This is a genomic window from Brevibacillus sp. FW301-21C12A (genome assembly GCF_058788915.1).
The window spans coordinates 1-45,979 of the sequence record NZ_JBYTBG010000031.1; the positions used below are offsets into that span (position 1 = coordinate 1).

The following is a 45,979-nucleotide window of genomic DNA, read 5'->3' on the forward strand; positions in this document are numbered from 1 at the left end:
GACTTTGCTGTTTTGGAACCAAATCTGCATATTATTCATGATTTCTTGTATATTTCTCATTCGTTCAGCAAGCCCTAATAGCCAGTGAGAGAGAGCGGGAGGGGTAAAATGACAATAAAAAAATGGATGCCACTAATAGCGACAGGGATACTGATTTTGTGTATTTACCTAACTTTTTTGCTGGGTGTTCTTTAAATGGTGTTTCAACCAACTGGTCAGGGGAAATAAAAGTGACAGCAATTAACCGTAATGTAACAACTGATAATTTGAAGCTTGAATATAGGGTTAAGGAGTTACCTATAAGTTTAAAAAGTATAGAAGTAAATCTATCTGAGGAACTAGGTCTTAATAAAACAATCAAGTATCACAATCCATACCAATACAGTGATACTGTTTATTTAATGACACTTGATGGAGGAGAAATGGATGCTTGGGTTCTTCCTGTTTGGAAACTCCGAAGTAAGCTTTCCAATGCATATGTTACAATCATTTGGGATGACACAAAAGGAATAGAGCATACGGAAACTATTAAACTGAAGTAATCGAAAAGGAAGCTAGGTTTATGAGCTCTGGGGGAAAAGGTTAACTGTATTAAAATTATTCAAATTCTAGGCCCACGTTTATTTTTAAGGCTGTTTTCGTAAACTTTGTGGCTTCTGAAGGAGAAAAATAAACATTGTGATATAATAAAGATATAAAAATAGTAATTGTATAAAGGTTTGAATATGATAAATTAGGAATAACAAATAACTTTCAGGAGGTGAACCCATTTGAATAAATACAGTATTTTTTCACTTGCTACTTTGGTAATCTTCATTGGTTTGTTTTATACAATGTTGAGTGGTGTGTCGTTAGGAACATTCGGTAAACCATTTATTATTTCGATGTTTCTGTTCCCATTATTAGGAGTTTTTTCGGGACTAAAAGCCAAAAAAGGCATAATGAAATGGCTACTAATAATACTTAACATTATTGCAATTTGTACAATCGGATATATTTCATTACTTGCCAATGGTATTGCCGAAAATTGATGCAAGACGGGTAGCATACGCTATCCTTTTTTATGCCTTATAAAACAGACCTTAAAGAATTGACTGTGGTGTTGGTCGATTTTTGACACGCTGAAATAAGCATTTGCTCAACACGTTTTTCAAATGCCAAATACTTGCCTAATTCAAGCCAACGGAACAGTGTCAATTTCTTCAGCTCTTACACGACCTGTTCCTGCTTTTCGAGCAATCACACTACCGTTACGGTCTTGTGCAACTACAACAGCAATTTTAAGGTTGGAAATTCCTCTTTTTTCGTCTTTTTCACCTCGTTTCTTGGATTTTCTATGAGTGATTTCTCTACCTTTCATAGACTCACGAAAGAAGGTTTCGTCACTCTCAACGATACCTTGCAGTTGATTAAAGCCAAGACTTCCTAATGCGTTCAAGATTTTATGCCTCCAATAAAAGGCAGTAGAAATGTGTATTTGGAGTTTTTCAGCGATTTTTGGTAGGGTATATCCCTCTACCATTAATTCAATGTATTTCACCCATTTTTCAGGGTATCGAGAGCCTGAAAATGGCGTATTTGTCAGATCATTGAAAGATTTTCCACAATCATTACATAGATAGCGTTGTCTTGAGCGATAGATACCGTTCCGTTTAACCGATGTACTACCACAATGGACACAACCCAAGAGCGCGGGAGACGGCGCTCTGACGCTCGCGGCTCCGGGCAACGAGCCAGCCGACGCGTACTTGTTTGACCCGCTGGACGCCGCGCCTTATTTGCTCGATTTGTCCGAAAACGAAAACAGCGTGCCGGAAAATTACCGGGAGGTCGAAAAGCGCCCGGACGTGCTAGTCTACACCTCGGAGCCGTTGCAGGAAGACGTCGCGATCGCGGGGGAAATCTCGGCTGTCCTGTACGCGGCAAGCTCTGCGCGGGATACGGACTGGCTGGTGCGCCTGAGCGACGTCGATGAAGAGGGCAACTCCATCCGGCTGTCGGACGGAATCATCTGCGCCCGCTACCGTCATTCTTTTGCCGAGCCGAAGCTGCTTGAGCCAGGCCAGATTGAGCGCTACGAAATCCGCATGGGCAAAATCGCCAACGTCTTCGAAAAAGGCCACCGCATTCGGGTCTGTGTCACGTCCGGGGCGGAGAACTTTTCGTTCCCGAATCCGAACACCGGGACAGATTTGGCGACGGAAACCGAGACGGTGGTGGCCCGGCAGCACATTTACCACGATGAACAGCACCCGAGCCACATTCGCCTTCCTTTGCTGCCAAAAAACAGGTAGCAGGCGGCACAGGCACAGGGCGAATTTTCGCCAGCACATGCCAATCATGAAACAGCGGCTGCCAGCAAGTTCGGCAGCCGTTTTTTCTCGTGCCAGCATACGTGCAACTAAGGCTGTACCAATGGCTTGTCGCAGCCAAGTTTTCTGATCTGATTATGCAAAAATGGGTTGCCGATGCGCGATTGCATAGATGCTACGGCAAAAACGTTTCGAAACAGGGTGAAAATAAACTGAAATTCCTAAATAATCAGACTTGGTACAAAATATGCAGAGGACAACTTCTCGAAAAAGGAGAGGAGCCTAGCAAAAGAACTGGGGGACTGATCTATGGAGCATCCGACTGCACCAACGCTGAAACGCTCGCTTACCTTGAAACACATCGTCTTTTTCGGGCTGGCTTTCATGGCCCCGCAAACGTTTTTTTCGACCTACGGTGTTGCCGTACACAGCACAAACGGGATGATGCCCACGGCGTATGCGATTGCGCTGATTGTCATGCTGTTTACGGCGTACAGCTATGCGCAACTGGTAAAAGCGTTTCCGAATGCGGGAGCGGCCTACACGTTTACGCAAAAAACGATCAGCCCGCACGTCGGCTTTATCGTCGGCTGGACGATCATCATCGACTACATGTTCAGCCCGATGATTAGCTCGCTGCTCATCGGCATCTCGCTGTCCGCCTTCTTTCCTTCCGTCCCGATGTTCGTCTGGATCGTTTCGTTTGTTGCCGTCATTACGGCGGTCAACATTCTCGGGATCAAGCTGGCAGCACAGTTCAATACGTACATGCTGTTTTTGCAACTGTTCGTCTTCCTGCTGTTTTTCGTTTTGGCGATTTACGGACTGCAAAACGGCAAGGGGGCAGGGACACTGTTCTCGACGCTGCCCTTTTACGATGCAAAAATCAACGTTCCGACGCTTTTGTCCGTCGTTCCGCTGCTCTGTTTCAGCTTCCTCGGTTTTGACGCGGTGACGACGCTTTCGGAGGAGACGAAGGACGCGACGAAAACATTGCCGAGAGCGATTTACATGATTACGCTGATTGGCGGGCTGCTGTTTATTTCCGGCTCTTATTTCGCGCAACTCATTTTCCCGCAGTATCAGTCCTTCCAAAATCCCGACTCCGCTTACTTGGAGATTGCCGCGTACATCGGCGGAAACGTGTTTACGAGCATTGTGATTGCGGTCGGGCTGACAGCGGGTTTTGCCTCCGCCGTAGCGTCAGGCACGAGCGCCTCGCGCATTTTGTACGCGATGGGCAGGGAAAATGTTTTGCCGAAAAAAGTGTTCGGCTATTTGTCGCCGAAGTTCCGCACGCCGATTCCGAATATCGTCCTCATCGGCGTAGTCGCGATGAGCGCGCTGTTTCTCGATCTCATGACGGCCGTATCGTTTATCAATTTCGGGGCCTTATTCGCCTTTTTCTTCGTCAATCTGGCCGTGATTGCCCATTACTACATTCGCGAGAAACAGCGATCGTTCAAAGGCACGATTCAATACTTGCTCCTGCCGCTGATCGGTGCGGCGCTCATCGGCCTGTTTTTTGTCAAGCTGGACAAACACTCCTTGCTGCTCGGGGGAAGCTGGCTGCTGATCGGCTTTCTTTATCTACTGGGGCTGACGAAAATGTTCAGGCAGCCGCCCCCCATGCTCACTGTCGACGAGGTGCACTAAAGGCGTACGGAATGAGGCAAACGTTTTTTCACAGCAAACACGATCTGGAGAGGATGGATATTTATGACCACGCAAACAGCCGACCTGATTGTATCGAGCAACGCCGTTTTTACCGGGCTTTCCGACCGGCCGGAGCCTGCCGCCATTGCCATCGCGGGCAACCGGATTATCGCGGTTGGCTCCAAGGAAGAAATCAGCAAGTACGCAGGGGAAGAGACAAAACGATACGATTTTCAGGACCAGCTCGTCATGCCAGGGTTTCACGACTTCCATCTGCACGTGATGCACGGAGCGGTGATGATGGAAAGCGCGATGCTGTTTTCCGCCCGCTCCGAAGCGGAAGCGCTGGAGATCATCCGCGAATTTGCGCAAGCGAAGCCGAATGAACCGTGGGTCATCGGCGCGGTCTGGGATGCCGGCTACTGGGACACGCAGCGACTGCCGAATCGCTACTCCCTCGACCGGGTTGTCCCCGATCGGCCTGCGATCATGTTCCACGCCGAAGGCCACTACGTCTGGGTGAACTCCAAGGCGCTGGAGATTGCAGGAATCGACCGGAACACGGAAGACCCTGCCTTCGGGATTATCGGCAAAGACGAAACCGGAGAGCCGGATGGCCTGCTGTACGAAAAAGCGATGGGGGCCGTCGTCAAGCACGCCTATCATTTTACAAAAGCAAAGAAGCAGGAGCTGTTCAAAAACTTCCTGGCGCACGCAGCGAGTCTCGGCGTCACTGCCGTGCACGACCTGTTCGCCACAGAATCGATGGATATGCTGACGGATTACGAGCTGTTCAAGGAGTTCGAGGACACAGGGGAGCTGACGGCGCGGCTTCACCTCTGGCCTGCCCTGGACGGCGACCTGGAGCGGGCGAAAAGGCTGCGGGAGACGTACCAGTCAGACAAGCTGCGAGTGTCGGGCTTGAAGCAGTTCATCGACGGCGTCATTACGGCGCGTACCGCCTATTTGCTGGAGCCGTACGCCGACCAGCCGGATACGCGCGGAGAGACGTCGTTTCCGCCGGAGACGATCAAAAAATGGGTGGTGGAGGCCGACAGGGAAGGCTTTTCCATTCGCTTCCACGCCATCGGAGACGGGGCGATCCGGCTTGCCTTTGACGCCTACGAGGAAGCGCAAAAAACAAACGGCAAGCGCGACTCTCGCCACTCCATCGAGCACGTGGAAGTCATCCACCCGGACGACATTCCCCGGTTCAAGGAGCTGGATGTGACCGCTTCGATGCAACCCGACCATTTTGCCATGTCCGAGCGGGGCGTGTACACCGAGCGCATCGGTTTGGCGCGGGAACCGCATGTGTTCTCCATCAACACGCTGCAGCAGGCCGGAGCGAGACTGGCGTTTGGCACAGACTTCCCGATCGACATATTGCAGCCGCTCTTGCAAGTGTATCGCGCCGTCACCCGCATCGACAGCAGCGGGGAAAACGTCTGGCATTCGCATGAACGGATCTCGCTCGCCGATGCGCTCAAGGCGTACACAGCCGGATCGGCATATGGGACGTTCCGCGAGCACGAGCTGGGGACTTTGGAGGCGGGCAAGCTCGCTGACATCGCCGTCCTGGAGCGCAATCTGTTTGCCATCCCGGTGGAGGAAATTCCGGATACGAAAGTGCGGCTGACGATTTTCGATGGAAAGGTAGTTTTTGAGCAGGCGGAAACACTCGTCGAAAAGTAGGCGGCCATCCCCAACGCAAAATCCCAATTTCTCGTTATCCACGCGAGAGATTGGGATTTTTTTCGGGCTGACGCATTCACATTCAGGAGTGGTGGCGTTCTTCTGCTGCGGCCTGCGCTTTTGTTCGGTGCACCGTTCCGTGCGGATGATGGGGCGGCGCGTAGATCGTGTACAGTTTCAACGGCTCGTTTCCGGTGTTGATGATGTTGTGCCACGTTCCTGCCGGGACCATCACGGCATAGTCGTCATTCAGTCTGGCCTGATAGTCCAGCCTGTCTCTTCGCGGCCCCATTTGCACAAGCCCGTGGCCCTCTTCGATGCGGAGGAACTGATCGGTGTCCGGATGGATTTCCAAGCCAATGTCTCCGCCCACGGGAATACTCATCAGCGTCACCTGCAAATGCTTCCCTGTCCACAGGGCGGTGCGATAGTTTGTATTTTGCTTCGCAGCTTCATCAATGTTGATCGCCAGTGGATGAGGGCCGTAGTCTTTCAGCTCAACGCGATTCCAGCCGCCCTCCCAGCTTGCATGCCAATGGGAGTAGGCCGGAAGCCAGTAGTGCTCCCAATACGGCTGATTCCAGTTGACCGGCATGGCGGTGGGATGCCATGGATGGTGATAATACGATGGGTACATCGTGTTGCTCCTTTCGCGGGTTTTGCTCTCCCGATTACCATATGCGGATGCCCATGTGTGTGAAAGCCCAAAAATCGAAAACAGAGCAGAGCGCACAGGCGATCGCCGCCTTTTCGTCACCGCCTGGCGTTTGCGAAAGTCGTTGCCTCATCGCTTGAGAAAGTCGCTGTCCCCTCGCTTGAGAAAGTTGCCACCCCATCGCTTGCCATTCCCACGCTATTCCTATGGAAGCTTGCTCGCTATCTGTCGCAAAAAAGCCGCTGTATTTTTGCCGAAGGGAACGCTATCAAGCTGCCCTCCCGCATTTATTGCGCCGCCGCCGAAGCGCCGTCCAGCAGCACAAAATTGTTGATGTAAGTATCTGGCCTGGAAAAGAGCAGGGTGATCGTGCGGGTGGCAAAGTCGTAGTAATACAGGCCGTTCAATGCTCCGGCGACAGGGGCCAGATGCTTGGGCGGGTTTTTCACAGTTCCAGCGAAGTAAAACCCTTGTTTGTCAACAGACAAGTACATTTCCTCGATTCTCCCCAACTCGGGAAGGTCCAGCTTCTCTTTTTTGCCTGAACCCAGGTAGTGCAAGTAGTTCTCCCGCTGTTTATGGACCATGGGCGCACTTCTGACCAGTGCTAGCTTCGCATCCTTTGAGACGGAAAAAGAAGGAATCACTTCTCGGGCCTTGTACAATTCCCGCAGGGCATTTCCGTCCAGATCGTACTCGACAACGCGGTGCGTGGCGGCCACGACGTCATCTGCCTGTGTTTCGTTTGCCTTTTCCATGTTTTTACTGCTTTCGGCAAAAGAATACAGAGTCGCGTACAGTTTGCGGGTAAACGGGTTATAGGACAACGATCTGGCAGACGTATCGTGATCTTCGGGCTTCATCCAGTACGTAAGCGTGTTGGCGCGCAAGTCATAGGAGGCGAGCTGGACAACGTCTTTCCGTTTTTCCGCGGTCGCCAAAATCACCTTGTCGCCCGTCGGAATGATGGAATTGATCGCAAACAGATCGGTGGTCAACGTTTCTTTCCGCTGCGTCGCCAGGTCGAGCTTCACCAGTTGGTCTGACCCGGTGGCATCGCGTTCCGCATAAAACAGCGCCCCGTTTTGCAGGTCGACGGCGCCGAGCGGGTATTGGGCGGTATCGGGCGTTTCGATTACGTGCTGTACGGTCTTGGTATCGAACTGGTAGGTAAAATACAAATTTTTGCCCTGCTCGGTTGTCGCCGTGATCGACAGGTAGGGAGAGACGGGTGGCGGTGGCGGCAGGGGCACAGAGACAGTCTCCGACGCGGGACCTGTCGTTTGCGAACACGCGGTTAGCGCCAACAAGCCTGTCGCCAATACAAGGATGCTGCGGAACAAGCCGTTCATTGGGTGTGCTCCTTTTTCATAACATGATGAAGATAAGCGTCCCGAACTAGCAGACGCATATGGCAGAGATGCTTCTGCTTATTTTTCATGATAGGTTCTGCCTTTGAAACGGCCAGTCCCTTTCTTTTTGTCGACTTTCGTTTCGAACTCCTGCTCCATGAAGTCAGGCATAATATCTAGGACGGCGTGGGGAAGCCCACCAATATCTCCCTTGTAAGTTTCCTTGACGATGTCGTTTTCAAGGTTTCTAACTCTGATTTCCGTATTGTAGGGTGGTCGGTCGTATTTCATCTTTGTCGCGCAGTTATTGTTTTTTAATTTTTTGTTATCAGACCCTGTTTTTCCTTCGCCATCGTACCAAGTAACCCAGCCTTCACCCATCACATAGTTATCGGTTATCGTAATTTTGTTCTCGTTGTTTTTGCCATAGACGTACTCACCGTTTTTAGGAGGAGTCCAGCCAGCAGCGGCAGCATGACTTGTCGAGAGCGCTTTGGCATTGCTTGTACCGATGCTTGCGGAGTCGTAATCAACCAGCTTTCCATCCGCGGCTACGATCTTGGTCGGATATCCCATCCCATCGTAGTAGACGGTCATGCCGGGGTGCGGCGCAGGCAATTCCGGCTCCGTATCATAGTAGACGGGCAGCGACACTCTCTCCTGTTCGATATGGGCAAGAACGGCTTTCTCTTCTTTATCCGGCTTCTGTTTCTGCACTGCTTTGGCTCTTGGCCTCTCTGCTTCTTCCTTATATTCATAAGGGTGGACGATCATCTTGTTGTTTTCATCAAAAGTAATGATGGTGCCCGGTTCCATCGTTTCCGGGATTTTTTCCGCCGGGGCTTCGCTGTCTGTTTTGGCAGCCGAAACGGTAGAGAGTTCGTCTACGAATGGCACAGCGAGAACAGAGACGGCGAATACGACGGGCAATACAATTTTGAGCGAATGACATTTGTACTGGTTCATATCTTTAACCCTCCTTTTTGTAATTAATTACATTTAATAACAAAATTTGTTGAAAACGTGTCGCAATTTGTCGTTCATAAAAATGTCATACGCTTGGAATGTTGCTTGTTCCCGATGGTTCTCTGTCCTATTCAGCTAATAGAGAAGTTGTCCCTTGCTAAAAACAGGGGAAGACCGCGCTGTTACCAAGAATGCCAACCAGCCCTCAAAAACCCTGCCCCACCCCAAAAAGCCGATGCCCAACATCCCGGCATCAGCCCAAAGATCAATCATCCACCTAAAGACTTGCTTACAGATTCACCCCGAGTTCAATCAAGATCATCATGCCGAAACAAAGAAGAGAGCGCTTTCTGCAAAAAGCTCGTGACGACGTCCTCGTCTTCTGCATGCACCGCAAACGGCTGCACCCAGCTATGATTGTGCGCAAGGTCGTCCGAGGAGATCAGGGCGGCGCGCATGTTTTGCAGCGACATGACAATGCTTTTGCCGTCGAAGTGCTGCGAGTAGAAAAAGGCAAAGTCGTAGCGATGGTGCTCCGTGGCGAAGGTGACAAAGCGCGAGAGCAAATTTTCCGATTGATCGTACAAATATTCGAATTTCATGAGCAGCTCAACTCCTGATAATAGTTTTGGCTAAAGCGCACTGGCTGGCTGACGGTCAGCGCAGAGCGAAATCAAATCGCTTCCTCAAAGTCGATGACAGGCGGCTTTTTCGTGAAAAACTTGGTGCCGATCAGCAAGTAGCCGATGCCCGCCAGCGTCCAGAGCAGCCCGAGCGTCAGGGCATGGCTGTCCAGGTTGTACCAGAGAAACGCGACGAAGCTGGTCCCGCACAACGGGGCAAGCAAGTAGCGATACGTATCCGCCAGGGAACGCCGTTGGTTGCGAATATAGTAATGGGCGATGACGGAAGCGTTGACGGCAGTAAAGGCGGTCAATGCCCCAAAATTAATGAAGGCGAGCGCCGTCTCCAGATCGAGGAACAGCGCAGCAAGCGACACCGCCCCGACGAAAAACACGTTGCGAGCCGGGATTCCTCTCGTTGGATGCAAGTGGCCGAACAACTTTCTCGGCAAGACGTTTTCCCTGCCCATTACGTACAGCAGGCGGGAAGCGCTCGTGTGGGAAGCGATCCCGGAGGCGAGAGCGGCGGTAATGCTGCCTGCCACGAAAAACGCATAAAACAAGTCTTGTCCGAGAATCATCGACATCTCCGGCGAGGGGGACTCCGGGTTTTGGAACTGGTCGACAACCGGAAAAGCGAGCTGCGTGAAATAGGAGGTAGTAATGAAAATGACGCCGCCAATCAATGCGACGAGAAAAATGCCGCGCGGAATCGTCTTCATTGGATCGACCGCTTCTTCCGTATAAGTGGTGACCGCGTCAAAGCCGAGAAACGAAAAGCAGAGAATGGCCGCTCCGGTCAGCAAGGTGGGAAAAGAAATCGCTTCGCCGTAAAATGGCTGGATCGTGAAGGCGCTCTCCCCGTTTGCTGCCGCACTGATGTGCGAGATGCTCAAGCCGATAAAGACGACGACCACGATCACCTGAAACACGACCAGCAGCGTGTTGAAGTTGGCCGTAGACTGAATACCGCGAAAATTGATAAAAGTAGTCACCGCAGCAAGCAAAATGCCCAAAATCCAGCCGGGAACCATCGGGAAGGCGGCGGATAAATAAATTTTGCCCAAAAGCACATTGATGACGGGCAGAAACACGTAGTCCAAAAGCGACACCCAGCCGACCAGAAAGCCGATGTGCGGATTGATCGCCTGGCGCGCATACGAGTAAGCCGAGCCGGCGACAGGGAACACCCGCACCATTTTTCCGTAGCTGGATGCGGTAAACAGCATCGCTGCCAGCGCGAGAATGTACGCGGTCGGGACGTGGCCCCCGGTTTCCTGGCTGACGATCCCGTACGTGTCAAACACAGTCAGAGGCGTCAAATAGCCAAGCCCCAATACGATGACTTGCCACAGCTTCAAGCTTCTTTTTAACGTGGGTGCCGAAGTTGAATAATTCAGGCTTTTTTCCATGACCAATCCCCTTTGCGAGTGAAATGAAAGCGTTTAACATTCAGAAGTCGCTTCGTCCAAAAGCAAGCTTCGATCAACGGCCTGTTACGAGCAAAAGCCAGTTCCTATTCGATCCAGTCCTCCCGCCGCCCGGCTGCGGAGTCTGGTCGCATCGTTTTTCCTCATGTCATTTGCCCCCCTTGCCAAATCGGTGGTGATGCGACTGTTTGCATCAGCAACTGTAAGCAAGGGATGTGCCAAAAGCGAAAGCAGCCCGCAGTCCGGCTTTTTCGCTCACGAGCAAGCCTAATCGAAGACAATGATCCATGCAAAAATTCATCGTTTACCCAAAAATGCATAAAGCGAGAAAGCGCATGCCAATAAGAAGGCACGAGGATCGCCGTTTGGCACACGACTTGCTAAAACAGCAGAGGTGTAGCAGCAAAACGCAGGACGCCCGGGTCATCATTCAAGGGGTTGGAAACGTCGGCAGCTACCTGGCGAAGTTTTTACATGAACAAGGAGTAAAAATCGTCGGGAGCGGGGACGCCAATGGCGCGATCTACGACGAAGCTGGCCTCGACATTCCGTACTTGCTGGAGCGCCGCGATTCGTTTGGCGCGGTCACCCAGTTGTTTGCCGACCGGATCACCAACCAGGAGCTGTTGGAGCGGCCGTGCGACATCCTCATTCCGGCGGCGCTGGGCGGACAGATTACGGCGGAAAATGCGGGGCGCCTGTCGTGCCGGATCGTCATCGAAGCAGCGAACGGGCCAACGACGGCAGAGGCCGAGCGCATGTTGCAGGAGCGGGGGATTATCGTCGTGCCGGACATTTTGGCCAATTCCGGCGGCGTGATCGTTTCTTATTTTGAATGGGTGCAAAACAACCAGGGCTACTACTGGGATGAGGCGACGGTCGACAAGATGCTGCGCGAGAAGATGGAGGGAAGCTTCCGCAAGGCGTACGAGACAGCAGAGCAATACAGCATCGACATGCGCAAGGCCGTGTACATGGTCGCCGTCAAAAGGCTGGCGGAAGCGGCACGCGTGCGGGGCTGGGCGAACTAAGCGGGGAAACACGGGCATAAAAACAGCGGCAGGAGCGTTGCTCATTCGGGCGGCGCTCCTTTTTCGCGATCAGACCAGGCAAAAGCGGTTATGCAAAAATGGATAGATCATGAAAAAACGAATAGAAAACAGCCTGCCTTTCAACGTTTTCACGAAAGATAAAATGGCATAATTTTTGCAATAATATTTCAATGAACGCGCAAGGAAGGAAACAAGGAGTGGTTACAAGCGATGCGAAACAAGCTTTTCCTCATTGCTGTCCTGCTGTCCATGATCCTGTTGCCGGCTTTCGCCCATCCGGCGAGCTTGTTTGCAAAAGGATACAGGCAGCGTTGGGCAGGAGCTGAGGGATAGAGAGGCACTACGGTAACAAAGCCAACTGCCCGTCATCTTTGCCAAAAAGTCCAACGCTGTAGAGAAGAAACAGACGATTCGTACCCGACAACCTACAAACGGAGGACTGAAACTCATGCAATATCCACTTTCCCCAGATGTAAAACCGGAGTTTTGCACGACAGGCACTTTCATGCGTCTGCCGTCCGCGCGAGAAAATGCCAAGGTAGCGATCATCGGACAGCCGTTTGACACGGCGGCGTCCTTCCGCGTCGGAGCGCGCTTTGCGCCGCAAGCGATTCGCCAGGCTTCGATGACGCTGTTCCCGTACCATCCGACGCACAAAGTGTACCCGTTTGAAGACACCAAGGCGATCGACATCGGGGACGTCCCGGTCATCCCGCACAATATCCACCGCAGCTACGAGCTGATGGAGGAAGCCATGCTCGACCTGATGCAAAAAGGAATCGTGCCGATCGGCTTGGGCGGGGATCACTCGATTACGCTGGCCTCGCTGCGGGCCGCCAAAAAAGTGTACGGCCAGGTCGCGATGATTCAGTTCGACTCGCACACGGACACGTGGGATACGTATTACGACGAAAAATATTGGCACGGCTCGCCGTTTATCCGGGCGCATGAGGAAGGGCTGCTTTTGCCGGACAAAGTGTTTCAGGTCGGCATTCGCGGGACGCTCAACCACCCCGGCGATCTCGAAGCGAGCTACGAGCTTGGCTACAACGTCGTCACGACGCAAGAGCTGCGCAACCGCGGCTGGGATGACGTGCTTGGCGAGATCAAGGCAAAAATCGGGGACACGCCGTGCTTTTTGACCTTTGACATCGACTTTGTCGATCCGGCTTTTGCTCCGGGAACAGGCACGCTCGAAGTAGGCGGCTTCACCAGCCACGAGGCGCTGCAAATGATTCGCTCCTTGACGGGCCTGAACTACGTCGGCTTCGATCTGGTCGAGGTGCTGCCTCCGTACGACCCGGCACAGATCACGTCGCTGTTGGCAGCTACGCTGATTCACGACTTTGCCGCCCTGGTCGCCCTGCAACAAAAGCAGGCTGTGAGCAAGTAATCCAGCTATTCATTTTTGCATAATCTATGAATTTTTGAATAGATCATTCGTGCAGGTGATCCGGGTTTGCGCATGTGCACGGGCGCATCCCGGATTGGCACGAGAGTTGCTTTAGGTAGTTTACGTAAATGGATACAGCGGAAGGAGAGGATTCGTTGCATGATGAACCTGAAGATGTACATCAACGGGGAATGGGTAGACGCGCAAAGCAAAAAGACCCGCGAGATTGTGAATCCCGCTACGGGGGAAGTGATTGCCCTCTCGGCAGAAGGGGACGTGGAAGACGCCCGCCATGCCATTCAGGTCGCTCGCGAAGCATTCGACAGCGGCATCTGGTCGGAGCTTCCGGCAGCAGAGCGCGCCCGCTACCTGTTTAAGATCGCCGACAAGCTCGAGGAGCGCGCGGAAGAAATCGGCAGGCTGGAGACGCTGGACAACGGCAAGCCGCTGCGCGAGACCGCTTTTGACGTTGCCGACGCGGCTGCGTGCTTCCGCTATTACGCGGGCCTCGTTACCAAGCCGGACGGGCAGACCTATCACGTGGCAGACCCTGTGCAGGCGATGGTCGTGCGCGAGCCTGTCGGCGTATGCGGCCTGATCGTGCCGTGGAACTACCCGCTGCTCATGGGCGTGTGGAAGATCGCGCCTGCCTTGGCCGCCGGGAACACGATCGTCTTCAAGCCGTCTGAGGTCACCCCGGTCACTGCGCAAAAGCTGTTTGAAATCATAGAAGAAGTAGGCATCCCGAAAGGCGTAGCCAACATGGTGCTGGGCGCGGGAGCTACGGTAGGCAACGAGCTGGCGGAGAGCCACCTGGTGGACAAAATCTCGTTTACAGGCGGCACGGCTACCGGACGCAGCATCATGCGGGCCGCTACAGGCAACATCAAAAAAATTTCCCTCGAGCTTGGCGGCAAGTCGCCGAACATCGTGTTTGCCGATGCCGACTTCGAGACGGCTGTCGATTACGCGCTATTCGGAATTTTCGCGAATCAAGGCCAGGTCTGCTCCGCCGGATCGCGCCTGCTGCTTGAGGACAGCATCCACGACCGCTTCGTCGAGCGGCTGGTGGAACGGGCGAAAAAAATACGCGTAGGCCGCGGCGACGATCCCGCTACCGAGATGGGGCCAGTCGTCAGCCAGGCGCACATGGAAAAAATCTTGCACTACATCGAGCTTGGAAAAGCAGAAGGCGCCCGTCTGGTGTGCGGAGGCAACCGCTTGACGGCAAACGGCCTGGAAAAAGGCTACTTCATCGAGCCGACGATTTTCACCGATACGACCCCGTCCATGAAGATCGTCCAGGAGGAAATTTTCGGTCCTGTGCTGGCGATCCAGCGCTTCCGGGACGAAGCAGACGCCATCCGCATCGCCAACGATACCGTCTACGGACTGGCGGGCGGCGTGTTCACTCAGGACGGCGCCAAGGCGATGCGCGTCATCAAGAAGCTGCGCGCCGGGATTACGTGGATCAACTGTTACCATCCGACGTACAACGAAGCGCCGTGGGGCGGCTACAAGCAGAGCGGCATCGGCCGCGGTCTGGGCACGTATGGCTTCGAGGAGTACACAGAAGTCAAGCAGATCAACATCAACCTGCACGTACAGCCAACCGGCTGGTTTGAAAACTAATACGACAATCAGGAGGACAGCACGATGAACAAGACAGTGGAGAGCAATCAGCATGCACAAGTAAAAGAACAGTACAAAGACGTCTACGCCTATACGAGCCAGGTGCTCGACCTGATCGCCAAAAGCGAAATCACGAAAGACGAAGCGGAGTGGGTCACCCGCCAGACGGTGGAAAACTTCCGCGACCACGTCAATCCGGGCTTTCTTGGCTACCGCAAATCCGTGACCAAGGACGGCCAGTTCGCCGCTGTGGAATGGAAAGACGCAGGCCCGAACTCGTTCATGGACGTCAACGGAAAAGTGTACATCGACTGCCTGGGCGGCTTCGGCATCTACAACGTCGGCCACCGCCATCCAAAAGTCGTGGAGGCCGTCATCAACCAGCTCAACCGCCAGCCGCTGCACAGCCAGGACTTGCTCGACCCGCTGCGCGCCATGCTCGCCAAAATTTTGGCTGACGTGACGCCAGGCAACCTGAAATACGCCTACTTCGCCAACAGCGGGACAGAAACGGTGGAAGCGGCGATCAAGCTGGCGAAAATGCACACGGGCCGCACGACTTTTATCGCGACGACGAAAGCGTTCCACGGCAAAAGCTTGGGCGCTCTGTCCGCTACCGCCAAAGGGGTATTCCGCAAGCCGTTTCTGCCGATGATCCCGGGCTTCCGCCACGTGCACTTCGGCGACATCGAGATGCTGCGCAAGACGTTTGAAGCGTGCGCGCTCGTCGGCGAAGAGATCGCCGGGGTCATCCTCGAGCCGATCCAGGGCGAAGGCGGCGTCAACCTGCCGCCGGACGACTATTTGCAGCAGGTGCGCGAGTTGTGCGATCAGTACGGCGCTCTCCTGATTCTCGACGAAGTGCAGACGGGCATGGGCCGCACCGGAAAAATGTTTTGCTGCGAGCATTACAACGTCGTTCCGGACATTTTGTGCCTGGCCAAAGCGTTCGGCGGCGGCATCATGCCAGCGGGAGCCGTGGTCGCGACAGAGGAAGTGTTCAAAAGCTTTTTCCCGAATCCGTTCGTGCAGACGACGACGTTTGGCGGCAACCCGCTGGCGTGCGCGGCGGCGATTGCGACCTTCAACGTGCTGATCGAGGAAAACTTGCTCGACCGCTGCGTGGAAATGGGCGAGTACATGCTCAAAGGGCTGCGCGAAGCAGCGGCAGCGCACAGCGACAAGGTGCAGGAAGTGCGCGGCAAAGGGCTGTTGATCGGGATCGAGTTCCACAGCGACGAGATCGGCTACGAAGTGTCCAAAGGCTTGTTCGACAACGGCGTGCTGGTCGCCGGAACTTTGATTAACGCGAAGACAATCCGCATCGAGCCGCCGCTCACCATCACCTACGAGGAAGCGGACAAAGTGATCGAGACGTTCAAAAACGTACTGCCGCAAGTCCAAATCTAAATCGTTTACCGGAAAAGAAGACTGCCCACCCCAGTCTTCTTTTCCCCTTTCTTCTCCATGGGAGCCCTGAGTATAATAGAAGTCACACGCCAAGCAATATTGGGAGGACCTATGGTTTCAAATCGTTTTGTCAGAAAAGCGTTGACTGTATCGTTTGAATCTTCAGTAAATGAAGTCCGGAACATCATGTCACGGTTCAACGAACGCTATGTGTTTGTAACCGATCCGAACAATGAACAAAAGCTCGTTGCCTATATACGCAACACCGATCTGCTGCAACGGATGACGGACGCGGACTGGATGGACAGGCCCGTGCGCGAGTTGCCCTATCAAACGAACCTTTCTTTTTTGCAACAGGGAGAAGACGTCCCGGATTTTTTCAAAGTATGCGGAGAAGAAGTCGTCGTGGTTTCCGGTCCGGCCGGACAGCCCGAAGGCTACTTGCGCCGCGAAGATGTGCTGTACTACGTCCTGACCAGCCAGTCCGGGCACCCCGACTGGATTCGCTCGCTGCTCAACTCGATCCCGATGGGCATTTTGATTGTGGACGAGAAGGGGCGGATCGAGAACTTCAGCTCGGAAGTGTTGCGGATGGTTCGCGTGACCCCGGAGGAGCTGCGCCAGCAACGGGTCGGCGAGCTGCTCGACCCGGACGTTTTTCACAAAGTGATCGAGTACGGGGAAAAGGTGCTCAACTATATCATCGTCAACGAACGGATCGGGGTGCTGGCCGATTTTTGCCCGATTCGCAGCCAGGACGGCACGGTAACCGGGGCGACGATCGTCCTGCAAGATTTGCCGTACATCGAAAAAATGGCGATGGAGATGGAATACGTCAAAAACCTCAACACCGACCTGCAAGGGATTCTTTCCTCGATCTACGACGAGATTCTCGTCCTCGATGAAAAAGGCGTGCTGTTGCGCTACAGCGGCAACCTGATCGAAGACTTTTGGGAGATCAACAAGGAGCAGCTCGTCGGCATCAATCTGATGGAGCTGGAGCAGGAGGGGCTGTTTTTCTCCGCGATCGTCCGGATGGTGATGGAGCGAAAACGAAAAGTGTCCGTCACCCAGGAGAGCCGCTCGGGCAAAAATGTGCTCGCGGTCGGCAACCCGATTTTTGACGGCAAAGGCAAGCTGGAGCGGATCGTCATTGCGCTGCGGGATATTACGGAGACGGTCATGCTGAAGGAAGAGCTGCTCCAGGTCAAAAAAATATCGGAGAAATACAAAAAGGAACTGGAGCATTTGCGCGACCAGAAGCAGTACGCGAAAAACCGCCAGTTGATCTACGCCAGCGAGCCGATGGAAAGAGTGATGAAGTACATTCACAAGATCGCCAACACTTCGTCGACCGTGCTGCTCACCGGGGAATCCGGCGTCGGCAAAGAAGTGTTCGCTCGCACGATTTACGAGTTGGGGCCGCGCTACAACCACCCGTTCGTCAAGGTCAACTGCGGGGCGATCCCGGAGACGCTGTTGGAGAGCGAGCTGTTCGGCTATGAAAAGGGCGCGTTTACAGGCGCGAATACGAACGGCAAGCCGGGGTATTTCCGCATGGCCCACAAAGGCGTGCTGTTTCTCGACGAGATCGGAGAAATGCCGCTCAATCTGCAGGTCAAGCTGCTGCGCGTCCTCCAGGAGAGGGAGATCATCCCGGTAGGCGGCTCGGAGATCGTCGAGGTCGATGTGCAAATCATCGCCGCGACGAACAAAAATCTCGAAAAAATGGTCGAGGAAGGCACGTTTCGCGAGGACCTTTACTATCGGCTGAACGTCATTCCTGTCGTGATTCCGCCGCTGCGCGACCGCCCTGAGGACATCCCGCTCATCAGCCTGCACTTTTTGCAAACGTTTAACGAAAAATACGAACGTTCCACCCAACTGTCCCAAGACGCCCTCGACCTGCTGGAATCGTATTCCTGGCCAGGCAACGTGCGCGAATTGCAAAACATCATCGAGCGAATCGTGGTCACCGCAGACGAGGATCTCATCGAAGCGCACCACATTACGCCGCTGTTGAAGACGAAGAAAAAGCAGTATATGCGGCAGCGTTTGACCAAGATCATGCCGCTGAAGGAAGCGACGAGAGCGATGGAGGAGCAGCTTATCAAGATGGCGATGGACGAGTTCAAGACGACGTCCATGGCAGCCAAGGTGCTCGGCGTCAGCCAGTCCACGATCAGTCGCAAATATCAGGAAATCCAAGAGAAGATAAGTCGAGGTGAGCAGATTGGGTTTAAAGTATGACGTAGTATCGCCATTTGCCGGAACCATTGCGCGAATCTTTTTTCGATTGAGTGATTCTGTGCAGGAGGGAGAAGTGCTGTTCACGCTCGCAGACGGCAGCCGGAGCATCGACATCCTCTCTCCGGTTACAGGGAGTGTGGAGGCGATTGAAGTCGAGCAAGGCGAGCTGGTAATTGCGGGGATGATTTTGGCGTCGATCATGCTCTGCAGCGAAGAGTCGAGCAAGCGGGACGAATGCGAAAGCAAGGCGTAACCCGGATCGTTTCGCCTGGGCAAAAAGCGGGCGAATGCCCGAAGCAAGCAAAATGGTTCATGCTGCGTCAAATACGTACAGCAAAAAGGGATCTGCCAGCGAGCGCAGATCCCTTTTTGTTGTAAGCTTTCTCGCGTACGCCGATGATGCTTACTCGGCGATAACGGCCTCCAGCGCCATGACGATCATGTCGTTGAACGTCGTCTGCCGCTCTTCGGCCGTCGTTTCCTCGCCCGTGAAAATATGGTCGCTGACGGTCAGGATCGACAAACCGTTGACGCCGTACTTCGCGGCAAGCGTATAGAGCGCCGTCGTCTCCATCTCTACGGCGAGCACCCCGTAGTCGCCGAGCTTTTTCACCGGCTCCATGCTTTCGCGGTAAAACACATCGGCCGTCAGCACGTTGCCGACCCGCACCGGCAAGCCTTTGGCAACGCCTGCGTTGTACGCTTTTTGCAACAGCTCGAAATTGGCGCAAGGCGCGTAGTCGAAGCCCGGGAATGTCAGGCGGTTCATGTTCGAGTCCGTGCATGCCGTCATGGCGATAATGACGTCGCGCACATGCACGTCTTTCTGGATGCCGCCGCACGTTCCGACGCGAACCAAATTTTTCACGCCGTAGTCGCGGATCAGCTCGTTGACGTAAATCGAAATCGACGGAACGCCCATGCCTGTCCCTTGCACAGACACCCGTTTGCCTTGATAAGTGCCCGTGAAGCCGAGCATGCCGCGCACCTGGTTGTAGCAGGTCACGTCTGTGAGAAACGTCTCAGCAATGTACTTGGCCCGCAGCGGATCGCCTGGCAGCAGGATGCTTTCTGCGATTTCACCTGGTTTGGCTTGAATATGTGTGCTCATGATAAGGCCGTCGCCCACCGAGCGGAACGCACAGGCTCGCTCTCGGCGCGACGGCATTCACCTCCTTAAATGGTAATGGACTGACCAAGCTTGGACGTAGCAGGTCTTGTAATAGAAAAAACAGCGCAGACAAAGGCAATCAGCACGAAGATGCCGCCTACCCAGGCCGTGTCCACGACAGAGTGATGCTCAATGACAAAGCCGCCGACGGCCGAGCCGAGCGCAATGCCGACGTGCAACGCGGACGTGTTCAAGCCTTGCTGAATCTCGTACGACTCGGGGGCCGTTTCGATCAGGTAGTTTTGCTGCGCGGGCGTGATCGCCCAACTGAGCATGCTCCAGACAATCATCACGACGAGGAACAAATAGAGCGAAAATGTCACTGCCGGAATGAGGAACATCACGACAGCGAACGAGGCGATAATGACCAAAATGCTTTTCGTCGAACCGAGCTTGTCTGCCGCCCAGCCGCCAACGCCGCCGCCGAGCACAGCGGAGATGCCGAAAATAAAGTAGACGATGCTGACCCAGCCGGAAGACAGGTGCAAAGCCGTTTTCAAAAACGGAGTGAAATAGGCGTACAACGTCAAATGTCCGGTCAGCATGAACACGGACGTCAGTTGCGCGCTGATGATCTTCGGCTTTTTCAGCGTCAAAAGCTGCTCTCTGAGCGGAATCGTCGGCCTTGCCGGGATTTTCGGCAAAAAGGCGGAAATCCCGATCATGGAGACGAGCGTCAAAACGGAAATAAGCAAAAACGGCGCGCGCCAGCCAAACGAATTGCCGATGACAAGGCCAAGCGGCACACCCAGCACGAGCGAACCGCTCACGCCCATGAAAATGACGCCGATTGCTCTCGCCCGGTACGCCTCCTGGACGATCGAGGAAGCGATGGTGATGGACAGCACGATAATCAGCGAACCGCTCGCTGCGGAAAAAATCCGCCCAAGCATCAAGATCGAATAATGAGGACTGAGCCAGGAAATGACGTTGCCGACGAAAAAAACGGCCAGCGCCCACAAATACAGCGCTTTTCGCTCGGCCTTTGCCGTTACGGTCAGCAAAATCGGAGCGGAAAGCGCAAAAACAACGGAGAACATCGTAATCAGCCAGCCTGCGGTGCTGATGGAGACTTGCAAATCCCCCGCGATGATGTCCAAGATGCCGCCGATAATCAGCTCTACCGTTCCTACGACAAAGGCAGCGATAGCCAGGAGGTACACTTTCATGTTCACGGTGGCGAGCAAACCTCCTTTTGAAATAGTTTATTATAGGTTACTACGATTATAGTAACCTATATCGCGGTGGATAACAACCACTATCGTAGTAACCTTTTATCTTGAGGTAACAATATTTGACAATAGAGTTGGCAGACTCTTATAGTAAAAAAAGAAAAAAGAGAGGATCGAGGGGAAATCTTTGGGGAAACTGTTCTTGTTCTCAATCCTGTGGTGGCTGACAGGCAATCCGTTTATCGCCATGCTGATTATTTTGCTCGTCCTGTATTTCCTGGATCGCCGCTTTGTCCGGCTGCTGCCTGACATTACCAAGCCGTATCGCCGTTGGAGAAGGCTGTCGGCGTTACGCACGCAGTTGCGGCTGAACCCGCACGACACGCCAGCCAAGCTGGAGGCGGCCCGTCTGCACATGGAAAAGCGGCAATATGCAGAAGCACTGGCTTACTTGGAAGGGATCGCCGCCACGATGCAGGATTCGTCCGAATATTTGTGTGACAAAGGCATTTGCTTGTTGAAGACAGGGCGGATGGAAGAGGGGCTGGAGCTGATCGGGCAGGCGTTGAAGCTCAATCCGCGCGTCAGATACGGGGAGCCGCGCCTGATTGTCGGGGAAGAGTACGCGAAGCGCCAGCAGCGGGAAAAAGCGCTGGAATACCTGGAGGAGCTGGCGAAAATGAACATGTCGTCGTGCGAGGTGTACTTCAAGCTTGGCGTCGTGTACGACGAGCTGCAGCAAAAAGACAAGGCGAAGGCATCTTTTCGCGAAGCGACAGAAGTGTACCGGGGACTGCCCGCCTACAAGCGCCGGACAGAAAGGCGCTGGGCGCTGCTCGCGTGGCTGCGGAAAACGTTTTGAAAATCCGGCACAACCAGATAGAGGCTTTTCGTGGCTGCCATGTACGGCAGCCATTTTTTGCTTTGTTTTTTGTCCGCGCTCCTATACAATTATCCATTAAATAAGGAAAGCGTTTGCCTGCTGCTTTTTGCAATCCATGCCCGCAACCGTTCATAATAGAACCAATACATTCAGGATGTGATACTGCTTGCAAATCATTGTCTATGACCTGGAAACAACCCTTACCCATCAACGGGACAAGATCCCGGAAATCATCGAGATCGGTGCGGCAAAAGTCGTGACCGGAAAAAACGGCGTGGAGGTCGACACCTTCCAGCGCTACACGTTTCCGGCCATCGAGCGCAGAATTACGGAGCGCACCCGCAAATTTATCGGCCTGGACAAAGAAAACATGCCGACGTTTATTCCGTTTCGCAAAGCCTTCGACGCTTTTCTCGACTGGATCGGCACGGACGAGGACTACTATTTGTGCTCGTGGGGCCAGGACGACAAACGGCTGATGATCGAGCATTGCGCCCGCTTCGGACTTGATTTCAACTGGCTGCGCAACTACAACGACATCCAGCCCGCGATCAGCATGCTGCTCGCCGACCGCAAGCAGATGAGTCTGAAAGACGCGATTGATGCAGCCGGCATCGTTCAGGAAGGAAGGCTGCACTCGGCTTTGGTCGATGCCATACATACGGCGCACCTTTTAATCAAATACAACAAGACCGTCCACCTTTCGCAAAACACGCCCGAGCAAAACTACAATTTGTCCAGCTCGCTGTACGTGACGTGCCGCTCCTGCAAAAAGCTCAAATACTACACCGCTTTTGGCAGAAAAAGCAGAAGATGCCAGGCGTGCCTGCAACATAAAAAGCAACTGGAGCAGACGGCGGAAGCGACAGCCACGAAGCAGAGCTAGCGCGCAGGCGATGAGCAGCAGAGGGAGAGAAGAGAAATGATTCGCAACCTGAAGGAGCGCGACCTGGGCACGGTCGTGGCGATGCTGCAAAAAGAGGTGCAATGGCGCCCGGTGGAACTCGCGGCAATCCTGAAATCGGCCACGGTGTTTCTCTGTGAGGAGCAAGGGGAGATCGTCGCTTGCGGCTTGTACGATTTAACCTCTTTTGGCGAAGAGGGGACGGCGGAAATGTACGTGTACACACGTCCCGAGCAGCGCAAAAAAGGGATCGGCTCCCGGCTGTTCGACCTCGTCTGGACACAGTTGCTTGCGCACGAACAGAAGCCGACGGCGGTCGTCGCCACGTATCGCATCGACGAGGGCGATGCCGGGGGGTTTTTTGCCAAAAAAGGCTTCGCGCCGTTGTGGGGACAGCATACGATGAAGTACACAGGCGGGATGGTGCCGGAGCCGACGCTTGCGGTCAAGCCTTTTGCCGAGCAGGAGCTGCCCTGCTACATCCAGTCCCAAAGCGACGCCTACTATGAGGTGCGCAAAAGCATTGATCTGAAGCCGTACCGTCTGACCGACTACTGCGAACAAACGATGGACTCCTGGCAAAAGTGGCTGCTCACGGAAATGAAGGACGACATCTACATGTTCTACGAGGAACAGGGCGAGTTTGTCGGCTCGTTGATCGTGACCCCGCAAGGCGAAGCCTACGATGTTTTCGTCGACCCCAAGCACCAGAAAAAAGGCTACGGCAAACAGCTTGCCCGGTTTTTCATAAACCGGACGCTGGAAAAAGGCTTGCAGCCGTACCTCGTGACAGGAACGCACAACAAGCCTGCGATTGCTTTGTACGAAGGGACAGGCTTTCGGATTACCCAGACGATGCTGACGGCGAAGCGAGCGCTCCTGTAGAGAAGCGGGCCTCGCCTGGCCTGGGCGACAAGCGAAAACGGCTGCGCCAGCCAGCCTGTTCAGCATAAAAAAATGCCGCAGGTCCGTGGGAGGACCGAAGCGGCATTTTTTCGTTCTATACACCCAGCAAAAGCAGGATAATCGAGGTCAGCGAGAAGCACATGCTGATTAAGCATAGAAACGCCACGACCTGCTTGGGATTAAGCCCCGTGCGCAGCAAGCGGTAATGCACCTGGCTGGCGTCTGCCTGGTAGATCGGCTTGCCTTGCATGAACCGTTTTGCTACGACGAACAGGTTGTCGAAGATCGGCACACCCAGCGCCAAAATCGGGATGAACAGCGACAGGACCGTTGCCTGTTTGAAGGCTCCGTCCAGCGCGATCACGGCGAGGATAAAGCCGAGAAAAGTCGCCCCTGCGTCTCCCATGAAAATTTTCGCGGGCGGCTTGTTGTAGCGCAAGTAAGCGAGAGCGACCCCGATCAGGCTGATCGCCATGATGGCGGAGGTCGTCTGTCCTTTGACAAGGGCGACGACGAACAGCGTACCGGCAGAAATGGCGGTCAGCCCTCCGGCGAGGCCGTCCATGCCGTCCGAAAAGTTGATGACCGTCGTCACACCGAAAATCCACAAGATCGTGAGGATGAACTGCAGCCATTCCGGCAGCAGGATGTACTCCCCGCTCAGCGGATTGTAAAAGCCGGAGAAGTTGATTCCGGACAAGTACACGATCACGGCGGCGGAAAGCTGGACGATCATTTTTGGCAGAGCGGAGAAGTCTTTGCCCTGCGTCTTGTACCAGTCGTCAATCGTGCCGATGGTAAGAAGGAGCAGCGAGCCGATCAAAACGGCAATCGTCTGTTCCGGCGATTCTTTGGAAAACAGCAGAAACGATGTAGCGAAGCCGACGAAGATCGCATAGCTGGCGGTTAGCGGGATCGGCTCCCGATGAATCTTGCGCTCGACGTCTTTCCGGGGCTTGTCCACAAAATCAAGGCGAAACGCCAATTTGGCCAGCGGTGGAATCAGCACCATGACGATAGCAAACGACAGCAAAAACGAAATCGCGTATGTAATCATGACCATCTCCTACGAAAAGACAGCTTTTTTTTGACAAGTCTATTATAGGAAGGATTCCAAATTTTGTCGACTCTTGCCGGGAAAGCTGGGGAGGTACCAAAAAAAGTTGGTACTTATTTCATGCAGCGCGAAAAAATATAATCCCTTCTAGGAGGGATCGGGATGGAATACATGGCCTTATGGTTCATCTTGGGTATCATTTTTATGCTGTTATGGACGACAAAAGGGATAAAGGGCTGGGTCAAGGCCGCTGTAATCGTCTATTATATCGTTCTGTCGTACGTGTTCATCTCACGCAAGGAAGCAATTTACGCGGAGTATCATACGCTGCCGGTGCCGGAGCAATTTTGGGACAACAATTCGGCGTGGGTCGAGTCCATGCTCGGATTTTTCTTTGTTCCGTTTCTGCTCGTGCTGCTGTTCAACTACTACGGTTGGTTCAAGGCTGCCCGTGGAACGGCGCAAAAATTTTGGATCGCGCTCTCGATTGTTCCGGCAGGGGTTGTGTATGCGTGTCTTTTTTTCATCTTTAGCATGTACGGGTATCGTCCATAACGGATCGGTGATATATGTATGTTAATTTTTCTTACATAAAATGTTCCGTTTTAACTGACAGCGCTCCGTTTCTCGGTTATAGTGGTGCTAAAGGATACAGAATAATCACGCACATAGCGAAACGTAACGGAGGGGACAAAGCATGACGCCAGGTTTATCGTATCGAGAAGTGATCCAGCCAACGGAGCAGGAGCTTCGCGAGCTGGCCGGGCTGCTGGTGGATGTCGTAGCGGATGGGGCTTCCGTCGGGTTTTTGCCGCCACTGGCCTGGGAAGAAGCATACGCCTACTGGGCCTCGGTAACGGGCGAGCAGGTGGTAGTCTGGGTGGCAGCCAATGAAAACGGCATCGTCGGGACAGTCCAGCTCCACCTGGCTGAGCGGCCAAACGGACGGCATCGGGCGGAAATCGCCAAGCTGATGGTGCATCCTTCCGCGCAGCGGCAAGGCATTGGCCGCACGCTGATGCTGCTTGCACAGGCGCGGGCGCTGGCCGAGAACCGCAGCCTGCTCGTTTTGGATACGCGCGCCGAAGATCCGTCCAATCGGCTGTATCAGGCGATGGGGTACCAAGAGGGCGGGAGAATCCCGCACTACGCCATGTCTGCTGACGGCAGCCTGCACGACACGGTGATCTACTACAAACTCATCGTCTCGCAGTAAAGCGTAAGCAGCAGCGAAAAGCAGCGAAAAGCAGCGCCAAGCGGACGAAGCGACGTCCGTGTTTTTTCTTTCGCTTGACAAACCGACCGACGGTTTGTATAGTGGTCGTAAGGAACCGACTTCCATGTCCATTTTCTACAGGAGGATACTATGTCATCGATTCATCAAAACCCCAGCTTCCAATTGCTGCTGACGGCGACAGAGGAATTGATTTTGGAAAAAGGATGCCAGCAGACGACGTTGCAGGACATCATGAAGCGTTCAGGCTTGTCCAAGGGCGCGATCTACCATTACGTAAAAAGCAAGGATGAACTGCTCGGCTTGCTGTTGCAAAGACGTTTTGCCGCCATCAGCCAGCGGTTTTACCAAACCGTAAAAGAAGGGGGAAGCGAATTGACGGGGGCACTCGGGAGTATCTCGCAGGGCTTGCGCCACATTCACAACCCGCGCGATGTGACGAATCTGATCCTGATTTACTTGCTGAGCAAAAGAGAAGACCCGGTGATTGGCGGGATGCTTGTCAAGCTGCACGAGGAGAGCATCCAGACGTCGAAGGAATGGATCGAGGTTGGGCAGCGGGCTGGCGTGATCCCGGCCACGCTCGATGCGGAGAAGGTCGCGATTTTTTTCACGATGATTACGTACGGCATCCGGATGAAGACGCAAATCGCGCCGAATGCGAGCGGACTGACTGTCGATGAAGTGCATCAGATCATGTATCAGACGCTGACCAATGGTTAGCAGAGGGGGAAACAGCGCCATGCTTCTTTTCTCGATTTTCAAAGTGATTCACATCATCGCCGGATTTACCGCCTTGCTCGTATTCTGGCTGCCAATCGTCACCAAAAAGGGCGGAAAGGCGCACGTGCGCTCAGGCTGGGTCTACGTGATCGCGATGGGAGCAGTCGCGATCTCGGCCCTCGTCATGGGCATCTGGCGGATCGGATTCGATCCGGACAAAACGGTCGAGTCCGTCGCCTTCGCCTGGTTCCTCATTTTCATCTCGATTTTGAGCTCGGCGACAGCCTGGTACGGGATTCGCGTGCTGCGGTACAAAAACCGCAAAGCGGCGCATCGCCAACCGGTCGACCTGCTGTTTCCCGCTTTGCTGGTCGCCTCGGGCGCAGCCATGAGCCTGTACGGGGCGACGATCGACTTTACCCTGCTGACCTGGTTTCCGTTCATCGGGATTTTCCTCGGCACGACGCAGCTTGTGTACTGGCTGCGGCCGCCGGGGCGAAAGCTCCACTGGTGGTTTGAGCATCTGGGAGGAATGCTCGGCTGCTGTATCGCGACGATTACGGCCTTTACCGTATTCGGTGCGCCGCGCCTGCTCGGCCTAAGCTCTGTTCACCCGCTCGTCTGGTTTATGCCGACGATCGTCCTCGTCCCCTGTATCATCGGATTTTCCCGCTATTACCACAAAAAATTCAACTCATCCAAAAGCGCATGACTGCATCGGCAAAGCCTCCTCGATGAATGAGGGGGCTTTGCTATTTTTCTAAAAGCCAGTGCCAAAAGTTTTCTGGAAAAAACGAAACTTTCCAGCTATTGGCTCGTCTCATTGAAAGAGTAAATTTCGTCCCGAGAGAAAGGAAGGTTGGAAATGGCGAAACTGTCTTTGGCAGCACTTGTTCCGTTGCGTTCAGATATTGCCCACAAGGTCAGCGAGCTCGATCAGGAGCGCGAAAAAAACGCCTTCTGCGTCTATGTGAAAGGCGAGCAAGCGGAGGAGCCGACTCGTTCGTTTGCGCTCATCACGGAAGAGCTGGAGGAAGCGCGCGAAGACTTCCGCGTCATTGACGAGCTGATCCACAGCGCCAATCTCGCCCACAAAATCACCTGGAACAATCAGGAGATCAGCCTTTTTACTGCGATGCAGATTGCGAAGCATATGCGCAAGGAAGCTGCCTCGCTGAAGCGATACGGTTCGATGAAAAAAGAGGAACTGAATACGGGCGGCTACTTCAATGGCGGGGACAAGACGATCACGCGCGCCATGTACGACATTGAAAAAGCGCGGGAAAGCGGCTTGAAGCTGGAGAGAAAAGTCAAGCGCTTGTCCCAGTTGATTGAAGACGAATGCCACAACATTTTTCTGGAGTTTCCGCAGGCCGAAAAATATATCGAGCTGGAAGACTAGGCACAGCTTCATGTGCTTAGCTTAGAAAACGTAACGGATTGCGTTTTGTAAGCTGAGTACATCTCAGCCACAGGAAATCGCGGACAACGCCTATCCTTGTGCGAGACAAGGACCCCTATGAGCGCTGGTCGCTCGTAGAAATGTATGACAGAGCATACGTGCTAATCCTAATTTGTATGGGTAGAACGAATCGCCAGACGCCTATTCGGTTCATCGGTTACTCGTTCGATTCGGCTGGACAACCGCGAACACCAACCTCCCTATTTCGTCCCGTTTCCTGTGCCTTATTCTGAAAATCCAACTCCTTCTCTTTCGGCAGAGAAGGTTTTTTTATGCCGCCACGCTACAATTCCCCTGGGACACGACGGACATACGGCGCTCTTGCTCGCCGTCGCGAAATGGATGGCTGAAAACCGGGAAGCGGTCAAGCCAAACATCGTGTTTTTGTGCGGAAAAAAGAGCGCCTATCCGCATCATCACCCCAAATTTGATATCGACGAGGAAGAGATCGGCACGGCTATTGATCGGTTTCTGAATCTGGTCAAGCATTTCGCGTGACTAGCGGCAAGCGATTCCTGTTTGGGGATCGCTTGTTTTTTTCTTCCGCGGCGAAAAGGGCTGCCGCTTCCCGGGCGCTACTTATGCTACTATGGAAGAAAAAAGGAAGTGAACGGCCGATGAAGCTGCAAAAGGTGACGTTGACGACGAGCAAGCCGGAAGAACTGCTGGCTTTTTACACGCAAGTTTTGCACATGCCGCTGATCGAAAGCACGCCCCGCTCGTTTGCCGTATCGGTAGGGGAAGCCACACTGGCTTTTCAGCGGGCGGAGCAAAAGCCGTTTTACCATTTTGCCTGCGGCATCGCGGAGCGGGCGTTCGATTCGTATGCGGAAGCGATCAGACAGCGCGGCATCGTTTTACGCAGCAAAGACGGGCAGGAGGTCATGCAGTCGTACACGTGGAAAGGAAAGCAGCTCTACTTCGCAGACCCGGAAGGAAACATTTTGGAGCTGCTGGCTTTTCCGGCAGAGGCGAAGACGGATTGGCTCTCGATTCAGGAAGTCGGCATGCCCGTTCCCGATGTCGCCGCATTCGCGGCTTCGCTCGCCCCGATCCCGAGCGAATTTGAGGCTGAATCGGAAGTCTTTCGCTTTTACGGCGATCAGGACGGCGTGCTCGTGCTGGTAAAAGCAAACCGCCCGTGGTATCCGACCGACAGAGGGGCCACCATCCATCCTATCGCGATCGAGCTTGCGCCTGAGCCTGAGCCTGAGCGGGGACAGCAGGGGCTTGTGCATACGAGTCCGCCGTTGCCGTACCGGATCGTCTGCTGAACGGAACGGTTGCCGACTGCGTTCCAAAGACAGAGAAGTGGCGCTGCGGGAAATCAGCATCGTGTTTGCTACGCTGATCGGCGTCGTCTGGCTCAAGGAGCAGACACGCACGCATAAAAAAACACCTTCAAGATTGTCCCCGATCTTGCGAAATGATCGGATCGTCTTGAAGGTGTTTTCATCTGTTTCACATGCTTGGGATCAGTTTCGGCAGAGATTACAGCGTGCGCTTGTGCAAACAGCAAATCGATTTCTTGGCAATGAACTTGCGATCAATGAAAAATGCCGTAAAGAAAGCAAGAGCGAGAGTAAGCAGCAGGTGCGCATAGGTCATGAGAGGAAGCGCACTGCCTTCCAGCTTGATATTGTCGAAGCGGTATTCCAAACGCTTTACGCCATGCCGGGCTGTCAGCAGGTCTTCCTGCTTGGCCAGGTCTTCCAATGGAGCTTCAAACACATAACGGTTGGGAGAATCGGCGTGAATGAGCAGAGTCACATCGGCCTTGCCTTTTTCATTCCAAAACTTGATGTCATCGTGAGCCAGCGAAGGCGCGTCGCCGCCAGGGATAATCATTTTATCCAATTGTGGCGCATTCTCGATGGTGTGTCGTGCCACGATGTTGAGGTGATGCTTGGTCGTAAGCGGTGTCATCGTCCTCGAAATGGTCCGAACGCGTGTCGTTCCTGTGTCCGCGTACGAGTCAAAGATCGAAGACAGGGCCAGTTCTTCCATGCCGTCATAGAGCAGCACGCCCATTTGCTTTTTCTGCCAGCGGAATGTGCTATTCAGAATGTAGGTGGAAAATTTGTAGTCGAGAACAAACGGTTCCACTTTTGGATTCGCGACAAATTCGTAATTCGGATAGCTGATTTGTTTGGCAATGCTTGCTGCTGTCGGCTCGCCCACTTGCTGCGAGATGAGGTGAAGCACCGCATCGATACCAGCCGTTTGACCGGATGAAGTCAGCGTATTTCCTTCGTGGACATATCTCACATCCTCTACCCAAGTCGTATCCGGGTAGAATACTCGCAATGACGGAATCGCTTGCCAGTGAGACGCAGCCGATTTTCCTTTCAGCAGACCGGCATCAGCCAGGTTGCCTGACCCCCCGCAAATGCTCAGGAAAGTGGTATCGCTGTTAGCGTGTTTCTGAATCCACTCGCGGGTAGGGGCATATGTCGCTTCATCGATAATGGGCATAAACGGGACTACGATTACGTCAGGGTCTTTCCCCAACAGAGCATCCAACTCTGCATACGTGTAGTGCGGGACGACATCGAGTCCGCCTGACAGAGCTTTGAGGTCTTTGTCGGGTGCGACAGCATAGACATTATACGCTTCTGTCATCGAGAGCAGCGTGTACGGAATGAGAAAATCGAAATCCTCTGTTGTAATCGAAGAATCTCCCAAGACGACTGCAACGGTAGGTTTCGCCGGATCATGAGGGGGAATGGTGACTCCCTCCAGGGAAGGGACGGCCTCTTCGCGGAGCGCGTTGTAAAATTCCTTCTGCGTATGGGAATATCCAAGAAAGCCAAGACCGCCTACAAATACAACCAGACTAAGCAGATACACCGCCAAACGCAACAAAACTTTTTTCACTTTTGATTCCTCCTGTTTACTATACCACCGTAGGGTAATTAGCTTCTAAGAGGAATATAAAGCAGCTATGTGAACTGAATATGAACGGAAACAAAAAAAGAAAAAACCGCACGCTGGCGGTTTTTCACTGCGGCAAGGCCACTTCAAACGTCGCTCCTTTTCCTGCTTCCCCTAAAACCCGAATGCTTCCCCGATGCCCGTCAATGATTTGCTTCACGATGGACAACCCAAGGCCGTTTCCTTTTACGGCAGAATTGCGAGCTTTGTCTACTTTGTAAAAAGGCTTGAAAATGTGAGCCCTTTCTTCTTCAGGAATCCCGATTCCGTTATCGGAAATGGAAACGATGCACTGATTGCCTTTCTTGACAGCCGTGATTTGAATCGTGCCGTTTATAGGTGTGAATTTGATGCTATTGCTCAGCAGATTGATCCACACCTGGCTGAACTGGTCCTCGTCTGCTTCTATCATGAGCGGCTCCAGATGAAGGTCGAAGTCGATCTGTTTGGTTTCCCAGTGTGGAGCAAGCGCAATCACGACCTTGCGAATCTGCTCGTCGAGACGATACGTCTTGGTGCGCAGCGGCATGTTCTCTTGCTGCAGTTGGGATAATTGCAGCAAATTTTGGCTCAACCGAGACAGTCTCTCGCTCTCTTCCTCGATAATGGTCAAATAGCGAAGGCGGTTTTCCTCGCTTACTTCCTTGTGCTTCAACGCCTTTGTGAAACCGGAAATCGAAGTTAAAGGGGAACCGATCTCATGCGAGACGTTGGAGACGAAATCCCGCCGCATTTGATCCAGCATTCCGAGCTTTTTGGCCATCTGGTTGAAGCTGGCGCTCAAGATTCCGATCTCGTCTTTGCGCTTGATAGGTACTTCTACTGCGAACTCTCCTTCCGCCATTCGCCGGGTGGCTTCGGTCAATTGAACAATCGGCTTGACCAGGTAACGGGCGGCGATGAGAATCAAAAAGCTTCCGATGAACAGGATTAAACCGTACAGCAAATGAATCGAATTCATCAATTCTTCGTCAGCGCTGTTTCGTTTCAGCGTCACGAACAAGGCATAAGGCTGTCCGTCCACCTGAAAAGGCAGGCCAATTACAGGCAGTGCAGCTTCATGGGAAGCAGAAGTGTCGATTCGCAGCAGATCAGTTAGCTTTTCACCAGCGAGGACACGCGCGACATCACGAGGCTCCACCTGCAACGAGGTTCCTTTCTCGGCGAGGAGCGGAACGCCCTCTGCATTGTAAAGCTGCGTATGGGTTAGGGAAAGGCCCGACAAGTGCTGCATGAGCGGAACCAGCTCTGCGGTGGGAGTGGATTGGTAGGTAGCGATCATTTGGCTTCCGTTTTCGATGAGCATGTCTCGGACGATGCCTTTGGCGCGTTCTTCATACAGCCAGGTCGTAATGAAAAAAGCCGTCACCAGGCTGAGCATGACGATTCCGACGAATACGAGCACGACCCGTGTATAGAGCGATTTCATTGCGCTGTTACCTCCAGTCGATAGCCCAAACCGCGAATCGTCACGATGCGAAATCCGGATTCGGCTTCGGGGAACCGCTCGCGAAGCCGCTTGATATGCACATCTACCGTTCGTTCGTCCCCTTCATAATCGAGCCCCCAAATTTGTTAGATCAATGTTTCGCGAGTAAATAATTGCCCGGCATAGTTGCCCAGTTTGTACAGCAGTTCAAATTCTTTCATGGGGATCGTTTTGGTCTGTCCGTCTGCGTATACCACCAGATAGCGTGAACGGTCCAACGAAAGATGGCCAAGCGTAATGATGTTGGATACCGAAATGCGATACCGCTTGAGCAGTGCCTTTACGCGCAGAACCAGTTCTACGGGATCAAACGGCTTTACCAGATAATCATCGGTCCCCAGCTTGAATCCATGGATGCGGTCCTGCGCCTCGCCTTTGGCGGTAATCATGATGATCGGCATATCGCCAAACTCACGCAGTTTGGAGCATAGCTCCCAGCCGTCCATTTGCGGCATCATGATGTCGATAACCGCCAAATCCACGGCATGATTTTCCGCGTATGCCAATGTGTCTGCTCCATTTGTTTTTTCTACAATGTCAAACCCCTCGTCTTTTAAGTACAATGCGACCAATTCCCGAATGTGCGGGTCGTCATCGACCACTAATGCCCTTGGCACGCTCATCCGCTCCTTTCCGTTCTGCATATCAGGACCGTCATTACTGCATTTTTACCATTTACTATAGGGCCTTCTGTTTTTGGGAACAAGTAGCAAGTCTTGCCCACTGGCGGTCAAACGTTTGTATGCAAAAGGAGCTTACCCGCACCTGCGTTTTATCAGGCCACGCGTCGAGCGGGAGTGGATGCTCGGGCTGACAGCGGCACAGCTTGCGCAAGTCGCCGAATGGGAAAAAGACATGTGGAACGGCATCCACGGCTACATCGGCATTCACGGTGAGACGAATGACAGCGAGTATAAAGACGTGCCAGAGGAAAAGCAGCGGCTGCTTGCCGAAGCTTTTCAACCCATGGCGCACCGCGTCGACAATGAAATCAAAGGAATCCGTATTCATTACCCGACGGCGGCAACCGCGCAAAAGGCAAACATGAGCACAGACGCTTTCGAGGACTTTTTCTTCGACGTCTGCTCGTTTGACTACCGGAAAATGGCCAAGGCAAGCACGCCGCTGTACGAGCTGATGGACAAAACGGATCAGGTGCGGATAGTGGGGCCGGGAACCGACCTGGCTTTTTCCATCAAAGGAATCGGCACACAGGTGGCGGTCGGCAAGCGGAATATGCCGGACGGGGAAGTGTACACAGCGCCCGTGCGCGGCTCGCTCCACGGAACGATCCAGTACAACGCGCCAAGCCGCTACAGAGGGACGGCTTTTGACAACGTGCGCTTCACGTTTCGCGAGGGCAAGATCGTCGAGGCGACGGCGAATCATACCGAGAAGCTGAACGAAATACTGGATACGGATGAGGGAGCGCGCTACATCGGAGAGTTTGCGATTGCGTTTCATCCGCACATTTTGCACCCGATCGGCGACATTTTGTTCGATGAAAAAATCGCCGGGAGCTTCCACCTGACGCCGGGACAGGCGTACGATTCGGCGGACAACGGCAATCGCAGCACGATTCACTGGGATTTGATCGCGATTCAAAGGCCGGAGTACGGCGGCGGGGAAATCTGGTTTGACGACGTGTTGATCCGCAAAGACGGAAGGTTCGTGCACGAGGCTTTACTGGGGCTGAATCCGGAGCAGTTGATTTTGTAGGAGGGCAGATGCGCCCTCCTTTTTTATTTCAGCTTAAAGACGAGCACGCCTGCGATCATGATGCCGATTCCCAGCAGTTTGTTTGCGCCAAGCGGGACTTTTTCCACGCCGAACAAGCCGAGAGAGTCGATGAGCAGGGCGACGAGCAACTGGGAGATGAGCAGGATGGAGACGGAGTAGGCCGGGCCGATCAAGGTGATGCCTTTCATGACGCTGAAAACGATCAGCGCCCCGAATACGCCTCCGAGCAAGTACAGCTTGTTCACTTCCTCGATTTTTTGCCAGTCCCCGTCGCGGACGATGGCGAAGACGGCGAGCGAGACGAGGAAGCCCAGCCCGTGGACGATGGCGTTCGTTTGCCACAGGCCCAGCTTGTCGCTCGCCTGGGCATTGAAGACGCTCTGCAAGCAGATGAACACGCCTGCGAGCAGCGAAAACAGAATGCCTTGCATGCTTTTCACGCCCTCCTATGCGGCCATTTATTCGTAAATGTTGCCGCTCGCAAGCTCCACGACTTTTTTTCGATTGTGAATGTGCAACGCCCCTCTTTTCCGCTCGATGATGCCGGACGCGCTCATGCTCTGAATGACCCGGTTCAGATGACGGTAGCTCGTGCCGAGCAGCTCCGCTACTTCTGTGAGCTTCGCCGTCTTCAATTCGTCTGAGGCAGTCGGCTGCGTGCCGCCTTCGAGGGTGGAGAGCAGGTAGCTTGCGAAGCGGTTTTCCACCGGATACAGCAAATTCAGGCTCGTCGAGTTGGACGAGGTGTACAGCTTGTGGCTGATTTTTTGCAGGATGAACTGTAAAAAGCCCGGATGGTTCTGGTAGCGCTCGTGCAATACTTTGAAGGGCAAGGCAATCAGCTTGCCCGGATGGACAAATTCAACCGTGTTGCGCGCCTCCAGCCGCGTGACGAACTCCACGTCGCCGATGATCGCCAGCGGGTTGTTGAAGCGCAGCAGCAGCGACTTGCCGTTGGGGAGCGTCGTGAAAATTTTGATTTTGCCTTCGACGACGAAGTACATGTGCTGGAGCACGTCGCCTTTGGCGCACAACAGCTCGCCTTTTTCCGCCTGGTACAGATGCATTTCGCGGATGGCGGCAGCGTCGAACAGCTCGTGCAGACAACTGTTTTCGATAAAAGCGTGGAGCACAGCTCGATCGTGTATTTCCTTCATGGCAATCCTCCGAGAAAAAAGGATGGGGCAGACGGCATCTTCTATAGTAAAAGACTGGGGGGCGAGAAAAAAGGACATATGTCCTGTTGGCTGAAAGTGTGGCCGTGCAGGCGCTCGCTTTGCCAGAGAGCAGCAGGAATATCCCGCTTTGTTCCAGAACTATACGGGTAGGTATTACAGAGAGAAACGAGGGAGCTGGTAGCGTGACTGTACGTGCAGAAGAAACGGTTATCGGGTTTGTAGGAACGGGCGTCATGGGCAAAAGCATGGCGGGACATTTTTTGCGGGCAGGGTATCGGGTGCTCGTTTATACGCGCACGAAGGCAAAAGCCGAGGAACTGCTGGCGGCAGGAGCAGTCTGGAAGGAACGGGTAAGCGAGCTGGCTGCTGAAGCCAATGTCATCATTACGATGGTCGGATACCCGTCTGATGTGGAAGAAGTGTACCTTGGGCCTGAGGGCATCATTTCGCATGCGAAGCCGGGTACTTTTTTGATCGATATGACAACGTCGAAGCCTTCGCTCGCCCAAAAAATATACGAGGAAGCGAAAAAGCATGCGCTGCATGCGCTGGACGCCCCGGTGTCCGGCGGAGATGTCGGAGCGCGGGAAGCGCGGCTTGCGATCATGGTCGGCGGCGATCAGGAAGCGTTCGACGCGGTGGAGCCGCTGCTTGCGGTCATGGGCAAAAACGTCGTTCTCCAGGGCGGCCCTGGTGCCGGACAGCATACGAAAATGTGCAACCAAATCTGCATCGCGACCAATATGATCGGCGTGTGCGAAGCGATCGCCTACGCGAAAAAAGCGGGATTGGACCCGGCGCGCGTGCTGACGAGCATCGAAGCGGGAGCGGCGGGCAGTTGGTCTTTGTCCAATCTGGCTCCGCGGATGATTGCGGGCAATTACGCGCCCGGCTTTTACATCAAGCATTTTATCAAGGACATGGGCATCGCCCTGGAAGCGGCCGAGGAGATGGGACTGTTGACGCCTGGGCTCGCGCTGTCCAAGTCGCTCTATGAGGAGCTTGCGGAAAAAGGCGAGGCAGACAGCGGGACACAGGCGCTGATTAAATGGTTTGAACGCGAGTAGCACAATTTGGAAAGAGTAAAGCAAACAAAAAAGGAGCCCGCACGAGAAGGGCTCCTTTTGCTTGGTTATGTCGAGGATTGAGGCGGCTGTCCGTTTTCCTATTTGGCATTGACCCGCACGTCCAGCACTTCTTTGGAAACAGGTCTGTTTTTGGACATCGGGGTTCCCATTTTTTTTACTTCCAAAATGTCGAGCAAAAATACAAACGACGGAATCCCCACGATCAGTCCCCAGACGCCGAAGAAGTGTTCGGAGAAGATCAGGACGACGAACGTGTAAAAAATCGGCAGATGGGTCTTCGACGCCATCAGGCGAGGGTTGAGGACGTAAGCTTCCATGGCGTGAATCAGCATGATGAACACCAGCAGGTAGATCACCGTAGGCAAGCCGCCGATGCTAAAGGCGATGGCGCTGAGCGGAATCAGGGAAATGATGACGCCGGCCACGGGGATCAGCCCGAGCACGAACACCATCAGCGCCAGGCCAAACAAGTTCGGGAAGCCGAGAATCCACAGGCCGATGACCGTGAACACAGTGTTGAACAGGGCGATCAGCAACTGGGTTTCAATGACTTTTCCAAAGGTCAAAATAAACTTTTGGCTGAAATATTCAATCTCGTTGTACAGCCACGACAGCTTGCTGGTGCGGAACTGCGCGGTAAACGCGATCACGTTGTCCTTGCCCAGCAGGAAAAACAGGCTGAGCAGCAGCGCCAGAAACAGGTTGAAGCCCATGTCCTTGACGACCGTCAAAAAGTCAAGACTCCCTTTGACAAGCCCTTTCATGTCAAGCTTGTCTAGGGCGGACATGAGATAAGGCGCAAATTCGTTATGCTGGTTTTCCCGCACCACCTGCTCGATGAGGTGGATCAATTGCCCGGTTTGATGAATCAGGGCCGGGAAAGCTTTCATCCCTCCGCCAACCAGAAAGGCCGTCAACAGTGCGTAGAGGGCTATGAGAATCAATTTGGGATGGACGGGCACGAGCTTGTGAGTCGCCCTGGTGAGAAACAGGTGCAGCCGATCCATCAAAAATGTGACGAGAAACGTGAGCAAAACGACATTGAGCATGCTTCCGAGCGAGTAGAGCAGGAAACAAAACAACGCCAAAATACCGAAACGTCTGAAATCCTTATTTTGCAAGACGGTGAGCAAGTTCATGGGAACATCCTTTCCAATTTCGAGACGCGCTATTTTCTATGCTAAGCTTACCGTAACGATGTGTATTTCCTGTGTCTTTTTTTGGCGAATGCTGTAATTATCACACCATCCAAGGAAGGGAGAGCCATCCATGAAGCGACAGGTGCTGCTTGTCGAAGACGAGAGCCGCATCCGCGAAATCGTCGCGGACTACTTCGAGCAGGAGCAATGGATTGTACACGAAGCGGAAAACGGAAAGCAAGCCATTCAGATGCTGGAAAGCCTCCGGGTCGATCTGGTCATTCTCGACATTTTGATGCCGGAGATGGATGGCTGGACGGTTTGCAAAGAAATCCGCACAACCTCTGATGTGCCGATCATCATCCTCACCGCCAAGTCCGAAGAAGACGACAAGATGCAAGGCTTTGAGCTTGGCGCCGACGATTACGTCACGAAGCCGTTCAGCCCGCGAGTGCTGGTCGCCAGGGCCAACTCCTTGATGAAGCGGGTTGAGGGCACGGTCAGAGGAACCGACCATCTGCTGCGCTTCGGCCAGGTCGTCATTAATCGGCATGCCCGGCGCATGAAGATCAGGGGCGAAGAAATCGACCTCGCCCCGAAAGAGTATGAGTTGCTCGTCTATCTTATCAAAAATGCCGGGATCGTGCTGTCGCGGGAAACGATCATGGATCACGTCTGGGGCTTCGACTACTTTGGCGATTTGCGCGTCGTCGACACCCATATCAAGAAGCTTCGCAGCAAGCTCGGCAGCGAAGCGCGACACATCCGGACAGTTATCAAGGCAGGCTATACGTTCGAGGAAGAGCGATGAAAAAATGGGGCGTCACACTCAAGCTGTTTGCCATCACTTCATCGTGTTTCCTGTTGTTTTATACGATTATCATGATCGGTCAGTTACTTTTTTTTGAGCAATTTTATCAATCGAAAAAGCTGGACGACCTGGAGAAGAAGCTCGAAGCGTTTGCCAAAGAGTACGTCTCGCGGGAATGGGACGCAGAGAGCATGGCCCGGGAGTTGTCCGTTTTTATCAGCCGCAACAAGACGCAACTGGCGATTGTCAGCCCAAACGGCCAGGTGAAGTACGACAATCCGTTTCGCATCGTCATTCGCGATCGCGAAGGCAAAAACGTGAAAATCTCGCTGTCCCTGCTCCCGGAGGAAGACCGCAGCGCCCTTTTGAGCGCGAATCTGCACAAAGGCGACCGGATTGAAGCGATCGGCGTCTTTGAGGAAGGGCTGCTGCAGGAGATGTTTTATCCGCGCGTCATTAAAAAAGCGGGGGCAGCCGATATCGGCACGTTGCGAGGGAGCGACACGACGCTGGCGCTGTCGACGGTCTCCGGCGAAATTACCGAGCTGTTTTTGCCTGCGCCCAACCAGTGGAATTTGCGGCAAGGGATTCTGTTTCATGTGCTGAAGGACTTATTCCCGTTATCGGAGGAACGCAAACGCGCGCTGGAGGGCGGAAGCGTGCTGGAGGAGGAATGGGTGGAGCCGTGGAGCGGCGTGCGCAGCCTGGTTGCGATTCACCCGATCGTACAGGACGGGCGGCTCAGTGAACTGGTCGTCGCCCTCACCTCCTTGCAGCAGATCAGCGAGGCAAACGATGCACTGCGGCTGTTTTACGTCTACATCGGAATCGGCGGCTTCGCGCTGATCCTGCTGTTGTCCCTGCTTTTGTCCAAAATCGTCACCAAGCCGCTACTTTCCTTAAACAAAAGCGCCCTGCGCATGGCGCGGCTCGACTTCTCGGTCAAGTCGCCGATTATCCGCAACGACGAGTTCGGCAGCCTGGCGCGCAGTCTGAACACGATGGCGGAAAAGCTGGATGTGACGCTGCGGGAGTTGCAGCAAGCCAACGAACAACTGCGCAGCGAGATGGACCACAAGCAGCGGATGGAGCTGATCCAGAAGGAGTTTGTCTCCAATGCCTCGCACGAGCTGAAAACGCCGCTGAGCATCGTGAAAAGCTTCGCGGAAGGGCTGCGGGACGGCGTCGGCGAGAACAAGCGCGAGCGCTACATCGAGGTCATCCTCGACGAGACGGAAAAAATGGAGGAACTCGTCCGCGATTTGCTGGAGCTGGCCAAGCTGGAGTCGAAGACGATCAAGCTGAAAAAGAGCTGGTTTTTCTTAAGCGAGCTGACGGAGGAAATCGTCGAGCGGCTGATGCATCATTTCCGCGAAAAAGAGCTGCGGGCCGTGACGATTTTGGCCAACGAGGAAGCGCTGTACGCCGATCAGGAGAAAATCGAGCAAGTGTTGCTCAACATGCTGGTCAACGCCATCCGCCATGCGAATCCGGGCAGCGAGATTACCGTGCGGATCGAAGGCGAGGCGCAAGCGCTGCGCGTCACGATTGAAAATGAAGGCGAGCAAATCCCGCAGGAGCAACTCGCTTTTGTCTGGGACCGCTTTTACCGGATTGAGCGCTCGCGAAACCGCAAGACAGGCGGGACCGGGCTCGGACTTGCCATCGTCCGGCACATTCTGGAACTGCATGAAGCCTCCTACAGTGTGCGAAATACGAAGACAGGCATCGCTTTTTCCTTTTCGCTGCCCACCCATGGAAAAGGAAAGTGAAACCAACGTGGCCGTTTGCGCGTCTGACTGATAGCAAGCAAAAAGCACAGGGGGAGGCCAACAAGCCCATGAAACATAAAGCGATCAGTCTGATGGCGGCTGCGCTGCTCTGCGCGAGCGCATGGACAGCTCCGGTGCAAGCGGCTTCGTTTGCAACCGTTCAGCCGTACTTGACGGATTACAAGATCGGTTTCACCAATGGCAACGAGCTGGTAACGAAAGCCCAGTACGATGCATTCGACTACTCTGCGCACGCGGTGATCGTCACCAAGGCCGGAAAAAAAGGATTGCTCGACGTGCGTACCGGCAAGGAAATCACTCCCGCCGTCTGGGACGAGATCGAAATTCCCGGCTCGAATAACATCGCCATCGTGCAAAAAGGCGGCTGGTTTCAATACATCGACCTGACGACGAAAAAGCTGTCAGCCACGAAGTTTGCAGGGGCGCACAGCTACTATCTGTCTTCTGACCATGACCCAGTCATTGTGCTGGGCGGACAGACTTCCATGCTGCTGGACAAAACGGGCAAGGTGCTGATTCCTCCCGTGGCAGGCAAGCTGTCCATCGTCTCGCTGATTCCCCCAGAGGCAAAGGGCGATCAGGAAGCAGACGCGACGCGCTACGTTGTGGCGACGACCGCGAAGGCGATGACCTTGTACGATCTGGTGACGTTCAAGCCGAGATTTTCCTTGCCGGGGGCCGCGCTGATTCCCAATGAAGGCGGGCCAAAGACTGCCTATCTCAAGGTGCGCTCGGGCGGCAAGGAAGGTCTGGTCGATGTGAATGGACAGTACGTGCTGCCTGCGCAATACAAGGCGATCTACACCTGGAACCATGGATATTTTCAACTGGTGGGGCCAAACGGAGTCGGTTTGTGGAAGGACGGACAGCTCTTGGCGGAGCCGCTCCATGCCGAGGTGGGATTTGCGCATAGCAACCCGGATTTGTACTGGACCGTCTCCAAAGATATTGTGACCTACCATTCCATCTCCAAAGGAACGGCTCATTCGTTGAAAAAGGGCGCGGACTATTTGCGCGACAGCTACGTGCTGGGACAGGACCCGAAGACGGGCATGTACGGCGTTGTGCAGGTAGACGCAGGAGTGGTGATCCCGTTCGTGCATCCGCGCGTGGAAGGGGCGCCTGCCTCCCGTCTGCTGGTGCGCAGCGACGGGAAAAAGACGATTCTCCCCGGTTGGGAAAAGCCGATCCGCGAACCGGACTTCTGGTTCGATTCGTTGACGCCGTTAGGCAGTTACGGTCTGCAGAGCGTCAAGGACGGCAGCAAAATCGGGCTGTATTCGGAGCGCGAAGGTTTGCTGCTCACACCAGCAGAAAATCGGGTCATTCGCTATGAGGAAGCTTCGGGACAGGTGGTGGTAACCGAGCCGGATGGAAAAGTGCTACGCTTCGGTGGCATTAGTGGCAAGCCGGAGAGCGAACACGACGTCCAGCCGTTGTCCGAGCAGTTGAATGCGGTGTACGAAGCGGGCAAAGGGAGCGTAATCGTCGACCGTTCGACCGATAAACCGATCAGCAAGCATTATGAACAGCTTTACGCAGACGATGCCTCCAAGCTGATCGTCGCAGCAGATGGGCAGACGGCTGACCTGTACACGCCAGACGGCACGCTGCTCACGACAGAGATCAAGCTGGCGCGGTGGAAGGGGCGCTACGACGCTCCGCCCGTCACCATCATGCAGGTGGGCGACGCCTTCTACACATTGGGCGTGAAGGAGGGCACAAACAAGCGGGCATTCATCCGGATCGCAGACGGGCAGTTGCAGGTCGCAGGCGAGTTTGCGTATCGGGAGGCTGCGGAAATAGCGATGGGCGAGAAAAAAGCGGCCGTTGCGATGCGGGCGGACGGGACGCTCGATGTTTGGGCGCAGGAAGGCAGCCGGCTCGTGCAAAAGCTGGCGAACGCAACCGGATACGAGACAGCCTCTACTTTCGACAAGCTGCTGGTGCAAACGAAAGATGGCTGGGATGTGTACTCCTCTTCGCTGGAGCGCATCACCACAGGGAACTACCAGTCGTTGAAGCCGCTGCCGCAAAGCGACAAAAGACCAGGCGTTGTCGTCTACCAGGATAAGCAGACGGGCTTGTACGGGCTTTTGGCAGCAGACGGCAGACAGTTGACTGCTCCCAGGTACGAAGCGATCAAGCCGTCCGGCGAAGTCTTTCCCGGACTTTGGCTGCACGACGACACACAGCCGCCATTTGCGTTTGCGACGAAGGACCAGTTCGGCTATCTCGATCAGGACGGCAAAGAGCTGTTTACGACCAAGTTCCTGACGAAAAAGCCTGTGATTACGTATCGCCCGCTCCAGTTGCAAAGCTTCGAGGCATATACGACACTGATGAAACAAAACCCGCTGGAGCTTGTCGACTTCGGCAAGCCGTATAGCTGGTCCGGGAAGGGCAGCAGCGAGAGCAAGTTTTACGCGAATCTCGCGCTGTATGCGGGACTGCCACAGGGCGCAGGAAAAGCAGAGGTGTTCGCGGCACTGGAAGCAAAAGGCGCGATCAAGCCCGATGCGAAACGCGCTGACATGAGCGACGAAGACATGTACAGCCTCGCCTACTTCATGGCGACAGGCAAAAGCAGCCAGTCGCTGACCGCCAAGGAGTTGACGGAATGGGCGCAAAAGCGGGGCATCGTGCCGCAGCGTGGAGGCATGAGCTACTATATGTCGATGGATTTGTACAAAGAGTATCACCAGATGTTTTTTGCGGAGCTGTTACGATCGGTGGCGGGGAAAAAGCTCGCGAAGCCGAAAGTGCTGAAGGCTGGAGAGCTGTCGCCTGAGCAGAAGGCGCTGGTCGAGACGATGCTGCTGGTCAACGGAAAGCAGGCGAACCAGTTGCCGCTGCCGTTGCCGCAGGCGGAGTGGAACCGGGGCGTTCAAGGATTTTTGACAGCATACCAAAAACAGGCAGCCGGACTTCTTGCCGCCTACGAAAAGCAAGCCGGAAATTGAGCGTGCCGAAAGACAAGCGCGGGAGCATCAAGCCCGCGCTTGTTTTCGCAGGTGCGTGATCTGCTGCTGTAGCAAGCAGGCGGCGCGTTTAAAAGATCGGCCAATATTTCAGCATGAGCAGGTAAAAGGCAGCGTGCACCGCCGCTGTCGCGACCAATGAAACGACGAAGGCGACGAACGAAATCTGATCCAGCTTGTAGGCGACCAGGAAAAAAATCGAAAAGGCGAGAAAGGCAATGAACGTGCCTTCTTCCAAATAAGCCATTTGCGCATTCACCTCGTTTTTGTACCTGTCTCCTATTCTAGCGGATTTCGGCCGCGGATGAAGAACCAATCATGTTTGTGAAGGAGTGTCGTTTTCATGTCCATCCATATCGAGCCGTTGAAGCAGCAGGATGCCCCGGCGCTTTTTGCCTTCGAGTGCAAAAATCGGGAGTTTTTCGAGCGGACAGTCCCCAGCCGCGGGGAGGCGTACTATCACTGCGATTATTTTCAAAACAGTCTGCAAGCTTTGTTGGCAGAGCAAGAGCAGCGTATTTCCTGCTTTACGCTCATCAAAAATGCGGCGGGAGACATTTTGGGCCGGATGAATCTGGTCGACCTCGATCACGAACGAGGAAGCGCCGAACTCGGCTACCGGGTCGGAGCGGATGCCGCAGGCAAAGGAGTGGCGTCTCAGGCGCTCAAGCTACTGCTTACCGAATACATACAGCCGCTCGGTATCCGTGAAGTACAGGCCAAGACGACAGCCGAAAATATCGCCTCGCAAAAAGTGCTGCTCAAAAACGGCTTTTTTTTCGCGAGACTGACGCTGCGGGATTTTGGCACTACCGCTGGACGCGGTAGCGGTGGATAGTGGCTTGTTTGTGTTTATTTTAGTTATTTGGTATTATATGTAAAGTTCGAAAACTAGAAATCAAAGGAGAATCGCGATGAAATCACGCAGCAAAAGCGTTTTGAATGTGTTGGTAGCCGCTGGAGTGATTGCCTCTTGCGCTGGCTACGCGGCAGCCAATGAAGCAAAGCCAAAGGCAGCCAGTCCGGCCGCTACGGAAAAAGTACTGCGGCTCAATTTGGTCGCGGAGCCGCTCACGGTCGACCCGGCGCTGGCAGAGGATGAAGTATCGTTCATGTTGACCAGGGCGATGTACGACGGCCTGGTTCGCGTTGGCCCGGATGGAAAGCTGCAGCCATCCATGGCGCACAAGCTCGAGGTGTCTGACGATTTGAAGACGTACACCTTCCACTTGCGCGATGCCAAATGGAGCAACGGCGATCCCGTCACGGCCTACGATTTTGAATACGCATGGAAGCGGGTGCTCGATCCGAAAACGGACAGCATCTACTCCCATCAGCTCTACGTGATCGAAAATGCCGAAGCAGCCAACAGCGGCAAGGAGAAGCTGGACGCCGTAGGAGTGAAGGCGGTTGATGCGAAGACGTTGCGCGTCGTGCTGGAGGAGCCGACTCCTTATTTTGCCCAACTGACAGCCTTCCCGACCTTTTATCCGGTCAACCAGAAGGTCGTGGCCGCGAATCCGAAATGGGCCAATGCCGTCTCGACGCATGTAGGAAATGGCCCTTACAAGCTCGCTTCCTGGACGCGCGCTGAACAGATGACGCTGGTGAAAAATGCGTCGTACTGGGATCAGGCAGCCGTGAAGTTGGACAAGCTCGCCTTTTCGATGGTTGAGGACGAAGAGACGGAGCTGGCCTTGTTCGATACGGGTGAGCTGGACTGGGCGGGTGCTCCCGGGCAGCTTCCGGCAGATGCTCTGCCAGTGCTGAAGGAGAAAGGGCTTCTGCACACGAAGCCGATCGCGGGTGTCTACTGGTACAAGTTCAATACGGAGCAGGCTCCTTTTACCAATGCGAAAATCCGCAAAGCGTTCGCCTACGCGATGAACCGCCAGGCGATTGTCGACACGGTGACCAAGGGAAGCCAGGTGCCCGCTACGGCAATCGTGCCTGTGACCAATGGCGAGAAGCAGTCTGGCTACTTCAAGGACAATGATCGCGAGACAGCGAAAAAGCTTTTGGCAGAAGGGATGAAGGAGCTGGGAATCGGCAAGCTCCCGCCGATCTCCCTGTCCATGAATCGCTCGGAAAACCATCGAAAGATTGCGCTTGAAGTTCAAAAGCAGTGGAAAGAGGCGCTGGGTGTTGACGTGAAGCTGGTGGAAGAGGAATGGAAGGTCTTTTTGGATCATATAACCGAGGGCAATTACCAAATTGGACGGATGGGCTGGCTGGCGGACTACGGCGATCCTGCGAATTTTTTGGGACTGTTCTACGACAAAAAGGGCGGTAACAACAATACGAACTGGGAAAACAAGCAGTACCAGTCGCTCCTCGACAAAGCGGCGACAGAAGCGGACCCGGCCAAGCGCAAGCAATTGCTGGCGGAGGCAGAAGCCATCCTGACGGAAGAAATGCCCGTGCTTCCGATTTATTTTTATTCGAGCAACTGGGTGCAGGACGAGAAGCTGAAGGGCGTCGTCATGGATGAGTTGGGCTACCTTGATTTCAAATGGGCCACGAAGGAATAACATAGGAAGGCTGATAAAACGAGCAAGCTCCCCTTTTCGACGGCTGGAAAGGGGAGCTTTTGTCTGGGCAAAAGGATCGCGTGGCAGCTTACGGTTCCCAAGGGCGGCCCCGTGCCGAGCGAATCAGGAGAGACGTTCGCGGCGTTGCAGTCGCGCGTCCGAGCGTCCGTCAGCTACGGCTCCCACGGGCGCTCCGTGCCGAGCGAATCAGGAGAGACGCTCGCGGCGTTGCAGTCGCGCGTCCGAGCGTCCGTCAGCTACGGCTCCCACGGGCGGGTCCCGTGCCGAGCGAATCAGGAGAGACGTTCGCGGCGTTGCAGTCGCGCGTCCGAGCGTCCGTCAGCTACGGCTCCCACG

General features: G+C 54.1%; 43 protein-coding genes and 3 pseudogenes. 30 read left to right on the plus strand and 16 right to left on the minus strand.

Annotation, left to right across the window (positions count from 1 at the left end; all coding sequences use genetic code 11):
- The first annotated feature begins 122 nt into the window (after positions 1–122).
- Together AC3WQH_RS17750 and AC3WQH_RS17755 are read left to right on the plus strand one after the other, a co-directional pair.
- On the plus strand, positions 123–542 hold the full coding sequence (locus AC3WQH_RS17750; RefSeq protein ID WP_026558163.1) for a hypothetical protein: 420 nt from the start codon (positions 123–125) through the stop codon (positions 540–542).
- Positions 543–770: 228 nt separating this feature from the next.
- A complete protein-coding gene (locus tag AC3WQH_RS17755) occupies positions 771–1,031 on the plus strand; it encodes a hypothetical protein (protein ID WP_005830473.1) in 261 nt (86 codons plus the stop codon).
- A 155-nt stretch (positions 1,032–1,186) separates the two neighbouring features.
- On the opposite strand, the pseudogene AC3WQH_RS17760 reads toward AC3WQH_RS17755, so the two are convergent.
- Positions 1,187–1,687 (minus strand): annotated as a pseudogene (locus tag AC3WQH_RS17760) (IS1595 family transposase); the annotation flags it as partial.
- On the opposite strand from AC3WQH_RS17760, the gene AC3WQH_RS17765 reads away from it, so the two are divergent.
- From AC3WQH_RS17765 to AC3WQH_RS17775, 3 genes are all read left to right on the plus strand, one after another.
- Positions 1,641–2,294 (plus strand): CocE/NonD family hydrolase, encoded by a 654-nt coding sequence (locus tag AC3WQH_RS17765; protein WP_081494715.1) that lies wholly within the window; start codon positions 1,641–1,643, stop codon positions 2,292–2,294. The pseudogene AC3WQH_RS17760 and the gene AC3WQH_RS17765 overlap by 47 nt on opposite strands.
- Positions 2,295–2,621: 327 nt before the next feature.
- Entirely contained in the window at positions 2,622–3,968 is a 1,347-nt protein-coding gene (locus AC3WQH_RS17770; RefSeq protein WP_005830467.1) for an APC family permease, read from the plus strand.
- 63 nt (positions 3,969–4,031) lie between these two features.
- Complete coding sequence (locus tag AC3WQH_RS17775; protein WP_492332184.1) at positions 4,032–5,663, plus strand: amidohydrolase; 1,632 nt, start codon at positions 4,032–4,034, stop codon at positions 5,661–5,663.
- Between the two features lie 82 nt (positions 5,664–5,745).
- On the opposite strand, the gene AC3WQH_RS17780 is transcribed toward AC3WQH_RS17775, so the two are convergent.
- From AC3WQH_RS17780 to AC3WQH_RS17800, 5 genes are all read right to left on the minus strand, one after another.
- Positions 5,746–6,300 carry a cupin domain-containing protein gene (locus tag AC3WQH_RS17780; protein ID WP_025845377.1) on the minus strand — a complete coding sequence of 185 codons (555 nt, stop codon included), beginning with the start codon at positions 6,298–6,300 and terminating at the stop codon, positions 5,746–5,748.
- Positions 6,301–6,605: 305 nt separating this feature from the next.
- Positions 6,606–7,670, minus strand: coding sequence for a hypothetical protein (locus AC3WQH_RS17785; protein WP_492332185.1), 1,065 nt, complete (start codon positions 7,668–7,670; stop codon positions 6,606–6,608).
- A gap of 78 nt (positions 7,671–7,748) precedes the next feature.
- The gene (locus AC3WQH_RS17790; RefSeq protein WP_051353959.1) at positions 7,749–8,636 is read right to left on the minus strand and encodes a hypothetical protein; all 888 of its coding nucleotides are present in this window, start codon (positions 8,634–8,636) and stop codon (positions 7,749–7,751) included.
- Positions 8,637–8,944: 308 nt separating this feature from the next.
- Positions 8,945–9,238 carry an SAV0927 family protein gene (locus tag AC3WQH_RS17795; protein WP_005830461.1) on the minus strand — a complete coding sequence of 98 codons (294 nt, stop codon included), beginning with the start codon at positions 9,236–9,238 and terminating at the stop codon, positions 8,945–8,947.
- 71 nt (positions 9,239–9,309) lie between these two features.
- Positions 9,310–10,671 carry an APC family permease gene (locus AC3WQH_RS17800; RefSeq protein ID WP_290426325.1) on the minus strand — a complete coding sequence of 454 codons (1,362 nt, stop codon included), beginning with the start codon at positions 10,669–10,671 and terminating at the stop codon, positions 9,310–9,312.
- 428 nt (positions 10,672–11,099) lie between these two features.
- On the opposite strand from AC3WQH_RS17800, the pseudogene AC3WQH_RS17805 reads away from it, so the two are divergent.
- From AC3WQH_RS17805 to AC3WQH_RS17835, 7 genes and pseudogenes are all read left to right on the plus strand, one after another.
- Positions 11,100–11,720, plus strand: a pseudogene (locus AC3WQH_RS17805) (Glu/Leu/Phe/Val family dehydrogenase); the annotation flags it as partial.
- Between the two features lie 231 nt (positions 11,721–11,951).
- Positions 11,952–12,074 carry a hypothetical protein gene (locus tag AC3WQH_RS17810; RefSeq protein ID WP_255320452.1) on the plus strand — a complete coding sequence of 41 codons (123 nt, stop codon included), beginning with the start codon at positions 11,952–11,954 and terminating at the stop codon, positions 12,072–12,074.
- A 115-nt stretch (positions 12,075–12,189) separates the two neighbouring features.
- Positions 12,190–13,134 carry an agmatinase gene (gene speB, locus AC3WQH_RS17815; protein ID WP_005830454.1) on the plus strand — a complete coding sequence of 315 codons (945 nt, stop codon included), beginning with the start codon at positions 12,190–12,192 and terminating at the stop codon, positions 13,132–13,134.
- Between the two features lie 159 nt (positions 13,135–13,293).
- Complete coding sequence (locus tag AC3WQH_RS17820) at positions 13,294–14,766, plus strand: aldehyde dehydrogenase family protein (protein ID WP_005830453.1); 1,473 nt, start codon at positions 13,294–13,296, stop codon at positions 14,764–14,766.
- Between the two features lie 24 nt (positions 14,767–14,790).
- On the plus strand, positions 14,791–16,176 hold the full coding sequence (locus AC3WQH_RS17825) for a putrescine aminotransferase (RefSeq protein WP_005830451.1): 1,386 nt from the start codon (positions 14,791–14,793) through the stop codon (positions 16,174–16,176).
- 186 nt (positions 16,177–16,362) lie between these two features.
- Complete coding sequence (locus AC3WQH_RS17830; RefSeq protein WP_235694666.1) at positions 16,363–18,426, plus strand: sigma 54-interacting transcriptional regulator; 2,064 nt, start codon at positions 16,363–16,365, stop codon at positions 18,424–18,426.
- Positions 18,401–18,679 carry a biotin/lipoyl-binding protein gene (locus tag AC3WQH_RS17835; RefSeq protein ID WP_476578002.1) on the plus strand — a complete coding sequence of 93 codons (279 nt, stop codon included), beginning with the start codon at positions 18,401–18,403 and terminating at the stop codon, positions 18,677–18,679. The genes AC3WQH_RS17830 and AC3WQH_RS17835 overlap by 26 nt, the downstream gene beginning before the upstream one ends.
- A gap of 150 nt (positions 18,680–18,829) precedes the next feature.
- Here AC3WQH_RS17835 and deoD read toward each other — a convergent pair whose 3' ends face one another.
- The gene (gene deoD / locus AC3WQH_RS17840; protein ID WP_005830445.1) at positions 18,830–19,537 is read right to left on the minus strand and encodes a purine-nucleoside phosphorylase; all 708 of its coding nucleotides are present in this window, start codon (positions 19,535–19,537) and stop codon (positions 18,830–18,832) included.
- Between the two features lie 65 nt (positions 19,538–19,602).
- Entirely contained in the window at positions 19,603–20,772 is a 1,170-nt protein-coding gene (locus tag AC3WQH_RS17845; RefSeq protein WP_221842773.1) for an MFS transporter, read from the minus strand.
- Positions 20,773–20,956: 184 nt separating this feature from the next.
- Between AC3WQH_RS17845 and AC3WQH_RS17850 the strand changes: the two genes are divergently transcribed.
- The 3 genes from AC3WQH_RS17850 (at position 20,957) to AC3WQH_RS17860 (ending at position 23,441) form a co-directional block, all read left to right on the plus strand.
- The gene (locus tag AC3WQH_RS17850; RefSeq protein WP_005830441.1) at positions 20,957–21,631 is read left to right on the plus strand and encodes a tetratricopeptide repeat protein; all 675 of its coding nucleotides are present in this window, start codon (positions 20,957–20,959) and stop codon (positions 21,629–21,631) included.
- 187 nt (positions 21,632–21,818) lie between these two features.
- Positions 21,819–22,538 (plus strand): 3'-5' exonuclease, encoded by a 720-nt coding sequence (locus AC3WQH_RS17855; RefSeq protein WP_005830439.1) that lies wholly within the window; start codon positions 21,819–21,821, stop codon positions 22,536–22,538.
- 36 nt (positions 22,539–22,574) lie between these two features.
- Positions 22,575–23,441 (plus strand): GNAT family N-acetyltransferase, encoded by an 867-nt coding sequence (locus tag AC3WQH_RS17860; RefSeq protein ID WP_492332186.1) that lies wholly within the window; start codon positions 22,575–22,577, stop codon positions 23,439–23,441.
- 115 nt (positions 23,442–23,556) lie between these two features.
- Here AC3WQH_RS17860 and AC3WQH_RS17865 read toward each other — a convergent pair whose 3' ends face one another.
- Complete coding sequence (locus tag AC3WQH_RS17865) at positions 23,557–24,525, minus strand: MraY family glycosyltransferase (RefSeq protein WP_025845362.1); 969 nt, start codon at positions 24,523–24,525, stop codon at positions 23,557–23,559.
- 156 nt (positions 24,526–24,681) lie between these two features.
- On the opposite strand from AC3WQH_RS17865, the gene AC3WQH_RS17870 reads away from it, so the two are divergent.
- The 7 genes from AC3WQH_RS17870 (at position 24,682) to AC3WQH_RS17900 (ending at position 29,212) form a co-directional block, all read left to right on the plus strand.
- Positions 24,682–25,074, plus strand: coding sequence for a hypothetical protein (locus AC3WQH_RS17870; RefSeq protein ID WP_007784390.1), 393 nt, complete (start codon positions 24,682–24,684; stop codon positions 25,072–25,074).
- A gap of 142 nt (positions 25,075–25,216) precedes the next feature.
- The gene (locus AC3WQH_RS17875; RefSeq protein WP_005830432.1) at positions 25,217–25,735 is read left to right on the plus strand and encodes a GNAT family N-acetyltransferase; all 519 of its coding nucleotides are present in this window, start codon (positions 25,217–25,219) and stop codon (positions 25,733–25,735) included.
- A 150-nt stretch (positions 25,736–25,885) separates the two neighbouring features.
- A complete protein-coding gene (locus tag AC3WQH_RS17880; RefSeq protein WP_007784388.1) occupies positions 25,886–26,476 on the plus strand; it encodes a TetR/AcrR family transcriptional regulator in 591 nt (196 codons plus the stop codon).
- 19 nt (positions 26,477–26,495) lie between these two features.
- Positions 26,496–27,188, plus strand: a complete 693-nt coding sequence (locus AC3WQH_RS17885; RefSeq protein ID WP_005830428.1) for a DUF2306 domain-containing protein — start codon at positions 26,496–26,498, stop codon at positions 27,186–27,188.
- Positions 27,189–27,341: 153 nt separating this feature from the next.
- Entirely contained in the window at positions 27,342–27,878 is a 537-nt protein-coding gene (locus AC3WQH_RS17890) for a hypothetical protein (RefSeq protein WP_005830426.1), read from the plus strand.
- A 381-nt stretch (positions 27,879–28,259) separates the two neighbouring features.
- Positions 28,260–28,436, plus strand: a complete 177-nt coding sequence (locus tag AC3WQH_RS17895; RefSeq protein ID WP_005830424.1) for a hypothetical protein — start codon at positions 28,260–28,262, stop codon at positions 28,434–28,436.
- A 119-nt stretch (positions 28,437–28,555) separates the two neighbouring features.
- On the plus strand, positions 28,556–29,212 hold the full coding sequence (locus AC3WQH_RS17900) for a VOC family protein (protein WP_005830423.1): 657 nt from the start codon (positions 28,556–28,558) through the stop codon (positions 29,210–29,212).
- 217 nt (positions 29,213–29,429) lie between these two features.
- Here the strand turns inward: AC3WQH_RS17900 and AC3WQH_RS17905 are convergent, their stop codons facing one another.
- The 3 genes and pseudogenes from AC3WQH_RS17905 to AC3WQH_RS17915 all read right to left on the minus strand — a co-directional run bounded on the left by AC3WQH_RS17905 (position 29,430) and on the right by AC3WQH_RS17915 (position 32,978).
- Positions 29,430–30,815: a DJ-1/PfpI family protein gene (locus AC3WQH_RS17905; RefSeq protein ID WP_005830421.1), complete on the minus strand. Its 1,386-nt coding sequence runs from the start codon at positions 30,813–30,815 to the stop codon at positions 29,430–29,432.
- Between the two features lie 124 nt (positions 30,816–30,939).
- Complete coding sequence (locus tag AC3WQH_RS17910) at positions 30,940–32,301, minus strand: sensor histidine kinase (protein ID WP_005830419.1); 1,362 nt, start codon at positions 32,299–32,301, stop codon at positions 30,940–30,942.
- Positions 32,298–32,978 (minus strand): annotated as a pseudogene (locus AC3WQH_RS17915) (response regulator transcription factor). The gene AC3WQH_RS17910 and the pseudogene AC3WQH_RS17915 overlap by 4 nt, the downstream one beginning before the upstream one ends.
- Positions 32,979–33,099: 121 nt before the next feature.
- Between AC3WQH_RS17915 and AC3WQH_RS17920 the strand changes: the two are divergent.
- Positions 33,100–34,080 carry an aminopeptidase gene (locus AC3WQH_RS17920; RefSeq protein WP_488175106.1) on the plus strand — a complete coding sequence of 327 codons (981 nt, stop codon included), beginning with the start codon at positions 33,100–33,102 and terminating at the stop codon, positions 34,078–34,080.
- A gap of 23 nt (positions 34,081–34,103) precedes the next feature.
- Here the strand turns inward: AC3WQH_RS17920 and AC3WQH_RS17925 are convergent, their stop codons facing one another.
- Positions 34,104–34,532 (minus strand): DMT family transporter, encoded by a 429-nt coding sequence (locus AC3WQH_RS17925; RefSeq protein WP_007784372.1) that lies wholly within the window; start codon positions 34,530–34,532, stop codon positions 34,104–34,106.
- Between the two features lie 27 nt (positions 34,533–34,559).
- Positions 34,560–35,258 (minus strand): cyclic nucleotide-binding domain-containing protein, encoded by a 699-nt coding sequence (locus AC3WQH_RS17930; protein ID WP_005830409.1) that lies wholly within the window; start codon positions 35,256–35,258, stop codon positions 34,560–34,562.
- Positions 35,259–35,362: 104 nt separating this feature from the next.
- Between AC3WQH_RS17930 and AC3WQH_RS17935 the strand changes: the two genes are divergently transcribed.
- Positions 35,363–36,346, plus strand: a complete 984-nt coding sequence (locus tag AC3WQH_RS17935) for an NAD(P)-dependent oxidoreductase (protein ID WP_255320453.1) — start codon at positions 35,363–35,365, stop codon at positions 36,344–36,346.
- A 98-nt stretch (positions 36,347–36,444) separates the two neighbouring features.
- Here AC3WQH_RS17935 and AC3WQH_RS17940 read toward each other — a convergent pair whose 3' ends face one another.
- Positions 36,445–37,506: an AI-2E family transporter gene (locus tag AC3WQH_RS17940; RefSeq protein ID WP_007784367.1), complete on the minus strand. Its 1,062-nt coding sequence runs from the start codon at positions 37,504–37,506 to the stop codon at positions 36,445–36,447.
- 130 nt (positions 37,507–37,636) lie between these two features.
- On the opposite strand from AC3WQH_RS17940, the gene AC3WQH_RS17945 reads away from it, so the two are divergent.
- The 3 genes from AC3WQH_RS17945 (at position 37,637) to AC3WQH_RS17955 (ending at position 43,073) form a co-directional block, all read left to right on the plus strand.
- Positions 37,637–38,317, plus strand: a complete 681-nt coding sequence (locus AC3WQH_RS17945) for a response regulator transcription factor (RefSeq protein WP_005830406.1) — start codon at positions 37,637–37,639, stop codon at positions 38,315–38,317.
- On the plus strand, positions 38,314–40,089 hold the full coding sequence (locus AC3WQH_RS17950; RefSeq protein WP_492332187.1) for a sensor histidine kinase: 1,776 nt from the start codon (positions 38,314–38,316) through the stop codon (positions 40,087–40,089). Before AC3WQH_RS17945 ends, AC3WQH_RS17950 begins: the two co-directional genes overlap by 4 nt.
- Before the next feature lie 68 nt (positions 40,090–40,157).
- The gene (locus tag AC3WQH_RS17955; RefSeq protein WP_492332188.1) at positions 40,158–43,073 is read left to right on the plus strand and encodes a WG repeat-containing protein; all 2,916 of its coding nucleotides are present in this window, start codon (positions 40,158–40,160) and stop codon (positions 43,071–43,073) included.
- An 88-nt stretch (positions 43,074–43,161) separates the two neighbouring features.
- On the opposite strand, the gene AC3WQH_RS17960 is transcribed toward AC3WQH_RS17955, so the two are convergent.
- Positions 43,162–43,338 carry a hypothetical protein gene (locus AC3WQH_RS17960; protein ID WP_007784359.1) on the minus strand — a complete coding sequence of 59 codons (177 nt, stop codon included), beginning with the start codon at positions 43,336–43,338 and terminating at the stop codon, positions 43,162–43,164.
- A gap of 96 nt (positions 43,339–43,434) precedes the next feature.
- Between AC3WQH_RS17960 and AC3WQH_RS17965 the strand changes: the two genes are divergently transcribed.
- From AC3WQH_RS17965 to AC3WQH_RS17975, 3 genes are all read left to right on the plus strand, one after another.
- Positions 43,435–43,929 (plus strand): GNAT family N-acetyltransferase, encoded by a 495-nt coding sequence (locus AC3WQH_RS17965; protein WP_283858146.1) that lies wholly within the window; start codon positions 43,435–43,437, stop codon positions 43,927–43,929.
- A gap of 76 nt (positions 43,930–44,005) precedes the next feature.
- Positions 44,006–45,622 carry a peptide ABC transporter substrate-binding protein gene (locus AC3WQH_RS17970; protein ID WP_309479325.1) on the plus strand — a complete coding sequence of 539 codons (1,617 nt, stop codon included), beginning with the start codon at positions 44,006–44,008 and terminating at the stop codon, positions 45,620–45,622.
- Between the two features lie 111 nt (positions 45,623–45,733).
- On the plus strand, positions 45,734–45,979 hold a 246-nt coding region (locus AC3WQH_RS17975), incomplete at its 3' end, for a hypothetical protein (protein ID WP_492332189.1).

Coding starts and splice junctions, on each gene's coding strand:
- AC3WQH_RS17750 (WP_026558163.1), top strand. CDS start 123: ATGGATGCCACTAATAGCGACAGGGATACTGATTTTGTGTATTTACCT.
- AC3WQH_RS17770 (WP_005830467.1), top strand. CDS start 2,622: ATGGAGCATCCGACTGCACCAACGCTGAAACGCTCGCTTACCTTGAAA.
- AC3WQH_RS17775 (WP_492332184.1), top strand. CDS start 4,032: ATGACCACGCAAACAGCCGACCTGATTGTATCGAGCAACGCCGTTTTT.
- AC3WQH_RS17780 (WP_025845377.1), bottom strand. CDS start 6,300: ATGTACCCATCGTATTATCACCATCCATGGCATCCCACCGCCATGCCG.
- AC3WQH_RS17785 (WP_492332185.1), bottom strand. CDS start 7,670: ATGAACGGCTTGTTCCGCAGCATCCTTGTATTGGCGACAGGCTTGTTG.
- AC3WQH_RS17790 (WP_051353959.1), bottom strand. CDS start 8,636: ATGAACCAGTACAAATGTCATTCGCTCAAAATTGTATTGCCCGTCGTA.
- AC3WQH_RS17795 (WP_005830461.1), bottom strand. CDS start 9,238: ATGAAATTCGAATATTTGTACGATCAATCGGAAAATTTGCTCTCGCGC.
- AC3WQH_RS17800 (WP_290426325.1), bottom strand. CDS start 10,671: ATGGAAAAAAGCCTGAATTATTCAACTTCGGCACCCACGTTAAAAAGA.
- AC3WQH_RS17810 (WP_255320452.1), top strand. CDS start 11,952: ATGCGAAACAAGCTTTTCCTCATTGCTGTCCTGCTGTCCATGATCCTG.
- speB (WP_005830454.1), top strand. CDS start 12,190: ATGCAATATCCACTTTCCCCAGATGTAAAACCGGAGTTTTGCACGACA.
- AC3WQH_RS17820 (WP_005830453.1), top strand. CDS start 13,294: ATGATGAACCTGAAGATGTACATCAACGGGGAATGGGTAGACGCGCAA.
- AC3WQH_RS17825 (WP_005830451.1), top strand. CDS start 14,791: ATGAACAAGACAGTGGAGAGCAATCAGCATGCACAAGTAAAAGAACAG.
- AC3WQH_RS17830 (WP_235694666.1), top strand. CDS start 16,363: ATGTCACGGTTCAACGAACGCTATGTGTTTGTAACCGATCCGAACAAT.
- deoD (WP_005830445.1), bottom strand. CDS start 19,537: ATGAGCACACATATTCAAGCCAAACCAGGTGAAATCGCAGAAAGCATC.
- AC3WQH_RS17860 (WP_492332186.1), top strand. CDS start 22,575: ATGATTCGCAACCTGAAGGAGCGCGACCTGGGCACGGTCGTGGCGATG.
- AC3WQH_RS17865 (WP_025845362.1), bottom strand. CDS start 24,525: ATGGTCATGATTACATACGCGATTTCGTTTTTGCTGTCGTTTGCTATC.
- AC3WQH_RS17870 (WP_007784390.1), top strand. CDS start 24,682: ATGGAATACATGGCCTTATGGTTCATCTTGGGTATCATTTTTATGCTG.
- AC3WQH_RS17875 (WP_005830432.1), top strand. CDS start 25,217: ATGACGCCAGGTTTATCGTATCGAGAAGTGATCCAGCCAACGGAGCAG.
- AC3WQH_RS17880 (WP_007784388.1), top strand. CDS start 25,886: ATGTCATCGATTCATCAAAACCCCAGCTTCCAATTGCTGCTGACGGCG.
- AC3WQH_RS17885 (WP_005830428.1), top strand. CDS start 26,496: ATGCTTCTTTTCTCGATTTTCAAAGTGATTCACATCATCGCCGGATTT.
- AC3WQH_RS17890 (WP_005830426.1), top strand. CDS start 27,342: ATGGCGAAACTGTCTTTGGCAGCACTTGTTCCGTTGCGTTCAGATATT.
- AC3WQH_RS17900 (WP_005830423.1), top strand. CDS start 28,556: ATGAAGCTGCAAAAGGTGACGTTGACGACGAGCAAGCCGGAAGAACTG.
- AC3WQH_RS17910 (WP_005830419.1), bottom strand. CDS start 32,301: ATGAAATCGCTCTATACACGGGTCGTGCTCGTATTCGTCGGAATCGTC.
- AC3WQH_RS17925 (WP_007784372.1), bottom strand. CDS start 34,532: ATGCAAGGCATTCTGTTTTCGCTGCTCGCAGGCGTGTTCATCTGCTTG.
- AC3WQH_RS17930 (WP_005830409.1), bottom strand. CDS start 35,258: ATGAAGGAAATACACGATCGAGCTGTGCTCCACGCTTTTATCGAAAAC.
- AC3WQH_RS17940 (WP_007784367.1), bottom strand. CDS start 37,506: ATGAACTTGCTCACCGTCTTGCAAAATAAGGATTTCAGACGTTTCGGT.
- AC3WQH_RS17945 (WP_005830406.1), top strand. CDS start 37,637: ATGAAGCGACAGGTGCTGCTTGTCGAAGACGAGAGCCGCATCCGCGAA.
- AC3WQH_RS17950 (WP_492332187.1), top strand. CDS start 38,314: ATGAAAAAATGGGGCGTCACACTCAAGCTGTTTGCCATCACTTCATCG.
- AC3WQH_RS17955 (WP_492332188.1), top strand. CDS start 40,158: ATGAAACATAAAGCGATCAGTCTGATGGCGGCTGCGCTGCTCTGCGCG.
- AC3WQH_RS17960 (WP_007784359.1), bottom strand. CDS start 43,338: ATGGCTTATTTGGAAGAAGGCACGTTCATTGCCTTTCTCGCCTTTTCG.
- AC3WQH_RS17965 (WP_283858146.1), top strand. CDS start 43,435: ATGTCCATCCATATCGAGCCGTTGAAGCAGCAGGATGCCCCGGCGCTT.
- AC3WQH_RS17970 (WP_309479325.1), top strand. CDS start 44,006: ATGAAATCACGCAGCAAAAGCGTTTTGAATGTGTTGGTAGCCGCTGGA.